At 65.1% G+C, this 52,603-nt stretch carries 69 protein-coding genes, 1 tRNA gene and 1 pseudogene (2 of these 71 cut by a window edge); 48 read left to right on the top strand and 23 right to left on the bottom strand.

Annotated features, from left to right (window positions below):
• Together ABID37_RS10165 and ABID37_RS10160 are read left to right on the top strand one after the other, a co-directional pair.
• Positions 1-1,185 carry the 3' portion of a tetratricopeptide repeat protein gene (locus tag ABID37_RS10165; RefSeq protein WP_354194242.1) on the top strand. It extends 522 nt beyond the left edge of the window, so the window shows 1,185 of its 1,707 coding nt (coding positions 523-1,707); its start codon lies off the left edge, out of view; the stop codon is at positions 1,183-1,185.
• A gap of 100 nt (positions 1,186-1,285) precedes the next feature.
• The gene (locus ABID37_RS10160; protein ID WP_354194240.1) at positions 1,286-1,900 is read left to right on the top strand and encodes a hypothetical protein; all 615 of its coding nucleotides are present in this window, start codon (positions 1,286-1,288) and stop codon (positions 1,898-1,900) included.
• On the opposite strand, the gene ABID37_RS10155 is transcribed toward ABID37_RS10160, so the two are convergent.
• A complete protein-coding gene (locus ABID37_RS10155; RefSeq protein ID WP_354194238.1) occupies positions 1,890-2,825 on the bottom strand; it encodes a metallophosphoesterase family protein in 936 nt (311 codons plus the stop codon). The two genes, ABID37_RS10160 and ABID37_RS10155, sit on opposite strands and share 11 nt — an antisense overlap.
• Before the next feature lie 81 nt (positions 2,826-2,906).
• Between ABID37_RS10155 and ABID37_RS10150 the strand changes: the two genes are divergently transcribed.
• Positions 2,907-3,407, top strand: coding sequence for an NUDIX domain-containing protein (locus tag ABID37_RS10150; RefSeq protein WP_354194236.1), 501 nt, complete (start codon positions 2,907-2,909; stop codon positions 3,405-3,407).
• 5 nt (positions 3,408-3,412) lie between these two features.
• Here ABID37_RS10150 and ABID37_RS10145 read toward each other — a convergent pair whose 3' ends face one another.
• Positions 3,413-4,393, bottom strand: coding sequence for a glutathione S-transferase family protein (locus ABID37_RS10145; RefSeq protein WP_354194234.1), 981 nt, complete (start codon positions 4,391-4,393; stop codon positions 3,413-3,415).
• Between the two features lie 258 nt (positions 4,394-4,651).
• Between ABID37_RS10145 and ABID37_RS10140 the strand changes: the two genes are divergently transcribed.
• The 5 genes from ABID37_RS10140 (at position 4,652) to ABID37_RS10120 (ending at position 8,440) form a co-directional block, all read left to right on the top strand.
• Entirely contained in the window at positions 4,652-5,161 is a 510-nt protein-coding gene (locus tag ABID37_RS10140; protein ID WP_354194232.1) for a GNAT family N-acetyltransferase, read from the top strand.
• Between the two features lie 136 nt (positions 5,162-5,297).
• The gene (locus ABID37_RS10135; RefSeq protein ID WP_354194230.1) at positions 5,298-6,059 is read left to right on the top strand and encodes a 3-hydroxyacyl-CoA dehydrogenase; all 762 of its coding nucleotides are present in this window, start codon (positions 5,298-5,300) and stop codon (positions 6,057-6,059) included.
• 105 nt (positions 6,060-6,164) lie between these two features.
• Positions 6,165-6,953, top strand: a complete 789-nt coding sequence (locus ABID37_RS10130; RefSeq protein WP_354194228.1) for a HugZ family pyridoxamine 5'-phosphate oxidase — start codon at positions 6,165-6,167, stop codon at positions 6,951-6,953.
• A gap of 222 nt (positions 6,954-7,175) precedes the next feature.
• Complete coding sequence (locus ABID37_RS10125; RefSeq protein ID WP_354194226.1) at positions 7,176-7,499, top strand: ArsR/SmtB family transcription factor; 324 nt, start codon at positions 7,176-7,178, stop codon at positions 7,497-7,499.
• A gap of 122 nt (positions 7,500-7,621) precedes the next feature.
• Positions 7,622-8,440, top strand: a complete 819-nt coding sequence (locus ABID37_RS10120) for a TrmH family RNA methyltransferase (protein WP_354194224.1) — start codon at positions 7,622-7,624, stop codon at positions 8,438-8,440.
• A gap of 30 nt (positions 8,441-8,470) precedes the next feature.
• On the opposite strand, the gene ABID37_RS10115 is transcribed toward ABID37_RS10120, so the two are convergent.
• Together ABID37_RS10115 and ABID37_RS10110 are read right to left on the bottom strand one after the other, a co-directional pair.
• Entirely contained in the window at positions 8,471-9,604 is a 1,134-nt protein-coding gene (locus tag ABID37_RS10115) for a coiled-coil domain-containing protein (RefSeq protein ID WP_354194222.1), read from the bottom strand.
• A gap of 184 nt (positions 9,605-9,788) precedes the next feature.
• On the bottom strand, positions 9,789-10,370 hold the full coding sequence (locus ABID37_RS10110) for a DUF1134 domain-containing protein (protein WP_354194220.1): 582 nt from the start codon (positions 10,368-10,370) through the stop codon (positions 9,789-9,791).
• Positions 10,371-10,671: 301 nt separating this feature from the next.
• Between ABID37_RS10110 and chpT the strand changes: the two genes are divergently transcribed.
• Together chpT and ABID37_RS10100 are read left to right on the top strand one after the other, a co-directional pair.
• On the top strand, positions 10,672-11,301 hold the full coding sequence (gene chpT, locus ABID37_RS10105) for a histidine phosphotransferase ChpT (RefSeq protein WP_354194218.1): 630 nt from the start codon (positions 10,672-10,674) through the stop codon (positions 11,299-11,301).
• Between the two features lie 254 nt (positions 11,302-11,555).
• Positions 11,556-11,927, top strand: coding sequence for a response regulator (locus tag ABID37_RS10100; RefSeq protein WP_354194216.1), 372 nt, complete (start codon positions 11,556-11,558; stop codon positions 11,925-11,927).
• 72 nt (positions 11,928-11,999) lie between these two features.
• Here ABID37_RS10100 and ctrA read toward each other — a convergent pair whose 3' ends face one another.
• Positions 12,000-12,695, bottom strand: coding sequence for a response regulator transcription factor CtrA (gene ctrA, locus ABID37_RS10095; protein WP_035028413.1), 696 nt, complete (start codon positions 12,693-12,695; stop codon positions 12,000-12,002).
• Between the two features lie 444 nt (positions 12,696-13,139).
• On the opposite strand from ctrA, the gene ABID37_RS10090 reads away from it, so the two are divergent.
• Entirely contained in the window at positions 13,140-13,517 is a 378-nt protein-coding gene (locus ABID37_RS10090; RefSeq protein WP_354194213.1) for a flagellar export protein FliJ, read from the top strand.
• A 287-nt stretch (positions 13,518-13,804) separates the two neighbouring features.
• Here ABID37_RS10090 and sciP read toward each other — a convergent pair whose 3' ends face one another.
• Complete coding sequence (sciP, locus tag ABID37_RS10085; RefSeq protein ID WP_183831664.1) at positions 13,805-14,080, bottom strand: CtrA inhibitor SciP; 276 nt, start codon at positions 14,078-14,080, stop codon at positions 13,805-13,807.
• A gap of 294 nt (positions 14,081-14,374) precedes the next feature.
• On the opposite strand from sciP, the gene mnmA reads away from it, so the two are divergent.
• A complete protein-coding gene (gene mnmA / locus ABID37_RS10080) occupies positions 14,375-15,562 on the top strand; it encodes a tRNA 2-thiouridine(34) synthase MnmA (RefSeq protein ID WP_354194211.1) in 1,188 nt (395 codons plus the stop codon).
• Between the two features lie 36 nt (positions 15,563-15,598).
• Here the strand turns inward: mnmA and ABID37_RS10075 are convergent, their stop codons facing one another.
• Entirely contained in the window at positions 15,599-16,561 is a 963-nt protein-coding gene (locus ABID37_RS10075; RefSeq protein WP_354194209.1) for a Gfo/Idh/MocA family protein, read from the bottom strand.
• A 227-nt stretch (positions 16,562-16,788) separates the two neighbouring features.
• Here ABID37_RS10075 and ABID37_RS10070 point away from each other — a divergent pair.
• A tRNA-Met gene (locus ABID37_RS10070) sits at positions 16,789-16,865 on the top strand.
• A 314-nt stretch (positions 16,866-17,179) separates the two neighbouring features.
• Here the strand turns inward: ABID37_RS10070 and ABID37_RS10065 are convergent.
• From ABID37_RS10065 to ABID37_RS10025, 9 genes are all read right to left on the bottom strand, one after another.
• Positions 17,180-17,731: an N-acetyltransferase gene (locus ABID37_RS10065; protein WP_354194207.1), complete on the bottom strand. Its 552-nt coding sequence runs from the start codon at positions 17,729-17,731 to the stop codon at positions 17,180-17,182.
• Positions 17,728-18,036: a type II toxin-antitoxin system TacA family antitoxin gene (locus tag ABID37_RS10060; RefSeq protein WP_354194205.1), complete on the bottom strand. Its 309-nt coding sequence runs from the start codon at positions 18,034-18,036 to the stop codon at positions 17,728-17,730. Before ABID37_RS10060 ends, ABID37_RS10065 begins: the two co-directional genes overlap by 4 nt.
• Before the next feature lie 241 nt (positions 18,037-18,277).
• Positions 18,278-18,694, bottom strand: a complete 417-nt coding sequence (locus ABID37_RS10055; RefSeq protein ID WP_354194296.1) for a hypothetical protein — start codon at positions 18,692-18,694, stop codon at positions 18,278-18,280.
• On the bottom strand, positions 18,694-20,022 hold the full coding sequence (locus ABID37_RS10050; protein WP_354194203.1) for a recombinase family protein: 1,329 nt from the start codon (positions 20,020-20,022) through the stop codon (positions 18,694-18,696). Before ABID37_RS10050 ends, ABID37_RS10055 begins: the two co-directional genes overlap by 1 nt.
• Positions 20,022-20,474 (bottom strand): DUF2924 domain-containing protein, encoded by a 453-nt coding sequence (locus tag ABID37_RS10045; RefSeq protein ID WP_354194201.1) that lies wholly within the window; start codon positions 20,472-20,474, stop codon positions 20,022-20,024. Before ABID37_RS10045 ends, ABID37_RS10050 begins: the two co-directional genes overlap by 1 nt.
• A gap of 2 nt (positions 20,475-20,476) precedes the next feature.
• Positions 20,477-20,671: a hypothetical protein gene (locus ABID37_RS10040; RefSeq protein WP_354194199.1), complete on the bottom strand. Its 195-nt coding sequence runs from the start codon at positions 20,669-20,671 to the stop codon at positions 20,477-20,479.
• 65 nt (positions 20,672-20,736) lie between these two features.
• Positions 20,737-21,474: a hypothetical protein gene (locus ABID37_RS10035; protein WP_354194197.1), complete on the bottom strand. Its 738-nt coding sequence runs from the start codon at positions 21,472-21,474 to the stop codon at positions 20,737-20,739.
• Between the two features lie 20 nt (positions 21,475-21,494).
• On the bottom strand, positions 21,495-21,773 hold the full coding sequence (locus ABID37_RS10030; RefSeq protein WP_354194195.1) for a helix-turn-helix domain-containing protein: 279 nt from the start codon (positions 21,771-21,773) through the stop codon (positions 21,495-21,497).
• Positions 21,773-22,495, bottom strand: coding sequence for an ImmA/IrrE family metallo-endopeptidase (locus ABID37_RS10025; protein ID WP_354194193.1), 723 nt, complete (start codon positions 22,493-22,495; stop codon positions 21,773-21,775). The genes ABID37_RS10030 and ABID37_RS10025 overlap by 1 nt, the downstream gene beginning before the upstream one ends.
• A gap of 332 nt (positions 22,496-22,827) precedes the next feature.
• Here ABID37_RS10025 and ABID37_RS10020 point away from each other — a divergent pair, with 332 nt between their 5' ends.
• From ABID37_RS10020 to ABID37_RS09940, 17 genes and pseudogenes are all read left to right on the top strand, one after another.
• Entirely contained in the window at positions 22,828-23,382 is a 555-nt protein-coding gene (locus ABID37_RS10020) for a sigma-70 RNA polymerase sigma factor region 4 domain-containing protein (protein ID WP_354194191.1), read from the top strand.
• A 5-nt stretch (positions 23,383-23,387) separates the two neighbouring features.
• Entirely contained in the window at positions 23,388-23,729 is a 342-nt protein-coding gene (locus ABID37_RS10015) for a hypothetical protein (protein WP_354194189.1), read from the top strand.
• 35 nt (positions 23,730-23,764) lie between these two features.
• Positions 23,765-24,247 (top strand): hypothetical protein, encoded by a 483-nt coding sequence (locus ABID37_RS10010; RefSeq protein WP_354194187.1) that lies wholly within the window; start codon positions 23,765-23,767, stop codon positions 24,245-24,247.
• A gap of 102 nt (positions 24,248-24,349) precedes the next feature.
• Positions 24,350-25,207: an ATP-binding protein gene (locus tag ABID37_RS10005; RefSeq protein WP_354194185.1), complete on the top strand. Its 858-nt coding sequence runs from the start codon at positions 24,350-24,352 to the stop codon at positions 25,205-25,207.
• 21 nt (positions 25,208-25,228) lie between these two features.
• Positions 25,229-25,972 (top strand): hypothetical protein, encoded by a 744-nt coding sequence (locus tag ABID37_RS10000; protein WP_354194183.1) that lies wholly within the window; start codon positions 25,229-25,231, stop codon positions 25,970-25,972.
• A 79-nt stretch (positions 25,973-26,051) separates the two neighbouring features.
• Complete coding sequence (locus tag ABID37_RS09995; RefSeq protein ID WP_354194181.1) at positions 26,052-26,255, top strand: hypothetical protein; 204 nt, start codon at positions 26,052-26,054, stop codon at positions 26,253-26,255.
• 140 nt (positions 26,256-26,395) lie between these two features.
• Complete coding sequence (locus ABID37_RS09990) at positions 26,396-26,623, top strand: DUF6511 domain-containing protein (protein WP_354194179.1); 228 nt, start codon at positions 26,396-26,398, stop codon at positions 26,621-26,623.
• 10 nt (positions 26,624-26,633) lie between these two features.
• A complete protein-coding gene (locus ABID37_RS09985; protein WP_354194177.1) occupies positions 26,634-26,849 on the top strand; it encodes a hypothetical protein in 216 nt (71 codons plus the stop codon).
• Positions 26,846-27,643, top strand: a complete 798-nt coding sequence (locus ABID37_RS09980; RefSeq protein WP_354194175.1) for a hypothetical protein — start codon at positions 26,846-26,848, stop codon at positions 27,641-27,643. The genes ABID37_RS09985 and ABID37_RS09980 overlap by 4 nt, the downstream gene beginning before the upstream one ends.
• A gap of 48 nt (positions 27,644-27,691) precedes the next feature.
• Positions 27,692-29,011, top strand: a complete 1,320-nt coding sequence (locus tag ABID37_RS09975; RefSeq protein WP_354194173.1) for an ATP-dependent DNA helicase — start codon at positions 27,692-27,694, stop codon at positions 29,009-29,011.
• Positions 29,012-29,019: 8 nt separating this feature from the next.
• Positions 29,020-31,569: a VapE domain-containing protein gene (locus ABID37_RS09970; protein WP_354194171.1), complete on the top strand. Its 2,550-nt coding sequence runs from the start codon at positions 29,020-29,022 to the stop codon at positions 31,567-31,569.
• A gap of 454 nt (positions 31,570-32,023) precedes the next feature.
• A pseudogene (locus tag ABID37_RS09965) lies at positions 32,024-32,290 on the top strand (hypothetical protein); the annotation flags it as partial.
• Between the two features lie 20 nt (positions 32,291-32,310).
• Entirely contained in the window at positions 32,311-32,520 is a 210-nt protein-coding gene (locus ABID37_RS09960) for a hypothetical protein (RefSeq protein WP_354194169.1), read from the top strand.
• Positions 32,513-32,950 (top strand): DUF6362 family protein, encoded by a 438-nt coding sequence (locus ABID37_RS09955; RefSeq protein WP_354194167.1) that lies wholly within the window; start codon positions 32,513-32,515, stop codon positions 32,948-32,950. The genes ABID37_RS09960 and ABID37_RS09955 overlap by 8 nt, the downstream gene beginning before the upstream one ends.
• A 596-nt stretch (positions 32,951-33,546) precedes the next feature.
• Positions 33,547-34,872 carry a site-specific DNA-methyltransferase gene (locus ABID37_RS09950; RefSeq protein WP_354194165.1) on the top strand — a complete coding sequence of 442 codons (1,326 nt, stop codon included), beginning with the start codon at positions 33,547-33,549 and terminating at the stop codon, positions 34,870-34,872.
• Positions 34,872-35,873, top strand: a complete 1,002-nt coding sequence (locus ABID37_RS09945) for a DNA cytosine methyltransferase (protein ID WP_354194163.1) — start codon at positions 34,872-34,874, stop codon at positions 35,871-35,873. Before ABID37_RS09950 ends, ABID37_RS09945 begins: the two co-directional genes overlap by 1 nt.
• On the top strand, positions 35,870-36,136 hold the full coding sequence (locus tag ABID37_RS09940; RefSeq protein WP_354194161.1) for a DUF7220 family protein: 267 nt from the start codon (positions 35,870-35,872) through the stop codon (positions 36,134-36,136). The genes ABID37_RS09945 and ABID37_RS09940 overlap by 4 nt, the downstream gene beginning before the upstream one ends.
• On the opposite strand, the gene ABID37_RS09935 is transcribed toward ABID37_RS09940, so the two are convergent.
• From ABID37_RS09935 to ABID37_RS09920, 4 genes are all read right to left on the bottom strand, one after another.
• Positions 36,072-36,383, bottom strand: coding sequence for a type II toxin-antitoxin system RelE/ParE family toxin (locus ABID37_RS09935; RefSeq protein ID WP_354194159.1), 312 nt, complete (start codon positions 36,381-36,383; stop codon positions 36,072-36,074). The two genes, ABID37_RS09940 and ABID37_RS09935, sit on opposite strands and share 65 nt — an antisense overlap.
• Positions 36,380-36,655, bottom strand: coding sequence for a type II toxin-antitoxin system Phd/YefM family antitoxin (locus ABID37_RS09930; protein WP_354194157.1), 276 nt, complete (start codon positions 36,653-36,655; stop codon positions 36,380-36,382). Before ABID37_RS09930 ends, ABID37_RS09935 begins: the two co-directional genes overlap by 4 nt.
• A gap of 75 nt (positions 36,656-36,730) precedes the next feature.
• Entirely contained in the window at positions 36,731-37,345 is a 615-nt protein-coding gene (locus ABID37_RS09925) for a DUF3489 domain-containing protein (protein WP_354194155.1), read from the bottom strand.
• Positions 37,346-37,434: 89 nt separating this feature from the next.
• Positions 37,435-37,725, bottom strand: coding sequence for a hypothetical protein (locus ABID37_RS09920; protein ID WP_354194153.1), 291 nt, complete (start codon positions 37,723-37,725; stop codon positions 37,435-37,437).
• 46 nt (positions 37,726-37,771) lie between these two features.
• Here ABID37_RS09920 and ABID37_RS09915 point away from each other — a divergent pair, with 46 nt between their 5' ends.
• The 8 genes from ABID37_RS09915 (at position 37,772) to ABID37_RS09880 (ending at position 45,585) form a co-directional block, all read left to right on the top strand.
• Entirely contained in the window at positions 37,772-38,374 is a 603-nt protein-coding gene (locus ABID37_RS09915; protein WP_354194151.1) for a hypothetical protein, read from the top strand.
• The gene (locus tag ABID37_RS09910; RefSeq protein ID WP_354194149.1) at positions 38,322-40,331 is read left to right on the top strand and encodes a phage terminase large subunit family protein; all 2,010 of its coding nucleotides are present in this window, start codon (positions 38,322-38,324) and stop codon (positions 40,329-40,331) included. Before ABID37_RS09915 ends, ABID37_RS09910 begins: the two co-directional genes overlap by 53 nt.
• Positions 40,332-40,410: 79 nt before the next feature.
• Positions 40,411-40,620 carry a phage head-tail joining protein gene (locus ABID37_RS09905; protein ID WP_354194147.1) on the top strand — a complete coding sequence of 70 codons (210 nt, stop codon included), beginning with the start codon at positions 40,411-40,413 and terminating at the stop codon, positions 40,618-40,620.
• The gene (locus tag ABID37_RS09900; RefSeq protein WP_354194145.1) at positions 40,620-42,143 is read left to right on the top strand and encodes a phage portal protein; all 1,524 of its coding nucleotides are present in this window, start codon (positions 40,620-40,622) and stop codon (positions 42,141-42,143) included. Before ABID37_RS09905 ends, ABID37_RS09900 begins: the two co-directional genes overlap by 1 nt.
• A 5-nt stretch (positions 42,144-42,148) precedes the next feature.
• Positions 42,149-44,215 carry a prohead protease/major capsid protein fusion protein gene (locus tag ABID37_RS09895; RefSeq protein WP_354194143.1) on the top strand — a complete coding sequence of 689 codons (2,067 nt, stop codon included), beginning with the start codon at positions 42,149-42,151 and terminating at the stop codon, positions 44,213-44,215.
• A gap of 73 nt (positions 44,216-44,288) precedes the next feature.
• On the top strand, positions 44,289-44,624 hold the full coding sequence (locus tag ABID37_RS09890) for a DUF2190 family protein (protein ID WP_354194141.1): 336 nt from the start codon (positions 44,289-44,291) through the stop codon (positions 44,622-44,624).
• Entirely contained in the window at positions 44,624-44,935 is a 312-nt protein-coding gene (locus ABID37_RS09885) for a head-tail joining protein (protein WP_354194139.1), read from the top strand. Before ABID37_RS09890 ends, ABID37_RS09885 begins: the two co-directional genes overlap by 1 nt.
• Positions 44,932-45,585 (top strand): DUF6441 family protein, encoded by a 654-nt coding sequence (locus tag ABID37_RS09880; protein WP_354194137.1) that lies wholly within the window; start codon positions 44,932-44,934, stop codon positions 45,583-45,585. The genes ABID37_RS09885 and ABID37_RS09880 overlap by 4 nt, the downstream gene beginning before the upstream one ends.
• 3 nt (positions 45,586-45,588) lie before the next feature.
• On the opposite strand, the gene ABID37_RS09875 is transcribed toward ABID37_RS09880, so the two are convergent.
• Entirely contained in the window at positions 45,589-45,750 is a 162-nt protein-coding gene (locus ABID37_RS09875) for a hypothetical protein (protein WP_354194135.1), read from the bottom strand.
• 132 nt (positions 45,751-45,882) lie between these two features.
• On the opposite strand from ABID37_RS09875, the gene ABID37_RS09870 reads away from it, so the two are divergent.
• Genes ABID37_RS09870 through ABID37_RS09845 form a run of 6 tightly spaced genes read left to right on the top strand, consistent with a single transcriptional unit; the run spans position 45,883 to position 48,589 of the window.
• Positions 45,883-46,134: a type II toxin-antitoxin system ParD family antitoxin gene (locus tag ABID37_RS09870; protein WP_354194133.1), complete on the top strand. Its 252-nt coding sequence runs from the start codon at positions 45,883-45,885 to the stop codon at positions 46,132-46,134.
• Positions 46,135-46,139: 5 nt separating this feature from the next.
• On the top strand, positions 46,140-46,484 hold the full coding sequence (locus ABID37_RS09865) for a type II toxin-antitoxin system RelE/ParE family toxin (RefSeq protein ID WP_354194131.1): 345 nt from the start codon (positions 46,140-46,142) through the stop codon (positions 46,482-46,484).
• 32 nt (positions 46,485-46,516) lie between these two features.
• Positions 46,517-46,936, top strand: coding sequence for a hypothetical protein (locus tag ABID37_RS09860; protein ID WP_354194129.1), 420 nt, complete (start codon positions 46,517-46,519; stop codon positions 46,934-46,936).
• Between the two features lie 29 nt (positions 46,937-46,965).
• On the top strand, positions 46,966-47,910 hold the full coding sequence (locus ABID37_RS09855) for a phage tail tube protein (RefSeq protein ID WP_354194127.1): 945 nt from the start codon (positions 46,966-46,968) through the stop codon (positions 47,908-47,910).
• A gap of 2 nt (positions 47,911-47,912) precedes the next feature.
• Positions 47,913-48,350: a phage-derived protein YdaY family protein gene (locus ABID37_RS09850; protein WP_354194125.1), complete on the top strand. Its 438-nt coding sequence runs from the start codon at positions 47,913-47,915 to the stop codon at positions 48,348-48,350.
• A gap of 50 nt (positions 48,351-48,400) precedes the next feature.
• The gene (locus tag ABID37_RS09845) at positions 48,401-48,589 is read left to right on the top strand and encodes a DUF7697 family protein (RefSeq protein WP_354194123.1); all 189 of its coding nucleotides are present in this window, start codon (positions 48,401-48,403) and stop codon (positions 48,587-48,589) included.
• Between the two features lie 11 nt (positions 48,590-48,600).
• On the opposite strand, the gene ABID37_RS09840 is transcribed toward ABID37_RS09845, so the two are convergent.
• Complete coding sequence (locus ABID37_RS09840; protein WP_354194121.1) at positions 48,601-48,981, bottom strand: type II toxin-antitoxin system VapC family toxin; 381 nt, start codon at positions 48,979-48,981, stop codon at positions 48,601-48,603.
• Positions 48,981-49,199, bottom strand: coding sequence for an AbrB/MazE/SpoVT family DNA-binding domain-containing protein (locus tag ABID37_RS09835; RefSeq protein ID WP_354194119.1), 219 nt, complete (start codon positions 49,197-49,199; stop codon positions 48,981-48,983). The genes ABID37_RS09840 and ABID37_RS09835 overlap by 1 nt, the downstream gene beginning before the upstream one ends.
• 66 nt (positions 49,200-49,265) lie before the next feature.
• On the opposite strand from ABID37_RS09835, the gene ABID37_RS09830 reads away from it, so the two are divergent.
• The 4 genes from ABID37_RS09830 to ABID37_RS09815 all read left to right on the top strand — a co-directional run.
• Positions 49,266-51,392, top strand: coding sequence for a tape measure protein (locus tag ABID37_RS09830; RefSeq protein WP_354194117.1), 2,127 nt, complete (start codon positions 49,266-49,268; stop codon positions 51,390-51,392).
• Between the two features lie 13 nt (positions 51,393-51,405).
• Complete coding sequence (locus ABID37_RS09825) at positions 51,406-52,032, top strand: phage distal tail protein, Rcc01695 family (RefSeq protein WP_354194115.1); 627 nt, start codon at positions 51,406-51,408, stop codon at positions 52,030-52,032.
• Positions 52,029-52,376, top strand: a complete 348-nt coding sequence (locus tag ABID37_RS09820) for a hypothetical protein (RefSeq protein ID WP_354194113.1) — start codon at positions 52,029-52,031, stop codon at positions 52,374-52,376. The genes ABID37_RS09825 and ABID37_RS09820 overlap by 4 nt, the downstream gene beginning before the upstream one ends.
• A 128-nt stretch (positions 52,377-52,504) precedes the next feature.
• Positions 52,505-52,603, top strand: partial view of a glycoside hydrolase family 108 protein gene (locus tag ABID37_RS09815; protein WP_354194111.1) — the 5' portion only. Its footprint extends 651 nt past the window's final position; only the first 99 of its 750 coding nucleotides appear in the window; it begins with the start codon at positions 52,505-52,507; its stop codon lies off the right edge, out of view.

The raw sequence follows: 52,603 nt of genomic DNA, 5'->3' as shown, positions 1-52,603 counted from the left end.
GCGGAAGCGCCCGCCGAGACCACCCGCACCGGCAGCATCGGCACGCTGGCGCCGGACACCTTGCCGGTGATCTACATCAGCACCGCCGCGGACACGCCGGGGCAGGCCACCATGCTCGCCACTCTGCGCAGCGGGCTGTCGGGCTTCGACACGATCGATTTCATCGGCCGCGATTTCGAGGGCAGCCCGAACCCCGTCTCCCAGGCGATGAGCTTCGTCTTCAAGCTGGCGCCGGGGGCGGAAGCCGACAGCATCACCGTCGAAATTCAGAACATCGGCACCGATCGCGTGCTCATTTCCAGAACCTTCAACCCCGAGGACATGAGCCCGGCCCGCATCGAGGACAGCGTGGCCGGCATGCTCAGCGCCACCACCACCGCCTCCGGCACCATCTACGCCTATATCGAGCAGGCCGGCATCCAGACCGGCCTCGCGCGCTGCCTGCTGCTCAATGACGACTACTATCAGGACCCTATCCCCTCGGTGCACAAGGCCGCCTATAGCTGCTTCGAGCAACTGATCGCGGAAGGCGGAAAATCGCCGCTCATCTATTCCGAGATGGCGGTGCTGCATTTGCAGGCGGTCACCAGCCGCTACGACTACCCGAAGGATGCGACGCCCGAAAAGGCGCTGTCCATGGCCCATCGCGCGGTGCAGATGGGCGCCACCAGCCCCTATGCGCACCGCGCCTACGGCTATCTCAACTCACGCCTCGGCAACACCGAGGAAGCCATCCGCTGGATGCGCAAGGCCTATGAGCTGAACACCTATGACCTGTCCATGGCGGCCGCCTACGGCTACGGCCTCGTCTTCGCCGGCGACTATGTCCAGGGCACGGCGATCATGGCGCGCGCCGTCGAGGCCTCCAGCTCCCGCCCTTCCTGGTGGGATTTCGGGCTGTTTCTCGGGCAATTCATGCTCGGCAACATGAAAAAGGCGGCCAGCGCGGCCGAAGCGCTCAAGCCCGCCTCGACGCGCTCCCACTATCTCGCCGCACGGCTGATCGCCGCCGACTACGCCAACGACGCGGCCGCGCGCGACCGGCTGATCGCGGAACTGGCCAGCCGATATCCGCGCTTCGTCGCCAATCCGCGCCGGGTTTTCGAGCAACGGGAATATCCGCCCGACATGGTGGACAGGCTGGTGGAGGCGCTGCGCGCCGCCGGCCTCGGCAAGGCGAGCTGAAGGGGCGAATCGCCGCCCTCCATCACCCCGAAACCGGCTCCCAATTTCGGGAGACGTTGCTATGTTAAGGCTGCCTTAATCAAGCGTGGGCGGGAAGCCGATGAACGATGCCAGCGAGAACGTCGCGCCAGCCGAAGAGGTGCCGCACAAGCTCGCCACCGCGATCCGCGAGGTCAAGAACAGCCTTGCCGACCGTGACGACGTGGTGGTCGACATGCGCGAGGCGCACCGCATGCGCCTCGAACTGATGGCCACGGAGCTGGCTCCGGTCTTCGCCGAAGTCCCCGACGAAATCGACATGTTCGACTTCGCGATTTCCGCCGGCCTGCAACCGCGGTTGTGGATCGATGCCGTCGCCCATATCGCCATGGGACGCGACCGCCGCACCTATCGCTTCGTGCGCGACACAAGGCTGGGACGCGTCGTGCTGGCCGAATCCGCCGAGATCAAGCCGGTCGCCGACCAAGTGACGCGCTATATCGCCGAGCGTCTCGTCGAGCGCCAGCGCATGCTGGACGCCGGCGGCGAAATCCATGTCGCAATCAGCCAATCCGGCGAAGCGCCGGAGCGGCAGACGCGCGCGTCCCGGCGCAGCAGGCGCTGGGCCGGCCTGCTCTCCGGCCTTGCATTCGTGGCGGCCGGCGCCCTGGCCGGCCTCGTCCTGTCGCTGGTCCTGTTCTGGGACCGCATCAAGGCGATGGGCTTCACCTTCTGACCGACAGCACCTTTTCCAGCACGGATGCCGTAAGCTCCCGCACCTCGATATCCGCCGGCGGCAGGGCCGGCCCTTCCAGCCCGCGCCGCGTCAGCTTCAGGTGCCAGCGCTCTCCGTCCGGCTCGATATCGATCAGGTTGTACTGCGCGGCCGGTTTCTTGCCGCCCGGCGCCTGTCCGGCCGCCGCGACGCCCACCACCGGCACCGGGCCGTTGGCGCCGGCGAGGAAATACAGCGACGGGTCATGCGAATGGCCGTGCAGAACCAGTTCCGCGCCATGGCGGGCCATGATCCTGCCGAAGCGCCTGATCCCGAACAGGCGCTTGTGCTGCGGCACGGCATGGCGCACCGGCGGATGATGGATCATCACCACCCGGCACAGCCCCCGGGCGCCCGTCTCTTCCAGCAGCGTGGCCAGCCGTCGCCCCTGGCCCTCGCGCAGATAGCCGTTGGCCATGAACGGGGCCGTCGCCCGGGCCGTCGAGACGCCGATCAGGGCAATGCGCCCGCGCACCCGCAGATAGGGAAAGGCGTCGCGATCCACCGGCTGCGTCGCCCCGTCGCCCGTCATCCACGGCGCCCACAGGCGGCACACCTTGTCGAACGCGCCCGGCACATAGGCATCGTGATTGCCCGGCACCACCGAAACATCCTCGGCCTTGCCCAGCGTTTCCAGCCACTGGCGCGCCAGCTCGATCTCGGCATCGAGCGCCAGATTGACCAGATCGCCGGTGACCGCGACATGATCGGGCCCGCTGGCCCTCATGTCATCGACGATGGTGTCGATGACGGCATCGTGCAAATGGCGGCGGCGGTTGCGCTGCCAGTTGATGTAGCCCACCGCCCGCTTGGAGGCGAGCTGGCGATAGGTTACATCGGGAAGCGGGCCCAGATGGGCGTCGGACAGATGCGCAAGCCTGAACATGGTCGCCTTCTTATGCGAGGCCTGCGCCTCTTTCCACTCACTGGCCGCGAAAAAACGGGCCTGCGGGAAACGGAAAGCTCAATGCACGGTTCCGATCCGGACATCATGACGTTTGAAAACGACCGCCCCAGCCTGCGGGTGCGGCTGTTCCATCTCTATTTCAGGCTGCGCCGGCCGATGACGCTGGGCGTGCGCGGCCTCGTCCATGACCGGCAGGCGGGCACTGTGCTTCTGGTGCGCCACACCTATCTGCCGGGCTGGCAGTTGCCGGGCGGCGGCGTGGAGGTCGGCGAAACCATGGAAAAGGCGCTGGAACGCGAACTGGCCGAGGAAGGCAACATCGTCCTGACCGGCGCCCCGCTGCTGAAGTCGATGCATTTCAACCGCCAGTCCAGCCCGCGCGACCATGTCGGCCTCTACCTGATCGAACGGTTCAGCCAGCCCGCTCCCAAGCAGCCGGACAGGGAAATCGCCGAAGCCGGCTTCTTCGCGCTCGACGCGCTGCCGCAGGCAACGACGCCGGCTACGCGCCGCCGCCTCGCCGAGGTGTTCGAAGGCGCGCCGCCCTCGCCCTACTGGTAATCCCTCTAGCCGAAACGGGCGCGATCGTGCGGCGCCGCGTAGTCGACCTTGGGGCCGAGCGGGACGATGCCGGTCGGATTGATCGTCTTGTGGCTGCCGTAATAGTGCGCCTTGATGTGGTGCAGGTTCACCGTGCCCGCCACGCCCGGCACCTGGTAGAGGTCGCGCACATAATTCGACAGGTTCGGATAATCGGCGATGCGCTGCCGGTTGCACTTGAAATGGCCGACATAGACCGGATCGAAGCGCACCAGCGTGGTGAACAGGCGCCAGTCGGCCTCGGTGATGCGCTGGCCGGTCAGGTAGCGCTGGCGTGAGAGCCGGTCTTCCAGCCGGTCCAGCATGGCGAACACCTCGCCATAGGCCTCTTCATAGGCCTCCTGCGTGGTGGCGAAGCCGGCCCGGTAGACGCCGTTGTTCACCGCCGGATAGATCTCCTCGTTGAGCGCGTCGATCTCGGCCCGCAACGGTTCGGGATAGAAATCGACGCTCGCGTCGCCCCATTCGTCGAATGCCGAATTGAGCATGCGGATGATCTCGGAAGATTCGTTGTTGACGATGGTCTGCTGCTGCTTGTCCCACAGCACCGGCACCGTTACCCGCCCCGAATAGGCTGGGTCGGCGCGGGTGTATATCTGATGCAGGAAATCGAGGCCGTAGAGCGCGTCGCCGGTCGCGCCGTCCTCGGCCTTGAACGTCCAGCCGTTCTCACCCATGAAATGATGCACGACCGAGACCGAGATGACGTCCTCTAGCTTCTTCAAGGCGCGGAAGATCAGCGTGCGGTGGGCCCACGGACATGCCAGCGAAACATAGAGGTGATAGCGTCCCGGCTCGGCCTTGAAGCCGCGCTCGCGGCCGGGGGCCGGCACGCCGTCGAGCGTGATCCAGTCACGCCACTGCGACTGGGAGCGGACGAACCGCCCCCCGCTCTTGACCGTATCGTACCAGCGATCCTGCCATTTTCCTTCGACCAGCAATCCCATGACATATCCTTTCGTTGCCTCCGATATAGGACGGAACGGCGCCGCCGGCACCGTCAAAGCCGGAAACAGTGCGTCAACCGCCGCATCCGCGCAAAAGGCCGATTGCAGCGGCCGGCTTTTGATGCTAGCCGGAGCCACCATGTTGGATTTCTTTGCAGCCATCCGGTTCGACCGACGACGAAAGGACGCCCGCGCCTGAGCGCACTGGCGAACGCCGCCTTGGGCGGCCCCTTTCCCCGCATACCGGACTGCAAAGACATGAGCCTTGCCGACGTCGCATACCTGCCGGAAACCCCGGCGCATGACCCCGAGATCGACATCCTGAACGAAGAGGCCTTCGGCCCCGGCCGTTTCGCGCGCGCCGCTTACAAGATCCGCGAAGGCGGACCGCATGAGCGCGCCCTGTCCTTCGTCGCGGTCAGGAACGATGCGGTCATCGCCTCGGTGCGCATGACGCCGATCGCCGCCGGCAAGGGCCGCTCGCTCATGCTGGGGCCACTGGCGGTGCGCCCCACCCACAAGAACCTCGGCATCGGCCGGCGGCTGGTGGCGATCGCGCTGGAGGCGGCGGCAAAGGCCGGCTGGTCCTCGGTGATCCTGGTCGGCGACGAGCCCTATTACGGCCCGCTGGGATTTGCCAGGATTCCTTACGGCCAACTCTCCATGCCCCGGCCGGTCGACCCCGACCGGCTGCTGGTCCACGAGATCGTGCCGGGTGCGGTGGCCGGCCTGACCGGCGAGGTCACCCACGCGGCGCTGGCCAGATAGGCCGGGGCCACGCATGGCAGTGTCCCGAAACCGGACCCCGCTTTCGGGCGACATGCTTTAGTCGAATGCCGCCACGGTTGCGGACGCGCGGCCGACCTCGTAAAGCAGGCGCAGTCCTGCAAAGAGGAGCCCGTCCATGAACGCCGAAGGCCAGATCGCAATCGTAACCGGCGCAGGCTCCGGCCTTGGCGAGGCCACCGCCCGCGCATTGGCGGCCCGGGGCGCGCGCATCGCCATCCTCGATGTCGGCATGGAGCGGGCACAGGCGGTCGCGGCCGACATCGGCGGCATCGCGGTCAAATGCGACGTCAGCAGCGCCGAGAGCGGCGTGGCGGCCATGACCGAGGTGGAGCAGAAGCTGGGCACGGCCCGCATACTGGTCAACTGCGCCGGCATCGCCATCGGCGTGAAGACCATCGGCAAGGAAGGTCCGCATCCGCTCGACCAGTACCGCCGGGTGATCGAGATCAACCTGATCGGCACCTTCAACATGATCCGCCTGTTCGCCGATGCCGCGGCGAAGCTCGAGCCCCTGTCCGGCGGCGAGCGCGGCGTGATCGTCAACACCGCTTCCGTCGCCGCCTATGACGGCCAGATCGGACAGGCCGCCTACTCCGCCTCCAAGGGCGGCGTGGTCGGCATGACGCTGCCGGTCGCCCGCGATCTCGCCCGCTCCGGCATTCGCGTGTGCACCATCGCGCCCGGCATCTTCAAGACGCCGATGATGGCGGCCATGCCGCAGGAGGTGCAGGATTCGCTGGGCGCAGCCGTGCCGTTCCCGCCGCGCCTCGGCGAGCCCTCCGAATATGCGGCCCTCGCCCTACACATCGTGGAAAACCAGATGCTGAACGGCGAAACGATCCGCCTTGACGGCGCCATCCGCATGGCCCCCAAATAGGCCGGGCGCGCAAAACTTCGCGCCCGCATTCGAGACTGCGCTTCTTCAAGAGGAAAAACCCTGAAGGCATTTCCTGACGCAGCGCCCTGTTGCAGGAGACTGGCTTTGGAAGAGAAGAAGAAAGACGTCATCCGCGAAACCGACGCCGACGCGATCCGGCTGGCGAAAACGCTGGTGCGCAGCGCCCGTTTCGGCGCGCTTGCCTTCAACGAGAAAGGCACCGGCGTGCCGATGATCAGCCGCATCGGCATCGCCACCGACATCGACGGCACGCCGGTGACGCTCATCTCGGGCCTTTCGGCCCACACGCAGGCGCTGGAGGCCGATGCGCGCTGCGCCCTCCTGGTGGGCGAACCCGGCAAGGGCGACGCCATGGCCCATCCGCGCATCAGCCTCGTTTGCCGGGCGCGGCGCATCGCGCGGGACACGCCCGAGCATGAGCGCATCGCGCGCCGCTACCTCAACCGCAATCCCAAGGCGAAGCTTTATGCCGGCCTCGGCGACTTCGCCTTCTTCCGCCTCGAAGCGGAGCGGGCCAGCATGAACGGCGGCTTCGGCAAGGCCTATCTGCTCGACCGCGCCGAACTCGTCACCGAAAATGCGCAAAACGAGGAGTTCGCCGCCCGCGAGCAATCGGCGATCGACCACATGAACGAGGACCACCGCGACGCCATCGCCATCTATGCGCGCCATTTCGGCAAGGCCAAGGGCGATGACTGGGTGGTGACGGGTTTCGATGCCGAGGGCATGGACCTCGCTTCGGGCGACCAGTGCCTGCGGGTGTTCTTTCCCCAGCCGCTGGCCTCGGCGCAGGACCTGCGCCTGGTCCTGGTGGAGATGGCGAAAGCCGGCCGCGCCGCAGAAGCCGGCCAGACCTCGCCCGAGCGATCTTGAGATTTGACGCAAATGCCCTAGTTTTCCAGTGGGATCAGCAACGTGCCGCCGCGGCGGCATGGCTGTTGCAAGCGATACCTTTGCCCCATCGCCCCCATGAGGCAAGGTCACGCAAGAGCATCGGACCGAAAGCGGAATCCGATCTGCGGGGAAATCCGATGCTCGAACGAGGCGAGAGATCGTTGGCGTTCACGGGAACGGAAGGCGATCTGGGGAGGGCGCATGCGAGCGACAAAGGGAATTGTGACGGAACAGGCCGCCGCTTTCCTGGCGCTGATGGCAAATGGAAAGCGGATCGAGATCCTCACGCTGATCATGCACAAGGAGCTTTCGGTCAACACGCTTGCCGATCTGGTCGGCCTCAGCCAATCCGCGCTTTCCCAGCATCTGGCACGTTTGCGCAACAGCGGGCTGGTCGAGACCCGGCGCGATCGCCAGACGATCTATTATTCCTGCCGCTCGCAGGCGGTCAAACGCCTGCTGTACCTGCTCGAAGACCTGTTCATCGAGGAAAAGGACAGCTCCGGCCTGCGCACCGGCACCTGATCCTCCCCGCCCCGCCTTGCCACGTGCCGGCGGCCGGTCCCTGCCGTTTGAACATCCGCCTGAACCGGATTCCCCTTCCCGGCCCGATGCTCTATGCCGCGTTGGAATGAAACGGAGGCGCCATGCAAACGATCCGCATCGATGATCCGCAGGACGAGCGCGTCTCGGCCTTCCTCGACATCCGCGAGCGCGATCTCGTCGGCAGGCAGGGCCGGTTCGTCGCGGAAGGAAAGGTGGTCCTGGATGTGCTGACGGCCACGCGGCGCTTCGAGGTGGAATCGGTGCTGGTGCTGGAAAACCGCCTGGCCGGCGTTCGCCCCATCGTGGAGCGCCTGCCGCAGTCCGTTCCCGTCTATGTCGTTTCCGCCGAGGTGATGGACCGTATCGCCGGCTTCCACATGCACCGGGGCATTCTGGCCATCGGCCGGCGGGGCGAACTGCCGGGGGCCGCCGAACTCGTCGCCACCCTGCCCCGCGAGGCGCTGGTGGCCGTTCTGGTCGGCATTTCCAACCACGATAATGTCGGCTCCATCTTCCGCAATGCCGCCGCCTTCGGCGCCGATGCGGTTCTGCTCGACCGCACGAGCTGCGATCCGCTCTACCGCAAGGCGATCCGGGTTTCGGTGGGTGCTGCGCTCAAGGTGCCGTTTGCCCTGTTCGACGATGCGGCCGGGCTTGCCGACATGCTGGATACGAGAGGCTTCACCCAGTTCGCGCTTTCGCCGCGCGGCAAGACGGACATTCGCGACGCCAGGTGCGACGGCCCGCTGGCGCTCTATCTGGGGACCGAGGGCGAAGGCTTGCCGCAAGCGCTGCTGGAACGCCTGCAGACCGCCCGCATCGCCATGGCGCCCGGCTTCGACAGCCTCAATGTCGCCGCAGCCTCGGCCATCGCCTTGCACGCCTTTGCAAGGAAAGCGCAACAGGCTGGCGAGGGTTAAGAGGCGTCGAGGCTTTCAGATCGTTGCGGTTCAACTGCCCGCCTGGGTATCCTGTAGCGAGCGGACCCGCTGGGCAAGGCTGATCACGCCGGCCTGTTCGCAGTCCTTGGCCGCCGCGCTTTCCTCGATGGCCTCGCCTTCCTTGACGGCGAGCAGCTTGGCGATGGGTGAGCCGGTCCCTTCGCGCAGCGCGGTCATATGCACCACTTCCGCCGCAAGCGCCGCCATCTGTTCGCGCAGCTCGATGGCGCTTCCGGCCTCGGTGCCCTTGTTCTGTATCAGCCGCCGCTCCAGCCGGTCGCGGTCGGCCTTGAGGCGCGCCAGCGTCACCTCCTCGCCATCCACCACGGCCTGGCGCTTTGCGGAAGCCTTGCCTGCCGCCCGCTTGCCCTGCGAGGCTCCCTTGGCCTTTTCCCGCGTCCGGGCAAGCTCGCGCTCGCGCCGTTCCAGCTTTTCGTCCCGGTCGGCCACGGTGCCGAGCAGGCGCTGAACCCGGTCGTCAAGGTCGGTGGCCCGCTTCTGTTCGACCTTGAGCGCCTCGCGCGCATTGTCGGATTCGGCCTTGCTGTCGCGATTGGCCTGCTCCAGCTGCCTGATCTGGGTGCGCAACTGCCCGATATCGGTCGACTGCCGCTCCAGCTCGGATTCGCGCGCCACCAGTTCGATCTGGCGGCTGCTGGCCAGGAAGGAAGCCTCCTCATACATACGCGACAGCTTGGCGTGCTCCTCGTCGCGCCGGACGAGTTCCTGCCTGACTTGCGCCAGATCGGCCTCCTGCTTGGCGGCCTTGGCCCCGGCTTCCTCGAGCTGCGCCGCAAGCGCTGCGTTGCGGGCCTCCATGTCGGAAATGGTGCGCGACAGTTCGGCCTTGTCGGCATCCACGATCCGAGCCTGTTCCTGCATCCGGCCAATCTCGACCTTGTGACCGGCCTCCTTGTCCCGCAGCGCCTCGATGGTCATTTCCAGGCGCCGGGCCTGCATGGCGAATTCGGCGCGCACCCTGTCCTTGTCGGCGCGAAGCTCGGCCTGGGTGAGCGGCAGCGCCGCCTCCAGCCGCCGGTGCGTGAGCGTGACCGCGCGCCGCCAGATCGGCGGCGCCAGCAGAAGCGCGATGAAGCCGGCGCACAGAAAACCGAGCAGGAAGAAAAGGATCGACTGGACCAAGATACGCTATCCGTTCCCCACAGCTTCACCGAAGGCCAGAGCGCGTGGCCGCGCTTCAGCTTCCTGCCTTTACGCATGTCCTTGCCCCGAAACCGGTTCCCGCTTTCGGGCGACAGGGCCTAGGCATGAACCAAATCCGCTGCCCCGGCAAGACGGATTCGGCTCCTGCCGGAACGCTGTTTCCTCAGAAGGGATTCCAGGTCGGCGCCTGGGTGAGCTTCAGATAGCCCATATTGATGCCGAGCCTTGCGCCGACCCCGGTGCGGATCGGCACCAGCAGCATCTGGTTGGCTTTCAGCACGTTGAAGCCGACGCCCGCCACCACATAGGCCGAACCGGCCACGCCGCCGAAACGGGTGTAGAGATTGCTGACATCGTCGAGATTGTAGACCAGCACCATGACGCGCGAGCCCTGCCCGCCGAAATCCCAGCCCAGGGAAGGCCCCTGCCAGAACACCTTATGGTCGCCGGCATTCTTGGTATAGAGCGTGCCCTCGCCATAGGTCAGGCCGCCGATCAGCGCGCCGGAGCCCTCCTCGCCGAGGACATAGCCGTTCGGCAGGCCGTAGGAGGCGAACACCTTCTCCACCACGCTGGCGAGCCCGCCCGACGTGGAGCCGAAGAAGCGATGGCCGGATTCGACGATCTCCTGCGCCGTGTATTCCTGAGCCCGCGACGCCGACACCGAAACGGCGAGCGCGCTCGCGAGGATGATGGTCGCAGCAAGAGCACGGATGAAACCCAGCTCGAGGATTCGGGAAAACATGCAGTCAATCTCCGTAACGGAGCACCTTGCCTGCGCCTCGGGCATCCGTGATTCTGTGCCGACCACTTATGATGCCAATTACGGCAAATTATGCCGTAATCCTTTTTCAACCATTAAGCTTTCACATGAACGTGGCTGTTCGAAGGCCGAAACTGCCCTTTGGGGACATCCGCCTGCGCCACCACGCCACGTTTTGCAGCCATGCCGGCACCCGCCGCCGGCATCGACACCGCAAGGTATAGGGTGGCGGCGCAAGGTGGCGTATGCACGTCGACAGACTGATTCGCAGGGATTACCGCTTATGACAGACCTTTTCACGCTTTCCGCGCCTGATCTTGCCGCCCTTTTGTGCAGCCGCGTCTGTCACGACATCATTTCCCCTGTGGGCGCCATCAACAACGGCCTGGAACTGCTCGATGAAGGCGGCGCCGACGAGGACGCCATGAACCTCATCCGCCAGAGCGCCCGCAACGCGTCGGCCCGGCTGCAATTCGCGCGCATCGCCTTCGGCGCCGCAGGCTCGGCCGGCATGCAGATCGATACGGGCGACGCGGAAGCCGTGGCGACAGCCTTCCTGAAGAACGAGAAGCCGGACCTGAGCTGGACGGGCGGCCGCGCGCTCCTGCCCAAGAACAAGGTCAAGCTGCTGCTCAACCTCATCCTCGTCGCCAACGCCGCCATCCCGCGCGGCGGCCGCATCGCGGTGGTGCTCGAAAACGTCGAGACGGCGCCGCGCTTCGTCATTTCGTCCAGCGGCCCGATGCTGCGGGTGCCGCCGAAGTTCCTGGAACTGCACTCCGGAAACAAGCCGGAAGAGCCGATCGACGCCCATGCCGTGCAGCCCTACTACACGCTGTTGCTGGCGCGCGAAGCCGGAATGACCATCTCCATCCGCGCCACGCCGGACGAGATCACCCTCACCGCCGCCTGAGATATTCACCGTTCATGCGCCCTGCCCGCCTGAAGCCGGGAGGGCGCGACCCGACATGTCGACCGATCGTCGAAATAGTCCGAAACCGCTTGCCGGTTTCCGATTCAAGGGCCTGGCCTTTCCGGGCCTGCCCATTCCCGACAGCTTGAGGCAAATTTTAGCCGGCGGGTTTCCCGCTTCTTTACCGATTGCGCCTAGCATGGCCGAAGCCTCGCGACGCCATCTTCCGGCAACGCGCCGTTCGGGAAAGACAGATGAAGCAAAGCTGCATGTTCGTTGACGCGTCGAGCGTGGTTCGCCGGGTCGCCAAGCGGATTCTCGCCACCCCCGACATGACCGTTTTCGAAAGCGGCAGCGGCGCCGAGGCCGTGGAAATGTGCCGGCAGACGATGCCGCATGTCATCGTCGTGTCCACCAACCTGCCGGACATGAGCGCTGTGGACCTGATTCGCCAGATCCGCGCCATCGATGACCCTGCCGCTCCGAAGCTCCTGATTTCACTCGTGGAAATGGACGTCGGCGCGATCATGCGCGCCAGGCGTGCCGGCGCCGACGGCTATCTGCTGAAGCCCTTTGACCGTGGCCAGCTTCTGGACAGCTTCCGGACCTTGAAAATCGCCGCCTGACTTCGGCTAAGAAGAACTTCCGAACGCAAAAAACCCGGCATTGCCGGGTTTTTCATTGCGGGGATGCTGCCGTCAGGCGCTTTCGCGGATGTCTTCGGGCTCGCGCAGCACGTAGCCGCGGCCCCAGACCGTTTCGATGTAGTTCTGGCCACCCGAACAGGCATCGAGCTTCTTGCGCAGCTTGCAGATGAAGACGTCGATGATCTTGAGTTCCGGCTCGTCCATGCCGCCATAAAGGTGGTTGAGGAACATTTCCTTGGTAAGCGTGGTGCCCTTGCGCAGCGAGAGCAGCTCCAGCATCTGGTATTCCTTGCCGGTCAGGTGCACGCGCTGTCCGCCGACTTCCACCGTCTTGGCGTCGAGATTGACCACCAGGTCGCCGGTGGTGATAACCGACTGCGCATGGCCCTTCGAGCGGCGCACGATGGCATGGATGCGGGCAACCAGCTCATCCTTGTGGAACGGCTTGGTCATATAGTCGTCGGCGCCGAAGCCGAGGCCGCGCACCTTGTCCTCGATGCCGGCCATGCCGGAGAGGATCAGGATCGGCGTCTTCACCTTGGAAAGGCGAAGTGTCCTCAAGACCTCGTAACCCGACATATCGGGAAGATTCAGGTCGAGGAGAATAATGTCGTAGTCATACAGCTTCCCGAGGTCCACACCTTCTTCGCCAAGATCGGTGGTGTAGACATTGAAGCTTTCAGACTTCAGCATAAGCTCGATGCTCTGTGCCGTTGCACTGTCATCTTCTATCAGCAGAACGCGCATCTCATTCCCCTTTTCTGCCGCCGAACCTCTTTACGACCCGTCCTGGTCCGCGGCAGCGATTGCCTGAATCAAAACTGCCACCGAATGGTTAACAAATCCTAATTTCGTGCTTCGGACGATATCAGAATTTTTAACCTCTTTCCACACCCTATTGAATCCAAAGATGATTCGGGAAAAGCCCAAATTCATCCACTACGTCAAAAAACAGACGTAAGTGATTCATCGGACTCTCTCGCCGGCACAATCCGCATCGGAATTTTTACCGGGTCTTAAGCCCTGCCCCGTATGATTAACAATGCCCGTAAACGAATGGTTACCGGGCGCGAAAAATCTTAGGACTTTGTTTTCCATTGGAGGGTCTCAATGGAGGACAAGGGGGATGACGGCCCCGGCCGTCTCGCCACAACAGTGCGAGCGTAAAGAGTATGTGCGGAGTTGAGGGTCATGAAGTCACGTGAGAGCCTCGTTCGGCTGAAGCAGTTCCAGGTGAACGAGAAACGGCGGCAACTGGCGCAGCTCGACGCGATGATCGCCGAATTCGATCGCATGGCCACCGAGCTGGAACTGCAGATCACCGCCGAGGAAAAGAAGGCCGGGATCACCGATATCAACCATTTCGCCTATCCGACATTCGCCAAGGCCGCGCGCCAGCGGCGCGACAACCTGAGGGATTCGCAATCCGACCTCGCCAAGCAGCGGGCCACGGCCGAAACCCTACTCATCGAAGCTGAAGCGGAGCTTTCCAAGGCCGAGATGCTGGAAATGCGCGACGGCAAGGCCCGCGATGTCGACACCGGCCCGCGCAGCGCCATGATCGGCTGATTTTCCTGGCACTTCCGAAGACTTCAACGGCCCCGCAGATTGTCCTGCGGGGCCGTTTTGCATTGCAGGCGCATGGATCCGCCGATCCTGCCGCCCGGTTTCTCGACGTCGGAATGTAAAAAGCCCCGACCTTGTCCGGTCGAGGCCTTTTTATGATGGTTCAGCGATAAGCCAGGGCGCCGAAAGCTATTCCGGGCCGCCATTGAAAAGGGACGGATTGCCGATAGCGCCCGTCAGGACGCGCGGCGAGTGGAGCATGTCGCCCGAAAGCGGGATCGCGACGCGCTTTAGTGCCTGTATTGCTGGATGCGGGTGGTGCGCAGCCCCGCCAGCCCGTATTCGTCGATCGAGGCCTGCCAGGAAAGGAACTCCTCGGTGGTCAGCGCATAACGCTGGCAGGCTTCCTCGAGGCTCAGAAGGCCGCCGCGAACGGCCGCGACCACTTCGGCCTTGCGCCGGATAACCCAGCGCCGTGTGTTGGTCGGCGGCAAATCGGCAATTGTAAGCGGGCTGCCGTCGGGCCCGATTACGTATTTGACTCGCGGTCTAACAAGATCGGTCATCATACTCTCTACTAAAAACACGCAAGAACCAATCGCTGCCACACTACCGCCACAGCTTTAAAAATTGCCTAAGCGGTCCCTAATGGATAGGTAACGAACATGAACGTCACGTTAGGAAATGCTCTGGCGTTTGCTTCAAATATGGTTCAAATGCCGTAAAGCTGCTTTCCGATCTCGTGCCGGACATGAAAACCGGTCTGGCAAGCCATCGAAGCCTGCCCTATATTTGCCTGACTGGCCCGTTTCCGGCACACCGGAATGCAATCGCGGCCGCATCCTGTTTGGAATGAAGAGATGAACAGCCTGGACCTTCCCGCACGCCCGCAGGACACGCGCGTCGTCGTCGCCATGTCTGGCGGCGTCGATTCCTCGGTGGTGGCGGGGCTGCTCAAACGCGAGGGCTATGACGTCGTCGGCGTGACATTGCAGCTTTACGACCATGGCGCCGCCACGCACCGGCCTGGCTCGTGCTGCGCCGGACAGGACATCGACGATGCTCGCCGCGTCTCCGAGACGCTGGGCATTCCCCATTACGTGCTCGACTATGAGCGGCGCTTCCGCGAGGCCGTGATCAATCCCTTCGCGGAAAGCTATGTCCATGGCGAGACGCCGATCCCCTGCGTGGCGTGCAACCAGACGGTCAAGTTCGCCGATCTGCTGGCCACCGCAAAGGAGCTGGGCGCCGACGCGCTGGCCACCGGCCACTATATCCGTTCGCGTCCCAACGGCGCCCATCGCGCGCTCTACCGCCCGCTCGACGCCGACCGCGACCAGAGCTACTTCCTGTTCGCCACCACCCAGGAGCAGCTCGACTATCTGCGCTTTCCGCTGGGCGACCTGCCCAAGCCCGCCGTACGCGCCATGGCCGAGGAGATGGGGCTTTCGGTGGCCGCCAAGCAGGACAGCCAGGACATCTGCTTCGTGCCGCAGGGCAAGTATTCCGACATCATCGCCAAGCTAAAGCCCGGTGCGGCCAGTTCCGGCGACATCGTCCATATCGACGGCCGCGTGCTCGGCCGCCACGAAGGCATATTGCGCTACACGATCGGCCAGCGCCGGGGCATCGGCGTGGCGTCGGGCGAGCCGCTTTACGTCGTCCATCTCGACGCCGAGCGCTCGCGCGTCATCGTCGGCCCGCGCGAGGCGCTGGAAACGCACAGGGTCTATCTGCGCGACATGAACTGGCTGGGCGACGGGGCCCTTTCGGAAATTCCGGCCGCAGGCGTGGAATTGTTCGCCAAGGTGCGGTCCACCCGCCCTCCCCGCCCGGCGGTACTGCGCCAGCACGAAGGCACGGCCGTGGTCGAACTGGTCGACGGCGAATCCGGCGTCGCTCCCGGCCAGGCCTGCGTGCTCTATTCCGACGACGGCAACGAGGCGCGCGTGCTGGGCGGCGGCTTCATCGGCCGCTCCGAACGCGGCGCGGAGGCCGAAGCCATGCTGTCGCGCCTGGGCGCCGCGCCGGCCCAGGCCCACGGCTGATCAAACGGCAAAAACCAGGATAGGAGCGAAACGCTCCTATAACGCGCCCTGATGGCGCACCGTGCCGGCGGTCAACACCTGCAGCACCCGGATCGCCTCCTCTCCATCGGTGCGCGGCTCGGCGCGGGTCTCGATGCACTGGATGAAATGCTCCAGTTCGCGCGTCAGCGGCATGCCCTGCTCGACCGGGACATAATGCGGCTCGTCGGCCGTGAACGCCCACTGGCCGCTGTCCTGCCACACCGAGTGGTGGTAGACGGCAAGCTTGCGCTCCCACGGCTCGACATCGTCGAACACGGCCATGCCCTTGGTGCCGACCACCGTCAGCCGCCGCTCCCGGTAGGGATTGAGGCGCGAGGCGAACAGGTGGCCGCGCAGATTGCCGGGAAACCGCATGTGCAGATGGGCGAAATCGCTGAGATGGTCGAGCATCGCCGCGCCTTCCCCATGCACCTCGATCGGCGCGGCGCCGGTAATGGCAAGGATCATCGACAGATCGTGCGGGGCGAGATCCCACAGCGCGTCGTTTTCGGTGTGGAACTTGCCGAGGCCCAGCCGGTGCGAATGGATATAGCGGATTTCGCCGAGTTCGCCGGCATCGACCAGCGCCTTCAGCTTCTCGAAGGCCGGATGGAAGCGCAGCACATGGCCGACCATGTAGACGCGCTTGTTGTCCCGGGCCGCCTTCACCGCGCGCTCGGCATCCTCGACCGTGAGCGCCACCGGCTTCTCGACCAGCACATCCTTGCCCGCATTGACCGCCCGGATGGCGGTTTCGGCATGGAACTGGGGGGGCAAGGCCATGACGATGGCATCGACATCGTCACGCTCGAACAACTCGTCCGGCGCCAGCGCCAGGCATTCCTGCTCGCTGGCAAAGCCTTCGGCGCGGTCGCGATTCGCATCGGAGACCGCGTGGAGGGCTCCAAGCGCCTTGAGGGTGCGGACATGGTTGCTGCCCCAGTATCCGCATCCAAGGACGGCAATACGCGGTTTCATCAATCGTGGACTCGAAAATTTCTTGGCTGACACATAGCGGCGGGCCGGTCCGAACTCAACCCCGCCCGTTCAGGCAGGCAAGATCGCGGCACGCTGAAAATAGGTTGCCCGGCTTCCCAAACAAGTCGTTTGCGCGCTTGACACGGTCGCCAAGGCCACCTTATATCCGCGCGACCTTGGCGAGGGGTTCGGCGGCGACGCGCTGCAAATCGAATCCCAAGCACCGGGGCGGAGTAGCTCAGTCGGTTAGAGCAGAGGAATCATAATCCTTGTGTCGGGGGTTCGAGTCCCTCCTCCGCTACCACTCCAATTTCACCAAACATTCTCCGGCTCGATCCAGACCGCTCAAAGCCCCAGGAAACGCGGGCTTTTACGCGGCAAGCTGTTTACCGCGTCCTACCAGAAAAGTGCCTGTTTTGCTCTCTGTCGGCCGATATTCTCCGCAACTGTTGATCTTGGCCAAAAGACACAGAGATTTCGCCTATTGAAATCATTGGTCTTTTAACCGCACAATCCATCTGCAGTTTGAATTCTGCACGGTCGGGAGAAGGCTCCTCCGGTCGAAAATCCGCGTCAGCGAATTGCAGTCCCTCGGCAGTTGATGGGGTTCGCCGACGATCAGTCCGCCGCATCCAGCATCGTTCGGATCGTTGCGACAGGAAGAAACATTCTGAGCGGATCGGACTTGAGGGGCATGAAACCGTAGCCCTCGTAAAGCTTCTTGCGACGAGCGGTCAGGCCGGGATTTCCGTCATCAAGAACGTCGAGCACGACAACGGCAATCCCCAGGTTTTCGGATGCCAGTGCGATGCGACGCAACGCATCGGCGAGCAAGTCGCCACCATAGCCATGCCCGGAATGGCGTAGATCGACGCCGATCATGGAAATGTATGCGGCCGGGATCGATCCATGACGCGGCCGGGTCCGGGCATAGGCCTTCGGCAATGCCTGATAATCGACCGCATGGGCATTGATCGCATGGAAGCCGATAATCTCGTCATCTACGCCAACCATGACATAGACGCGGAGATTTCCAGCCTTCGCCAGCTTGTTCGCGGTCTTCTTGAAGAAATTGTCGACCTGCTCAACACCACAGGAAAAAGCCGCCCGATCGTGTTTCTCAGGATCGAACGGCTCTATGATCAGCCCTGCATCGTCGGGCGAAGTCACTTGGAAGCGACACGCGACCGGTGGCGCGCAAAGGCATCCCGCAGTTTGGCAGTCGGAGCTACTGGGTTGTCGAGCGCCGAGAAGAATGCAGCATGATCTGCCGGAATGAGCATGGTGCGCTCGTGCGCGGCAATCGTCTCCAGCGCCGAACTATAGGCGGCGTTCATCGTGAAGACCGAGTCATCCACGCCGCACAGCGCGGCCGCTTGCTGGATCGCCTTCTTGATATGCGGCTTGGTGCGGAAATTCATCCGTTCGCTTGCCCGCTCATCAATGGTTTTCGTGTCATCATGGAAAGCGCGCATGGTCGCCTCCTTGCTGTTGAAATTCAACGAATATGTACATCTCTGTGACGTACATGTCAAGGAGTCCGGTTGATCGTGACTCGCCAGTCGCGGCCCGAGCCTACGCCCGCATCATCGACCGTGGTATCGAGCTGATCTCAGAAGAGCCAGGTCGACCAGGTTCCATCGTGAGCGCGCGACCGGACGCCCCCATCACGGGAAGGCCGGTAAACTTGGCCGGATAACCATGCGGCTGTCCATGTCAGCGCGTCGTGCCTGAAAAGAATTCGCGCTGCTTCTGCCATTCGATCGGAAAACCCTGCCGCATCAGCGGCTGCAACTGCATGGTCGGCGGCTGACGGCCGTCGAGGATGGCCTCGACAAGATCGGGCGCCAACAGGGCAAGCCGCAGGACATGGCTGACATAGGAGATGTTCATCTTCTCGGCCCGGGCGATCTCGCTGACGGTGGCAAAATCACCGCATTCGAGCATCTCGCTCCATCGGAAGGCACGGGCGAGCGCCTTGACCAGCGTGCTGTCGGCCTGCGGACGCGGTGACGGCGACAGATGCATGCCGTCCGGTGCGACGATCAGCTTGCGGCCACCACGGATCTTGAAGCTCATCGGAATGGTGACGGTGATTGTGGTGCCGTCGGTGCTGATCTCGACGTCGGTCATCACTCAGCCGCCTCCTTCCAGCCCTGCCGTTGTCGCAGTTCCGCAACCAGGCTGGCCATCCCCTCGGCTCGGATGCGGATGGCAATATTGTCGGTACCGACATCGACGCGCTCGACCAGCAGCTGGACGATGCGCGCCTGCTCGGCCGGGAAGAGTTCGTCCCACATCGGGTCGAGCCGCATCAGGCCATCGCGGATGTCGGCCTCGCTGATCGTGCTGTCTAGCTGGCGGGCTGCCATCCAGGTTCGCACGACCATTTCCGGCGCGCTGAACACCGCCCGGAGCTGGTCGATGACCACCGTCTCGATTTCGCCGGCCGCGACATTGCGGACCGGACAGGTGTGCGGGCCGAGTTCGGTGACGCTTGTGGTGGCATAATAGCGATAAAGCCGACTTCCCTTGCCGGTGTGGGTCGGGGTCATGGCGCAGCCGTTCGGGGCAAAGATCAGGCCCTTCAGCAGCGCTGGCGTCCTGGCCCGTGAATGCCCTGCCCTGCGTCGCGGGCTGATGGTCAAGATGGACTGGACCTTGTCCCAAAGGTCCTGCGAAATGATGGCTTTGTGCTCACCGGGATAGGCGATGCCCTTGTGAACGGCCTGGCCGATATAGACACGGTTGCTCAGGAACTTGTGGAGAAAGCCCTTGGTGATCGGCCGGCCGCTGCGCATGGTGACCCCTTCCGCATGCAGCGTGCGGGCCAGGATGGTACCGGAACCCACGATCAGGAAGCGCTCGAAGATCATCCTGACGGTTGCGGCTTCCTTCTCCTCGATCAGCAGCTTGCGGTTTTCGACACGGTAGCCGAGCGGCACCGGGCCACCCATCCAGATGCCCTTCTTGCGCGAGGCGGCAAACTTGTCGCGGATGCGCTCGGCGGTGACCTCGCGCTCGAACTGGGCAAACGACAGCAGGATGTTCAGCGTCAGCCGGCCCATCGAAGTGGTGGTGTTGAACGACTGGGTGACCGAGACGAAGGTGACGTCATTCTGATCGAAAATGCTGACCAGCCTGGCAAAATCCATCAAGGAGCGCGACAGCCGGTCGATCTTGTAGACCACGACCACATTGATCAGTCCGGCCTCGACATCGCGCAGCAGACGCTTCAACCCCGGTCGTTCCAGCGTGCCGCCGGAGATGCCGCCATCATCATACTGGTCGCGAACCAGCACCCAACCCTCGGAACGCTGGCTGGCGATGTAGGATTCGCAGGCCTCACGCTGGGCGTGCAGCGAGTTGAACTCCTGTTCGAGCCCCTCCTCCGAAGATTTGCGGGTGTAAACGGCTGCGCGCAGCTTGCGCACGGGCGGTGCAGACGGTGCCTGCATCATCACTCTTCCCGCGTCCGGTGATTCCGGATCCCGAAGAAGAGCGGCCCATTCCAGCGCGTGCCGGTAATCGCGCGGGCGATGGCCGACAGGCTCTTGTAGGGCCGCCCCTGATAATCAAAGCCATGGGCAGTCACGGTGACACAATGTTCGATCCCCTGCCATTCCCGGATCAGCCTGGTACCGGCGATGAGGCGGTCATTGACACGCCCCTTGCGCAGCTTGTTGCCCGCCTTTTCATCCAGTTCATCGGCCAGCGCCTTGAGACGGGCTCTGGTCTGCGGCTTCAACCCGCCGAGCTTGAGTTCCTGCACACGATAGGCCAGCCGGCTTTCGAGGAACTTGCGATTGTGGCGCGGTGGCTCCGTGCCGTTGAGTTCACGCCACATCGCCTGCAGCGCCGCCATGTCCATTGTCCCGATTTCCGCCAGCCTGGCCAGCACACCGTCCGTCATCGTCAATTCTCCGCACCTGCGTTTGTGGCGCCATGACGGCTCCGGTGACCAGCGAAGTCCACCAAACTCTTCTCTGGGCGGGCAGAGAGTTTCCTTGACTGGCGGGTTTTCAGGCGAATGAAACCGGTGGCCAGAATGGCGGCGATTTCGTCAAGCCGCTCGGCGGCGGACATGCGCTCGGGCAAGAGGGGATTCATCAACGGGCTCCAGCATTGCTGTCTGCCCTTATTTACCGGTCGGACCTCGGTTTCTTCTCAACCGCTCAGACGCGACGGCGCTCCCCTCCCTCCAACGTGCTGTCGGACCCGCGTGGCGCAATCTGGCGCCAGAGCGGGCTCACCTTCTTTTTCAGGGTGCTGACATCCGGCATGTGACGGCCACTTTTGCCGAACCAGTCCTGCATCAGCCGGACCAGTTCGCCTTGGGTCGCCGGCACGCCGTCCTCGTAAATGCGGCGACAGACCTCGACCCAGAATCCATCCCAGTCATATTTGACAGGCGCACCCGTCCGTGGCCGATTGCGCGCATCATCAGAGCCGTCAGCTATCCCCGCCTCGCGGTTGCCGCGGCCATCCTTGCCGACCATTGCCGCCAGTCCAAGGTGAGCAGCTTCGAAGCGGTCAATCTCGGCACGACAGATGACGAGATCGTCACGACAAACGGTGTAACCATTGCTCCAGCGATAGTCGTCGATCGCGATATATTCATCTTCCGGCACTTTCAGGTGGGTAATCCCATGGCATCCTTCGCGCAAAACCGTCCAGGCATCATCGCGCATGATGTCGATCGTGCCGATGATATAACGGTGGCCTTCCGGGATCTTCTCCCACTGGTTGATATCGACTTCCTCAACGATCCCATGGATTACCCGCACCCCGGCGACCGTCGCCGACAGGGTCAATTCGCCGGCCAGCACGAACGCGGCCAGATCATGCTCACCCATGTTCCAGCGAGCGCAGACTTCGCCAATGTGATAGAATGGTTTTTCGAGGATCGACATCTTTCCCGCCCCGCCCTGCTTCAATTCTTGACGGCACGCATGCGCCGATAGACCTGCACCACAGTGCCGATATCGCGGCGCATGTCGGGCGGCAGCCGCTCTGCCTGGACAAAGAGTTCATCAAGCCGCAGCCCCAGAATGGCCGCAGCACGTTCGATCAGGTGATCACGTGGCGGCTTTTCCCGGTCACGCTCGATGCGTGACCAGTAGGCAGGCGACACTTCCAGCCGCTCGGCGAAATCATTGAGGCCGATCTCAAGCTCCTGGCGGCGTGCCCGGACAAGGGAACCAAAACTCATCAGCGCATCTCCGTCATAGTGGCGACCAGGCCGTAGCGGCGCAGCCGCACGTCGATGAAACTGTCGGAGACGCCAAACTGGGTGCCGAGGGCCGCCACCACACCGGCCAGCGCATCGGGATCATTGCGCCCATCGACAATCGGACAACCGGGACGACCGTGATGCGGGGCGCGACAAAGTTTCAGGCGCTCACGCCCCGCCAACAGCAAAAGCTGACGGTGCAGTTCAAAGGCAGGCACCAGAAGTGCGCCCATGAACTCATTGGCACGCCGCTCGCAAATGCGCTCGGCCGCAAGCAGGCTTGCGGCCGTGGGTGTCACCGCTCGATAATGACGATGGCCGGCCGGCACATCGAAGATCACATGGCCAAGCTCATGCGCGACGGTGCTCAGCATCAGGTCGGGGCGATCGCAAAGAAGCGGGCCGTTGATCGAAACAAGTGCGGCGCCCGGATTGTCGCGATCGGTCTCGCACACACCGAAGACCGGTCTGCCGCATTCATCATGTACGTGATGGTCGCCATCCCAGATGATCTCGATCGGACGCATGTTCACCTCGAGATGCTGAACAGCCGCCATGAGTTCGCGCCCATCATGCATGCCGGCACCAAGACCCGGAACCTGCCGGCGCAACTGGGTTGCCACTGCCCAGACTTCCTGCGGCGAACGCAAGCGTGGAGCAGCGGTCCTCTCATCCTGACGGTAGTGAACGATGCTGGTCATGGCCCCTCCTGTTGCATACTTCGTCAATGCTATCGTTCACACTATGTTCTCTGCGATCAGGAGTCGAGTCGGTGCAAGGGGAATTGGGGATTAATTCCTAACGATTTATTCCCCACCACTCCGATTATTGACTTAAGTGATTGATAATCCTGTGGGGAATAATTGCTCGACCGGCACTTATTCCCCATTGCGCACCATTATTCCTCAATTCCCCAGCCGCACCTGTGCTGTGCTGACGGCATCGAACCGAACACGTCCGATCGCCGAGGAACAGCATGGCTCATCAACACCCCTTACCGGCCCGCATCGACACAAGCCGCCTGCATGCCGCCATGACGACGGCCGGCTTTCATGCACGGCGACTGGCACGCAGTCTCGTTGTTGCGGAGGCCGATCATGAAGATTTCCAGCAGATCATCCTGATGGCGATCCTGATCCGATCCAGCCGCTACGATGCGCAGCGTGGGCTGTGGTCGACCTTTGTCAGCCTGCTGGCCCGCAACGCCGTCGCTGATCTGGCGCGCGCCTATCGAGACCGGCCAGGTCTCGAACCGCTCGATACGGCCGACCACGATCTGGCCGATCCCGCCACGGCTGACCCGGAACTCAATGCTGACCTTCGCCAGGCGCTGGTGAATCTGCCCTGCTTCTATCGACGGTTGGTTGGGCTGATTGCCCAAACCGGCAGCCTGGCCGACGCGCAGCGCACCACGACCATGTCGCCGGCCAGCTTCTACCGGCACGTCCACGACCTTCGCCTGCGGTTGCTGATGGCTGGGCTTGGGCCTCGGCGTGAGAAGGATTGCCCCCTCCATCCGTACATAACCAACGAAACCCGCAACCGCCACGCCGCCAGGCGTGAGACGGTCGGCCTCAACGGCGAGTAATCATCATGAACACGATCCGACCAATTCCAACGCACCAGCCGCTGCCCACCGACATCGAGTTCTGCGCCTGGATCGGCCAGGCCGAGCCGGGTGACTGGCTGGAATACCATCGCGGTTTCCTCGTCGTCGATGCGGCCAAAATGGTGTCGACGCTGTCGAAGCCAGAGCGCGTGCGGCTCAGGGCGCTGGCCCGCGTCGTCCACCGCGCCTTCGAAATGGGCCTCGTCCATCCGGTGCAGGCGCGGCTCGGCCCCGATGACTTCGCCTACCTCGCCATCGCGCGGACGAAGCCGCGCAACGCGCCGGTCTCGCTGGCCCGGCTCATCACCGAACCCATGGCCGCCTGATGGCCGCGCCGTTTCCCTCTCTCGGAGTTTTCATCATGTCGCACCCTGACAACACCCCCGGTCTCGACGATCTCGACCGCCTCGCCATCTGCGATATCGCAGCGCTGCCGCCGGACATGCTGCTCACCCTGCAGGAGGCGGCGCTGACGGAAACGGCGCGCATCAAGCGGCTGCGGGATCGGCTCGAGGCCGGGATCGCCCAGCGCTACGGCGCGGCATCCGAAGCCGAGCGTGCCGCGCAGGGCAAGACCAGCGGCACGGTGCGGATCGAGGATGCCGGCGTGGTGGTGATTGCCGATCTGCCCAAGAAGGTGACCTGGGATCAGGAGCGGCTGGCCGCGATGGCTGCGCGCATCGCCGCGTCGGGCGACGATCCGAACCAGTATCTCGAGATCGCCTGGCGCGTGCCCGAGCGCCGCTTCACCGCCTGGCCCGAGGCGATGCGCGAAGGTTTTGCATCCGCCCGCAGCGAGACCACCGGCAAACCCGTGTTCCGGCTCGAGACCCGAGACCGGTAACGCGCGGCGGCGGGGCGCCCGGTCGGCAACGCCGGGCAGGTTCCCCTTCGGCACCCGGTCATCCCCGCCGCCGCACCCCTTTCAATCCTTCGGAGACGAACCATGACTTTCCGCATCATCAGTGCCGACGAACGCCTCTCGGCGGCCGAGAACAAGACCTCGCTGGCAATCTTCGGCCCGCCCGGCGTCGGCAAGACCACGCTGCTGAAATCCCTGCCCGCCGAGGAGACCGTCTGCCTCGACCTCGAGGCCGGAATGAAATCGGTGCAGGACTGGCGCGGGGCCTCAATCCCGGTGCGCAGCTTCGCCGATTTCCGGGATCTGGTTGTGCTGATCGGCGGGCCGGACCCGGCGCAGCATCCCAAATCCTGGTACGGCGCGGAGTATCACGCCTGGCTGCAGGCCCAACATCGCGACAGCGGCATCGAGGCCTTCCTTGCCTCAAAACGCATCGTCTTCGTCGACTCGATCACCGATCTGACCCGCCAGGCCATGGCCTATGCCCGCCAGCAGCCGGAAGCCTTCTCGGAGCGCACCGGCAAGCCGGATGTGCGCGGTGCCTACGGGCTTCTGGGCCGCGAGGTGATCCAGGCGCTGAAGCACCTGCAGCATGCGCGCGGCAAGACGGTGATCTTCGTCGGCGTGCTGGAAAAGGTCACCGACGAGTTCGGCACCGTCACCTGGCAGCCACAGATGGAGGGCTCCAAGACCGGCCGCGAACTGCCCGGCATCGTCGATCAGGTGGTCTCGATGCAGCTCTTCGCCCACGACGCCGAAGGGGACTGGGTTCTCGATGAGACCGCCTCCGAGCGCCGCTTGGTCTGCAAGTCCGGCAATCCCTGGAGCCTTCCGGCCAAAGACCGATCCGGCCGCCTCGACATGACCGAGCCGCCCGATCTCGGCACGCTTCTCGCCCGTATCGACGGCCGCGCGCCCACCAAAACCCCATTCGCCTCCTGATCTCACGGAAAGGACAGACCCATGAGTTATGATCTGAACGACGCCCAGCCGCAGATGGCCCCGATCGGCGAACTGATCCCCGACGGCACCTTCGCCAAGCTGCGTTTGACCATCCGCCCCGGCGGTGTGAACGGTGCCACGCCGATGGATGCGGGTTTGCTGAAAGCCTCGCAGTACAGCGACGCGAAGATGCTGGACTGCGAATTCACCGTGGTCGATGGCCCGTACGCCCGGCGCAAGCTTTGGCAAAATTTCACCGTGGCCGGCGGCAAACTCGACGAAAAGGGCCAGTCGATCGGCTGGAAAATCTCGAAATCCACCTTTCGCGCCATGGTCGACAGCGCCCTTGGCCTCGACCCCAAGGACGAAAGCCCTGCCGCCAAGGCCAAACGGGTGCTGCCCGGGCTCAAGCATCTCGATGGCATCACTTTTGCGGCCCGCCTCATGGTGGAACCCGCCTCCAACCCGCAATACCGCGACCAGAACCGGATCGCCAACGTCGTTCTGCCCGACGAACCGCAGCATGGACCGGTCATGCGCGGCGAGAGCGTTCCGCCCGAGCCCGTCAACGCCCCGGCGCGCAAGACCGCGAGCGGCACGCCGCCGGGCTGGCAGGCCCAGACACTGACATCGGCACCGGCATGGGGCGCGGCACAGCCGTCGCCCGCTGCACAGAACTGGGGTACGCAACCCGCTGCTGCAGCACAGGCGCCGGCGCCCACAGAAGCAGGGGCGCCGACCATGCCCGACTGGCTCAATGGGTGACGCGCAACCCAAACGGCGGGTGCGGAACTCCGACAAGGTTTCGCGTCCGCCAGATGAGGCAGACCGGTGGCAGGCACAGGTGACGCGCGAAGCCGCGCTGGAGATCGGCAAATGGCTCGAGGCCCGAGGAAGACTGCATCAACCCGTCGCAAGCCTCACCCTCGGCGACCTCGAAGCCATGGCGGTGAACGCGATCGCGCGCTGGATCGTTCTGCAGTCGCAACGCCTGCACCGGCAGGATTGGCCACGCGAGGACCCGATCGCGCTGCTCTTGCTCGGATGACGATCTGCGCGGTCTGCGCGCGCGAGGGACGCGGCTTCGGCTACTGCCACGGCCTGCGCTGGGATCGCTACCCCCATTACCGTTTCTGCTCGCGCCGCTGTCAGGACGCGGGCAGCGCAATTGCCCAGAGGATGAATGGCATGATCGACAAGACCGCCCGCGAGGCAAAGGCGATCCGCGATGCGCGGAGGCTGTTTGCCGAAGCCCTGACCGAACTCGGGCTGATGGCGCCCCTCTTCAACCGCAGCGCCGCCGAGATCGACCGCCTGATTGAGGCGGCCGTCACCGGCTACATCGACAGCATGCAGGACCAGGCCGCACGCATCGAGCGCACCGGCACCGTCCTCGACGACGAAATTCCGTTTTGAGGGGCGCGCCATGATCGACCTGAATGACGAATTGGCATCCTGCAGTTGGACAGGGCTTCTCGCCGCCGCTACAGAAAACGCCGTCACCGCGTTCGAGATCGAATTCTGCGACAGCCTTCGCGAGAAACTCGAACGGTTCGGTGCGCGCGCCCGGCTGACGGATGCCCAGTTTCACAAGCTGACCTGCATCGCGCAGGCCGGCGGCTTCTGGGAGCGCGACCAATGATCGACCTCAACCATGGCTCGGGCTGGCTCTACGGCGCCGTCGCACCGCGCCCGCCGATTGCGGAAGCTGTTTCGGCCGCCATCGACAGCGCGCTGACGGCGCGCAATCGCAGCGAACGGCCCCGGAGCTATGTCAGTTCCTCCGGCCTTGGCCGCGACTGCCTGCGCCAGATCCAGTACGATTTCCTTGGCCTGCCGAAGGACGAGGGTCAGGAGTTCCCGCCGAAGACGCTGCGCATCTTCGAGGCTGGCCACCGGGCCGAAGATATCGTCGCCGGCTGGTTCCGGATCGCCGGGTTCGACCTGCGCACCGCACGCGCCGATGGCCGCCAGTTCGGCTTCGAGGCGCTTGGCGGCCGGTTCAAGGGTCATATCGACGGCTGCCTCGTCTCCGGTCCGGTTGCCATGGACTATCCCGCGCTCTGGGAGAACAAGGCGCTCGGTGCCTCCAGCTGGAAAGATGTGGTCAAGCGCGGCGTCAGTATCGCGCGGCCGGTCTATGCCGCCCAGATCGCGCTCTATCAGGCCTATCTCGATCTGCCCAACCCCGCGCTGTTCACCGCGCTGAACCGCGACACGATGGAGATGCACAGCGAGTTGGTGCCCTTCGATGCGCACCTCGCGCAGGACATGTCCGACCGTGCCGTCGCCGTGGTGCGCGCCTCCGAGGCCGGCGAATGGCTGCCGCGCACCGCCGCCGAGCGCACCGCGGTCGTCTGCCGCGGCGGCATGGCGGCCGGCAAATGGCACGCGCCCTGCACATGGGCAATCCGATGCTGGGGTGAGCAGCCATGATCCCCGATGCTTGCGCGCTCAAGGATTACACAGTGGAGATTCCAGGACATGAGTGATTTTACCCCTTCGGCGGCGCAGGCCGCCGCCATTGCCGCGATCCGCGACTGGTTCGAGACCCGCAGCGAACAGCAACAGGTGTTCCGCCTCTTCGGCTATGCCGGCAGCGGAAAATCCACCGTGCTGAAATTCGCCCTCGACGAGCTTGGCCTCTCGCCCCATCGCAGCGCCAGGGACGGCAATTGCCTGCCGGGCGTGGTGACCGCCACCTTCACCGGCAAGGCAGCACTTGTGCTGACCCGCAAGGGCACGCCGGCGCGCACCATCCACAGCCTGATCTATTCGGTGATCGAGGCGACCGAGGAGGAGATCGAGACCGCCGCGAAGAAGGTGCAGGACGCCGAGACCGTCGCCCGGCGCCTGACCGGCTTCGCGCACACCACCGCCGAGGCCACGATCGAGGCGATGCGGCAGGCACTCTCGGCGATGAAGCATCCCCGTTTTGCCCTGAACCCGCAGAGTGATGCCGCCGACGCGAAGCTCATCGTGCTCGACGAGGTGTCAATGGTCGGCGAAGAAATGGCCCGCGACCTGATGAGCTTCGGCAAGCCGATTCTCGTCCTCGGCGATCCCGGCCAGCTGCCGCCGATCAAGGGCGAAGGCGCCTTCACCCGCGATGCACCCGACGTCATGCTGACCGAGATCCACCGCCAGGCCGCCGAGAGCGCCATCATCCGCCTCGCCACCATGGCGCGGATGGGCGAGCCGATCGGTTTCGGCAGCTATGACACCTATGTCGCCAAGCTGCGCAAGGGCGACATCTCACCCGAACAGGCGCTGCGCGGCGGACAGTTGATCTGCGGGCTGAACGCGACGCGGCTGCAGATCAACAATGCGATGCGCGCCGCAGCGGGGTTCGGGGGCACATATCTGCCGACCGGCGCGGCCGAGAAGATCATCTGCCTCAAGAACGACAGTGCCCTCGGCCTAATCAACGGCATGTTCCTCACCCTCGAGGATATCGTCGACGAGGGCACGCTCTATTTCTCGGCCGTGGTCCATGACGAGAACGGCCGCCGCGTTGCCCCCCACGACAGCGACGGTGGTCCCGGTCGCCTGCGCATCTACAAGGGCCATTTCGAGGATCACGTCGCCTATGACGCCAGGCGCCACGATCGCGATTACAAGGAGAAGCGCAAGCTGACCGAGGCGACCTTCGGCTGGGCGATCACCGCCCACAAGGCGCAAGGCTCGCAATGGGAGAACGTCATCGTCTGGGACGACGGCTTGGGCCGCAGCGATCTCGACCGCCGCCGCTGGCTCTATACCGCCATCACCCGTGCCGAGCGCGGGCTCGTGCTGCTGGCCTGAGGGGCGCCATGATCGACCTCAACGACATCGCCACCCCGAAGGCCCGCCATGACCTGGCGGCGGTGAAGGACCGGCTTGCCGCGACTGCAGGCGACTGGCTGCCCGGCATCTTCCCGGAGGCGCGGCTGGCGCGCGACCGCCGCAGCCTGCGCTGTGCCGACCTTTCCGGACGCCCACCGCGCAAGGAAGGCTCCTGCACCATCCACCTCGACGGGCCCTATGCCGGCTGGGGATTCGACCATGCCACCGGCGAAAGCGCTGGCCCCATCGACCTGATCGCGCAGGCGACCGGACTTTGCGACGGTGCGCTCTTCGACGAGGCTGCGCGGGTTGCCGGGATGGATCGTCCCGCACCCCGGTCGGCCCCGCGACAGAAACCCGATCATTCTGCCGAAGTTGTGCGTCTGGTCGATGGCGCCTTGCCGCTCGCCGGAACTGTCGCCGAAGGCTACCTGCATGCGCGCGGTCTCGGCGATCCGGGATCGCCCGATCTGCTGTTTCACCCAGACCTGACAGATTTCGACACGCTGCGTGGATGGCCGGGGCTGATCGCGCTGCCGCGCCTTGCGGATGGTACCCGCGCGCCGGGCATCCACCGCACCTTTCTGCTCGACGATGGCAGTGCCAAAGCCCCTGCTGGCAAGAAGATGCTGGGCTCGGTCGCCGAGGCCGCCGTGCGGCTGTTTCCCATGCCGGAGGACGGCCACCTCGGCGTGGCAGAAGGCATCGAGACCGCACTGGCGGCACATGCCCTGTTCGGCACGCCGGTCTGGGCGGCTCTGTCGGCCGATGGGCTGGCGCGCTTCCACTGGCCCGAGGGCACGACCCGCATCACCATCTATGCTGATGCGGGAAATGCCGGCCGGCAGGCAGCCGCAACCCTGTCGGATCGGCTGAACCGCGCCGATATCCCGAACCAGATCGTGCTGCCGCTGCATGATGACGATTTCAACGACGATCTGACGCGCGGCGCGCGGGCCGAGGATTATCCGAGCGGGTCGGCCGTTCCAGCCGAGGGCGCAACAGCCCCGACCGCTCTCCCGGCCGAGAACGTCGTTGCGGCGCTTGTCGCCGCCACCGAGACCCTGACCAATCCGCCCGAACTGGCAACCCTGTCCAGCCTGCTCGGTCGTCTCGCGCTGGCCCGGCTCGATCCGCTGCCCGAGCGCAAGATCCTCGCCCGGATCAAGACCGTCACCGGCATCGCCATGGCGATCCTCGAAAAGCAGATGGCCGAGCTGCGCCGCCGGGTGAATGCCACCGGCGATCCCCATGCGCGGATCGTCAAGCCGGCATGGCTCAGTCGGTTGTGCCAAGACCTCTCCGGCACGCCCGAGCGCAACGAGGCCAATGTCATCATCGCCCTGAACTCCGATCCCGCCTTCGCGGGCGTGCTGGCTTTCGACGAGTTCGCCCAAGGCATCGTGGTTCGCCAGCCGCTGCCATGGGACGATACGAATGCCACCTTTCCCCGCCCCTGGGAGGACGCCGACGACATTCGCACCGCCGAATGGCTGCAGCTGCGCGGCCTCAACGTCGCCCCGACAGTCGTCAGCCGCGCGGTTGGCGCCGTCGCCCGCGAGCTGCGCATCCATCCGGTCCGCGACTGGCTCGACACCCTTACATGGGACGGCACACCCCGGATCGAGACCTGGACCAGCGCCTATCTCGGCGCCGAGCCCACCGCGTTCCATCATACCGTCGGCGCGCTCTGGCTGATCTCGGCCGTCGCCCGCATCTATCGCCCCGGCGTCAAGGCCGACCACATGCTGATCCTCGAAGGCCCGCAGGGCGCGCGCAAATCCACCGCGATCAAGGTGCTGGCGGGCGAGGACTGGTTCACCGACGAATTGCCCGAGCTTGGCTCCAAGGACGCCGCCATCCACATGCAGGGCGTCTGGATCGTGGAAATCGCCGAACTCGACGCCATCGGCCGGGCCGAGGTGTCCCGCATCAAGGCGTTCCTGACCCGCACCACCGACCGCTTCCGCCCGCCCTATGGCCGCTATACCGTCGAGGTGCCGCGCCAATGCGTCTTCGCCGGCACCGTGAACCCCGACACCTATCTGCGCGACGAAACCGGCAACCGTCGCTTCTGGCCGCTGCGCTGCGGGACCATCGACATCGCCGCGCTCGCCCGCGACCGCGACCAGCTCTGGGCCGAGGCTGTCCACCATTTCCGCGAAGGCGCGATCTGGTGGATCGAGGACGCGGCAATCCTCGCCGAAGCCGCTGCCGCGCAGGAAGCGCGCTATCAGGCCGATGCCTGGGATGCCCGTATCGACCGCTGGCTGACCCATGAGACCCGCAGCGTCAATCGCGGCCATGCCGGTTACGATGATTGGCAGGACGAGGAATTCGAACGCCCCGAGCCCATCCGTGATGTGTCGGTCGGCGAGATCCTCGAAGGCGCCCTCGGCATCGAACCCGCGAAATGGACCAAGGGCGACCAGATGCGCGTCGGCGCCTGGCTGAAATCGCGGGATTGGGAACGGTATCGCAGCCGTACCGGCGCGGCCCGCGAATGGCGCCATCGCAGGCCGGGTGGGAACAGCTGACCGCAACGATTGCAGATCAGGCGCAAAGGGGCATCCGCAAGGGTGCCCCTTTTGCGTTTCACCCTGGTCCCACTTCGGGCGTGGTCCCACTTCGGGGTCAAAGTGGGGACAGAAAAAACCGTTCACAATCAATCATGTCCCCACTGGTCCCACTTGGACCACCAACTCCCTTCCTTTCTATATGGAGCGTGCATGTCCCTTCCCGTTTCGTTCTTCTTACACGACATAGAGGAAAAGGTGGGACCAGTGGGACCAGTGGGGACAACGTTGTTTTCAATAAGAAAATTCTGGTCCCACTTTGATGCCGAAGTGGGACCAGGTAATGCCAAGTGGGACCAGCGGCCAACCCGGTGCATTTTCCTTGATCCGGCGCGCATGACGTGATTCCCTGCCCATGACCAAAGCCGAAGGCCCACGATCCAGGTGAGCCTTCAAGATGAACCAGACGATTTCCATGTCGGACCTGCGCCTCGAACCGGGGCGCCGTTCCACGTCCTGCATCCTTGCTCTCGACCTCGGCACCACCACTGGCTGGGCCCTGCGCGGCCATGACGGGCTGATCACCTCCGGCACGGTGTCGTTCCGTCCCGGCCGCTACGACGGCGGCGGCATGCGCTATCTGCGCTTTGCCAACTGGCTGGCCGAGATCGACCGGCTGTCGGGGCCGATGGCCGCCATCTGGTTCGAGGAGGTGCGCAGGCATGTCGGCACCGATGCAGCCCTGATGCCGCAGGTGCAGCCATGAAGACCATGACGTTCACCCCGCGCGGCTTCGGTGGCGAGCGCCGCGATCCCGATCGGGTCAAGCGCGAAGGCTGGCGCAGTCAGGGCCTGCTCGCGGTCCTGGTCGACGATCACCGCCTCACCTGGCCCGAGCGCGAACTGGTCCGCCAACTGGGCGAGAAGCTTTACGGCAAGCAGGCAGGTGCCGGGGAGACAGGTCATGGCTGATTGGAATCGCGATGTCGTCGAGGCGCGCATCCAGGAGGCGGCCGATGTCCTGAAGCGCCTGCCGGAAGAGCGCGTGCGCGGGTTCTTCAACACCTGGCCGGACATGATGGTGGAGTTTTCGGACATGGTGGGGCGGGCCGGCGAGCCGATGAAGCGGCCGCCGCCCCATCCCGGCGCCATCAGCCGCATGGAGGAGACGCTGACCTGGTCGAAATATCTCGAGCCCGATGATGCCAGGCTGTTGTGGGCCCGCGCCGACGGCATGCCATGGAAGCATGTCTGCTGGCGGTTCGGCATGGCCCGGGCGACCGCCCATCGTCGCTACGATTACGCGCTGTGCCTGATTGCCTGGCAGCTGAACGGCCGCCAGCCACCCCGCAAGCGCTCACGCGGTTTCGTGGTTGAAAGGGTCAGGTCGCTGTCAAGATGATTTCGGAGCGTGAGACATTATTCGGTGAGACACCGACGAGGGAGACAAAATCGCTCCAGGAGCCTATAGATCTTTCCAGGCTTGGACAGCTGCGTCGACGACATCGTCGTCCGGATGACCGACGAGCGTTCGCAACCGGGTGAGCGGTAGGCATGTTGCCGATGCAACCCGTCTCCGAAACCGCCAAGCCTTTGATATCGTTGGTTCCTTCCTGGCGATAATCCTATGCTGGGGGGCGCAGCGCGGCATATCGCCAGCGACAGGCCGAAAATTTTGGGAGTCCACCCCGGCCGAAATCCACCCGAAAACGCCGAAATCACAAGCAATAACAAATACTTGCGAGGTGGATTCCGGGTGGATTCCAGGTGGATTTGCTGGACTCCGGAGTCCAGCCGGAGTCCGCCCGAAAACGTCTAAATAGCCTGCAATAACAAATGCTTGGCAGGTGGATTCCAGGATGGTCTCCAGGGTGGATACCCTGGACTCCGGAGTCCAGCTGGAAGCCACTGGAGTCCAGCTGGAAGCCAGCCGGAAGCCGGTGGACTCCACCAGCCGCAAGCCACCTCTTGCCACCACCATCATCGACAGGATCGTTCATGACCCTCACCTTCTCGCCGGAGCGGATCGAGACCTGGCCGCTCGCGCGCCTGCAGCCCTATGCGAAGAACGCCAAGCTGCATGGCGCCGACCAGGTCGCCAGGATTGCCGCCTCCATGGCCGAGTTCGGCTGGACCGTGCCCTGCCTCGTCGGCGAGGATAGCGAGCTGATCGCCGGCCATGGCCGGGTGCTGGCCGCCACGCAACTGGGCCTGACCGAGGCGCCGGTCATCGTGCTCGGCCATCTGACCGAGGCGCAGCGCCGGGCCTATCGCATCGCGGACAATAAATTGACCGAACTCGGCAGCTGGGACGAGGTGCTGCTGTCGGCCGAGTTGAACGAGCTTTTGGCCGAGGATTTCGACCTCTCGCTGGTCGGCTTCTCGGACGGTGAACTCGACGAGCTGCTGGCCTTCGTGCCGGAGGACGATGGCGAGGAAGCTGGCGCCGGGGGCTCCGTGCCGCCGGTCACCATTCCTGAGCCGCCGCGCAATCCGGTCTCGCGCACGGGTGACCTGTGGGTCCTCGGCGATCACCGGCTGCTGTGCGGCGACAGCACGAACCATGACGATGTGCGCCGGTTGATGAACGGCGAGCGGGCGGTGCTGTTTGCGACCGACCCGCCCTATCTGGTCGATTACGACGGCTCCAACCATCCGACGCGGAATAAAGACTGGTCGCAGTCCTACGGCGTCACCTGGGACGACTCTTCACAGGGCGCCGAACTCTACGACAATTTCATCGCCGCAGCCGTGGCGGAAGCCATCGCCGAGGATGCCGCCTGGTATTGCTGGCACGCCTCGCGTCGCCAGGCGATGCTGGAAGCCTGCTGGGAAAAGGCCGGCGCCTTCGTTCACCAGCAGATCATCTGGGTGAAGGACCGCGGGGTGCTCACCCGGTCGCATTACCTCTGGAAGCACGAGCCCTGCTTCATGGGCTGGCGCCGTCCGAACCGCCCGCCCAAGGTGGCGGAGCAGACGCTGCCCTCGACCTGGGAGATGCCTAGCTTCGCCAGGGACGACCGCCCCGATCATCCGACGCCGAAGCCGCTCGACGCCTTCGGCATCCCGATGCGCCAGCATGTGGCGCGGGGCGGGCTTTGCTACGAGCCGTTCTCTGGCTCCGGCTCGCAGATCATGGCCGGCGAGGCCAATGGCCGCCGCGTCTTTGCCATGGAAATCAGCCCGGCCTATGTCGATGTCGCCGTCGAACGCTGGCAGACGGACACCGGCAAGGACGCGATCTTCGACGGTGACCGCCGGACCTTCGCAGCCGTGAAGGCCGAGCGGCTGGGCGAGGACACAGATACCGACGCTGCCGCCTGATGGCCGTCTATTACAACGATTCCGATCCCGTGGCCTGTGCCTGGCTGCGGGAACTGATCGCTGCCGGACAGCTGCCCGCAGGCGAGGTCGACGAGCGGTCCATTCTCGACGTTGCCGCCGAGGATCTGCGGGGCTTCACCCAATACCATTTCTTCGCCGGGATCGGCGGCTGGCCCCATGCGCTGCGCCTTGCCGGCGTAGCCGAGGACCGGCCGGTCTGGACCGGATCGCCGCCCTGCCAGCCCTTCAGCCAGGCCGGGCAGCGCAAGGGACAGAACGATGACCGCCATCTCGCCCCCGCCTTCCTGCGCCTCGTCGTCGCCTGCCGCCCGGACCTCGTCTTCGGCGAGCAGGTCGCCAGTGCGGCGGTGCTCGGCCCATCTGGCCGAACGGCTGGAACAGCGTCTGCAGACCCGGCTGGCTGGGCGTGGTTCGACGCTCTGGCGGCTGACCTGGAGGCGGCATCTTACGCCGTCGCGGCTGCCGATCTGCCGGCTGCGGGCATCGGCGCCCCGCATATCCGCCAGCGGCTGTTCTTCGGCGCCGTCGCAATGGAACCCGGCGATGGCGGGCTGGGCGACGCCCTCGGCGCGCGATCACAAGGATGGAGGGGAGTGCCCGAAGGTTCCGATCAACGCGCTGCTGGGGCGGCAGGCCTGGCTGGCAGGCTGGCCGACGCCGATGGCAGGGACACCGGCCACGGCGAGCTACAACGCGGCCGGCAATACCGATGCGAGCCGCAGGACGGTGGGGCTGATCGACTGGTCGAATGTGCCGACCCCCCCGGGACCGGCGCGACGGACGGCGTCTGGCGAAATCCTGACTGGCTCCTCTGCCGGGACGGACGCTGGCGACCGGTTGAGCCCGGAACATTCCCGCTGGCTGATGGGATATCCGGTCGCATGGGGCTGCTCAGGGGCTACGGCAATGCGATCGTGCCGCCGCTCGCGGCGGAGTTCGTGACCGCGTTTCTGGAATGCCTGCCAGAGGGGCTGCGATGAGACAATCCCGCACCATGTCGATGGTCGAGGCCGCGACCAATGTCGTGGTCGGCTATGTGCTGGCCATCGCCACGCAGATCGTGGTGTTCCCGTGGTTCGGCATCGAGACCGGGCTCGGCGAACATCTGACCATCGGCCTCGCCTTCGTTGGCGTCTCGCTGGCGCGTGGTTACTTGCTGCGGCGGCTGTTCGAGGCGATCAGGGTTGCCAGTCGCTCCGACGTCCGTGCCGAACGTGGAGAACCTGCACCGACCCGTCGATGACGGCGTAGTAGATGCGCCAGCGGGTCGTCTTGCCATAGAGAGCGCGGCGGATGGGCAGATCGAAGGCTTGCGACGCGGGCGCAATCGGATGCGCCTCGGGCATCGAGCCGAGCTTGAGGATTGTGGCCCGGATGCCCGACAGCCATTCGTCGGCCGCCCTCGGGTTGCGCTCGCGCAGCCACGCCCATGATGCTGTCAGATCATCCGCCGCGTTCGGCGTGATGATCACCGGCAGGGGCGCGGTCATTTGATCTGGGCAAGTCCGTCGAAGAAGGCGCCCGCCTCGATGCCCTCACCGGCGCGGGCCTGTGTCAGACCCTTGCGGATCCCGGCAACGGTCTCGGCATGGTCGAGCTGGTCCTGCATCTCCTGCCACGCGGCGGCGTCCATCACGACGACCGAGGGCTTGCCATTCACGGTCAGGATCTGCGGCCGTCCGGTTTCCTTGATCTGCGCGATCATGCGCGCCGAATCCCGCTTGAACTCGGTCAGCGGGCTGATGTCCTTGGTGATGTTCATGGCTGGCCTCCCGGCGCGCATCAAATTCGGTGCGAATATAGCGCCATTTTCGATGCGCGTCGAGATGGCTGGCTGTCACTTCAAGGCGTACACCCGCCCGCGCCCTTCGACCTTTTCGGAGGTGACGGTCAGCCCCAGCTTCTTCTTCAGCGCCCCGGCCATGGCTCCGCGGGCGCTATGAGCCAGCCAGCCGGTCGCGGCCACGATCTCGTCGATGGTGGCGCCGTCCGGCGCGCGCAGCATGGCGATCAGAGTCGCCTGCTTGGTGCCGTCGCGCGGTGTGCGCACCTTCGCGCCGGTGGCCGCCACGGGCGCGGTGTCGGCTGCGGTGGCGTCATGGTCCGCGCCGGCGGCAGATGCGCACGTGTCGCCAGCTGTGGCGGAACGTGGCCCGTCCGGTTCGGGCAGTTCCTCGGGCTCGATGCCGATGGCGGCGAAGCCCGCGTCGGTCGCGACCAGTGTGACGCCGTGGCCGTCGCCGGTCTCGCGCCAGACGGGATCGCTCAGTTGCGGCTGGAGAGCGATGCGCCGCGCCTCGACCTCTTCGAGAAGACCCCTGGCGATCATGGTGTCGACCACCTTCCTGGCAGCACCGCCCTTCAGATTGGCCGGCAGCGGCAGGGCGATGCGGTCGTCGCGCTGGGCGGCGGCGCTGAGAATGACGAGTTGGGTGTCGGAAAGTTGAGCCATCATGGCCTCCATGTTCGGGCGCGCGGAATGCGGGCCCTTCCACGAGGCCGAGCCCGCCAGTCGGCGGACGGAACCTGAATGTGCTGGTGCTATTTGGCGTATTCGCCTTCATGGAAGGCGCTGTCGCAGATCGCGCGCAGCCTGGCGCGGTAGTGCTCCAGCATGCCGACATGACCCCAGTCGATCGCGTCGGGGCTGGTGTTGAAGTGGTCGTCGCTCAGTGCCGTGAGACGCTCGAGGATTGCGTCGATCTCGAATTTGGCTGCGAGGAATGCGTCGATGGCTTTGGCTTTGCTGGCGTTCGTCATGGCGTGGTCCTTTCTGTTCACGCTGACAGTGATGCTCTGATCGACGGCTTCATCAACTGGATAGACGATCATTTCATTGCTGTTTTCGGGTCGATGGTAATCCGGAGAAGGAGTTCGCATGCAGGGCATGAGCGAGCGCCAGTATGCCACCCATTCCGACCTGTCGCGCGGCGCCATCCAGAAGGCAAAGGCGGCCGGGCGGCTGGTTCTCTATCCGGATGGCAGCATCGATGCGGCGGCTTCCGACCGCCATCGGACGGAGACGACCGATCCGGCGAAGACCAGAGTGAGCGGGGACCGTGACCCCAGTGGGGTGGCGAAAGCCCCGCGACCGCCCACCCCGAAACTGAAGCCGGTGCCCGAGGCGGCGGTGGCCGCTGTCGGCGACACGCTGCGCGAACAGGGGCTGGCGATCCCGGCCGTCGGCGGTGGCACGACCTTCCTGCAGGCCAGGACCGCCAACGAGGTGCTGAAGGCACAGGAACGACGGCTCAAGCTTCAGCAGTTCAAGGGAGAACTGATCGAGCGGGCCCGGGCCACCCTGCTGGTCTTCCGGCTGGCGCGGGAGGAACGGGACGCATGGGTGAACTGGCCGGCACGCGCCGCGGCGCTGATGGCGGCGGAACTCGGGCTGGAGCCGGCCACGATGCAGAAGGTTCTGGAAAAACATGTACGCGCCCACCTCGACGAACTCGCCGAGGTCCAGCCCGATTTCCGGTGAGACCGGTGATGATGACCTGACGGAATTCGAGGGCGCGGCGGACATGCTGCGCGCCTGGAGCGCCGGTCTCACGCCCGATCCGGACCTGACCGTCTCGCAATGGGCGGATCGGCATCGCCGGCTGTCGTCACGCGCCTCGGCCGAGCCGGGACGCTACCGCACGGTCCGCACGCCCTACATGCGCGAGATCATGGACCGGCTGTCGCCCGGTGACCCGACACAACGCGTCGTGTTCATGAAGGCCGCACAGGTCGGTGCGACCGAGGCCGGCAACAATTGGATCGGCTTCGTCATCCACCAGGCGCCGGGGCCGATGCTTGCGGTCCAGCCGACGGTGGAACTGGCCAAGCGCAACTCGCGCCAGCGGATCGACCCGCTGATCGACGAAAGCCCGGAACTGCGGGCAAAAGTCAAACCGGCGCGCTCGCGCGATGCCGGCAACACCATGCTGTCGAAGGAGTTCGCCGGCGGCATCCTGATCATGACCGGGGCGAACTCGGCCGTGGGTCTGCGCTCGACCCCGGCACGCTACATCTTTCTCGACGAGGTCGACGCCTATCCGGCCTCGGCCGACGAGGAAGGCGATCCGGTGACGCTGGCCGAAGCGCGGTCGCTGACCTTCGCCCACCGGCGCAAGGTGCTGCTGGTGTCGACGCCCACGATCCGGGGCCTGTCGCGGATCGAGCGGGAATACGAGGCCAGCGACCAGCGCCGGTTCTTCGTGCCGTGCCCGCATTGCGGGACGATGCAATGGCTGAAGTTCGACCGGCTGCGCTGGCAGAAGGACAAGCCGGAGACGGCGGAATATCATTGCGAGGGCTGCGACAGCGCCATCGCCGAGCACCACAAGACGGCGATGCTGGAGGGCGGCGAATGGCGGGCCACGGCCGCCACGGCCGATCCGCGGACGGTCGGCTATCACCTCTCGGCGCTCTATTCGCCGGTGGGCTGGATGAGCTGGATGCAGATTGCGAGAAATTGGGAAGCCGCCCAAGGCTCGGACGAGGCGATCAAGGCGTTCCGCAACACCATCCTCGGCGAGACCTGGGTCGAGACCGGCGAAGCGCCGGACTGGCAGCGGCTCTACGACCGCCGTGAGGCGTGGAAACCGGGCATCGTGCCGGCGGGCGGGCTGTTCCTGACCGCCGGGGCCGACGTGCAGAAGGACCGCATCGAGGTCGATGTCTGGGCCTGGGGTCGCGGTCTGGAAAGCTGGCTCGTCGATCACGTCGTGATCGAGGGCGGGCCGGACCGGCACGAGGCTTGGGGCGAGCTGACGGCGCTGCTGGACAGGTCCTGGCCGCACGAGTGCGGCGCGCATCTGCGGATCGCGCGTCTCGCCATCGACACCGGCTACGAGGCGCCAGCCGTCTATGCCTGGTCGCGCAAGACCGGCTTCGCGCAGGTCGCGCCGGTGAAGGGCGTCGAGGGGTTCAACCGCTCCAGCCCGGTGTCGGGGCCGACCTTCGTCGACGCGACCGATGGCGGAAAACGCCTGCGTCGTGGCGCGCGGCTCTGGACCGTGGCGGTGTCGACCTTCAAGGCCGAGACCTACCGCTTCCTGCGGCTGGAGCGGCCCACAGCAGAGGAACGCGCCGAGGGCGCGGCGTTTCCGCCTGGCACCATCCACCTGCCGACATGGGTGGAAAGCGAATGGCTGAAGCAGGTCGTCGCCGAACAGCTGGTCACGGTGCGCACCAAACGCGGCTTCGCCAAGCTGGAATGGCAGAAGCTGCGCGAGCGCAACGAGGCGCTGGATTGCCGGGTCTATGCCCGCGCCGCTGCATGGATCGCGGGCGCGGACCGCTGGCCGGACGAGAAATGGCGCGATCTCGAGGATCAGCTCGGGGCTGTTCCCGAAGGGAATACCCCGGCAGGCGAAATTCGCAGGGACGGACAGGCCCCGACGGGCAAACGCCGCTCCGACTGGCTTGGACGGCGGGAGCGATGGTTCTGAACAAGAGGCGTGGAGGGCCCCACAGGTCGGATCAACGATCCGCCTGAGGACAGACTCCGCCCCGACAGGGAAAGTTGCAATGACGGACTGGACGGAAACCGAGCTCTCGGCGCTGCGCAGGGCCTATGCCAGCGGCACCACCCGCGTCAGCTATGACGGCAAGTCGGTGGATTACGGCACGGCCGAGGATCTGCTCGCCCGCATCCGCACCATCGAGCGGGCCATTGCGGGCGTCAGCCGACCGTTGCCGGTGGCCGGGCTCGCCGGCTTCTCGCGCGGAGATCGGTGATGGCGGCGAACTGGTTCGACCACGCCATCGCGTTCGCTGCGCCACGCATGGCCGCCCGCCGCATCATGGCGCGGCAGGCGTTCGAGACGCTGACACGCGGCTATGACGGAGCCGCGAAGGGCCGCCGCACCGATGGCTGGCGCACGCCGGGCTCTTCGGCTGACACCGAGATCGGAGTCGCCGGGGCGCTGCTGCGCGATCGGATGCGCGATCTGGTGCGCAACAATCCGCATGCGGCCAAGGCCGTGGCGGTGCTGGTCAACAACATCGTCGGCGCGGGGATCATGCCGCGCGCCGCCAGTGGCGACGAGGCGCTGGATCGCCGCGTCGACGACCTTTTCGAACGGTGGGCTGAATCCTGCGACGCCGATGGCCAGCTCGACTTCTACGGGCTGCAGACGCTGATCTGCCGCGAGATGGTGGAAGCTGGCGAAGTGCTGGTGCGCCGCAGGCCGCGGCGATCCTCGGACGGGCTGCCGGTGCCGCTGCAATTGCAGGTGCTGGAGGCCGATTTCCTCGACGCGACCAAATCCGGCGCCGTCGGTGCGGGCCGGATCGTTCAGGGGATCGAGTTCGATCCGGTCGGAAAACGCCGGGCCTATTGGCTCTATGCCGAGCACCCCGGCGACGCGCATGGTGCGCTGCGTGGCGGCTTTGACAGCCGCCCGGTTCCCGCGACCGACATCGCCCATGTCTATGAAAAACAGCGCACGCAAGCGCGTGGCGTTCCCTGGGGCGCACCGGTGATCCGGTCGTTGCGCGATCTCGACGACTACGAAGTGGCCGAACTCGTCCGCAAGAAGACCGAGGCCTGTGTCACGGCCATCGTCTTCGGCGACGACGAGGCGCAGCAGGGCATCGCCCCCGCCGTGGTCGATGCCGATGGCAACCGGGTCGAGCAGTTCGAGCCGGGGCTGATCGCCTATGCCCGTGGCGGCAAGGACATCCGCTTCAACCAGCCCGCCGCCACCGGCGGCTATGGCGAATACAAGCGCGCCAGCCTGCACACCATTTCGGCCGGGTTCCGGGTGCCTTACGAGTTGCTGACCGGCGATCTCTCCCAGGTCAACTATTCCTCGATCCGGGCGGGGCTGGTCGAGTTCCGCCGCATGATCGATGCGGTGCAGTGGCAGCTGTTCATTCCGATGCTCTGCGCCCCGGTCTGGCGCTGGTTCACGGAAAGCGCATGGGCGGCGGGGCAGATCCCGGCGCCTGACGTACCGGTCGAATGGTCACCGCCGAAATTCGACGCCGTCGATCCCTACAAGGACGCGATGGCCGACCTGCTGGCGATCCGCTCCGGCACCATGACGCTGGCGCAGGCCATCGCCCGGCAGGGCCACAATCCCGATGCGGTGCTGGCCGAAATCGCCGCCACCAACGCCAGGCTCGACGAGCTGGGGCTGGTGCTCGACAGCGACCCGCGCCGCGTCACCAAGACCGGCAGCGCGCAGACGAAGGATCCCGCCAGCGATCCGGGCGCCGATCCGGCCGCGTCCCCAACCGACCCAGAGGAGACCTGAGCGTCATGCCCACCACAATCACGCCCGCGCCGGCATCGCTGCCGATGCAGACGCGCCGCGAACCCATTCTGCCCGCAACCGTCGATACGGAGACCCGCTCCGTCGATGTCGTCTTCACCACCGGTGCAGCCGTCCGCCGACAGCGCTGGACCGGCTGGGACAGCTCCGTTCCCTTCGACGAGATCCTCGAGGTCAGCGAGCGGGCAATCGATCTGTCGCGCCTCAATGCCGGGGCGCCGGCACTCGACAGCCATTCGGTCTGGTCCTCCTTCTCGCAGGTCGGCGTCGTCGAACGTGCCTGGATCGAAGGCAAGGAAGGCCGGGCCACCATCCGCTTTCCGCGCGAGGGGCTGGATCAAGCCGCCGACCGGATGTTCGGCCTGATCAGCGACGGCATCATCCGTAATGTCTCGGTCGGCTATTCCATCGACCGGGCGAAGGTCATCGAAGCCGAGAAGAAAGGCGAGGTCGAAAAGCGCATCGTCGAGCGCTGGACGCCGCTCGAAGTCAGCTTCGTCACCGTTCCCGCCGATCCGCGCGCGCAGGTGCGTGCCGCCGACCAGGCCAGCTACCCCATGGAATTCATCGAAACCCGCTCGAACAAGGAGGCATCCATGCCTGAGAGCACCACTTTCGTAGCGGGAAATGACCCCGCCATCAATGAGGCCCGCGCCGCCCAGCCTCAACCGGCTGCTGCACCGACGTCGGCTCAGCCCGACCCGGCCGCGACGCGCACGCAGCCGGTGGCATCCGTGCCCGATGCGCCCACCGCTTCCAAGACAGAAGCGGTCGCCACCCGCGCCCGCGAGGCCGAGCGCGAACGTGTGTCGACCATCTATGATCTGACCTCGCGGCTCAACCTCGAGCGCGGCTTTGCCGAGGATCTGGTCAAGCGCGGGGTCAGCGTCGACGAGTCCCGCCGCCTGATCCTCGATCAGGTCGCGGCAAAATCCGAGGAGACCCGGACCTTCCCGCATGTCTCCGTGCCGCTCGGTGGCCGGGACGAACGCATCACCCGCCGCGACGCGGTGGCCTCTGCGCTGTTGCACCGCTACAGCCCGACGCTGTTCCCGCTGGAAGATGCCGCGCGCCAGTATCGCGGCATGACCTTGCTGGAGCTCGCCCGCGAAAGCCTCGGCAATGCCGGGGTGAACACGCGAGGGCTGTCGCGCGACGAGGTGGCGACGCGGGCGCTGCATTCGACCTCCGACTTCCCCGAGATCCTGTCGGCGGTCACCAACAAGACGCTGCGTCAGGCCTACGACGCCTATCCCCGCACCTTCGCGCTGTTCTGCCGCCAGGTGCTGGCCACCGACTTCAAGGCCATGCACCGGGTGCAGTTGGGCGAGGCGCCGCAGCTGCTGGAAGTCGGCGAAAGCGGCGAGTTCAAGCGCGGCACGCTCGGCGAGAGCAAGGAAAGCTACAAGGTCAAGACCTATGGCCGCGTGGTCGCGATCACCCGGCAGGTGCTGATCAACGACGATCTCGACGCCTTCACGCGCATCCCGGCGATGTACGGCAACTCCATCGCCCAGCTGGAAAGCGACGTGGTCTGGGGCATCATCACCTCGAACCAGGCCATGGCCGACGGCACGGCGCTGTTCCATGCCAATCACAGGAACCTCGCCGGCACCGGCGCGGCGCTCGACGTCGCAAACGTCGGTGCGGCCCGCGCCGCCATGGCCAAGCAGACCGGGCTCGACAAGAAGACGGTGCTGAACATCCGCCCCGCCTATCTGATCGTGCCGGCATCGTTGGAGCTGAAGGCCGAGCAGCTGGTCGCCCAGAACCTCGTGCCTGCCGCCACCGCCAGCGTCGTGCCGCAGTCGATCCGCACGCTCAGCCCCATCAGCGAGCCGCGGCTCGACGCCGCCAGCGAGACCGCCTGGTATCTGGCGGCCTCACCGGCCCAGATCGACACCATCGAATACGCCTATCTCGAAGGCCAGCAGGGCGCCTACATCGAAACCCGCAATGGCTTCGACGTCGACGGCGTCGAGATCAAGTGCCGCCTCGACTTCGGCGCCAAGGCCATCGACTGGCGCGGCCTCTACAAGAATCCCGGCGCGTAACGCACCATCCTGAACCCTGACACGCGGGCGGTCCTGACGGGCCGCCCTTCGCTTTTCCGAAAGGACCCTCGCGATGAAAAACTACGTCCAGCCCGGAAACACCATCACCCTGACCGCCCCCTATGCCGTTGCCTCCGGCGATGGCCTGCTCGTCGGCGCCATCTTCGGAATCGCCGCAGGCACCGCCGCCAGTGGCGATCCTGTCGAAACCGCGCTTGTCGGCGTGTTCGATCTGAAGAAGGTCGCCAGCCAGGCATGGGCTGCCGGTGACAAGGTCTATTGGGACAATACCGCCAAGGAAGCGACCAAGACCACGACCTCCAACACGCTGATCGGCGTGGCCATCGCGGCAGTTGCCGGCGGCGCAGGCGATACGATCGGCCGCGTGCGGCTGAACGCCTCGTTCTGATGAGCGCCTTCGCCGCCGCCGTGGGCGCGCTCTTCGCCGATCCGAATATCGGCAAGGATGCTGTCTATACGCCCGACGGCGGTACGCCCGTGCCGGTGCGCGTCATTGCCCGGCGCGCCGACGAGATCACCGGCTTCGGTGAAGCGCGGCTCTGGTCGGAAACCACCCGCATTGACCTGCGCGTGGCTGAAGTGTCAGCACCGCGCCCCGGCGACCAGATCGCGATTGATGGTGATGCCTTCCTCATCCAGGGCGAGCCGGTGCGTGATCGGGAACGCCTCGTCTGGACCGTCGATCTGAGGCCAGCATGAAGCTTGGTGTCAACATCATCGGCGATATCGCCCGGATCATGGAGGCGGAGGTGAAGGCCGGCGAAAAGGCCGTCACCACGGCGATGCGCGATGCCGGAACCGGCCTGAAATCCGCTTGGCGCGCACAAATCACCGGCGCGGGGCTCGGGACAAGGCTCGCCCGCACCATCCGCTCGGAACAATATCCGAAAGGCAGGCCGAGCCTTAATGCCGCCGCGCTGGTGTGGTCCAAAGCACCGGTGATCGTCGGCGCGCATGACACCGGTCCGCTGATCCGCTCGAAGGACGGCTTCTGGCTGGCGATCCCGATGCCCGAAGCTGGAAGATCCATACGGGGCGGCCGCATCAGTACCGGCGAATGGGAGCGTCGCACCGGCATGCGCCTGCGCTTCGTCTATCGCCGCAGCGGTCCGAGCCTGCTGGTCGCCGACAATGTGCGCGTCAGCAAGTCCGGCCGTGTGCGCGAAAACATCACCCGCCACAAGGACGGCCGCATCTCCAGCCGGCTGAAGGGGCGCGCCACGGCGGTGATCTTCCTGCTGGTGCCGCAAGTGAAACTGCCCAAACGCCTCGGTCTGGTGCGCGATGCCCGTGCCGTCGAGAGTGCCTTGCCGGGGATGATCGTCGCGAACTGGGAGGAAACCCGGTAAAGATCATCCTTTTTCGGAATCCGTGTCGTCACGCTCCTCGCGCTGTCGCTTGGGCGGTTGCTGCGTGTTCAGGTACTCTTCCTGCAAGCGGTCAGTCTCAGCTTCAATCCGAGCCCGGCGGCCGGGATCGAGCGTAGCGAGCTTGTCCTGAAGGCTGCGACCCATGAGCATCATCCTTTCCGTCGGCGCCATGCTGATATGGCGTTGCGGCAGGCCTCTACAAACCAACCTTTTGTTCCGAAGTCGACATCTTTGCGGCATTGGCATATATTGCCACAGCACTCGATGGAGACTCGCATGGTCACCCGCAACGTCGTTCTGACCGATACCCAGTCTGCTCTGGTCGACCAGCTGGTCGCGTCAGGGCGCTACCAGAACGCCTCGGAAGCCCTGCGTGCCGGGCTGCGCCTGCTCGAGCGTGAGGAAACCGAACTTGGCGCGTTGCGTGATCGGTTGACGACCGGGCTTGAACAGGCCCGGCGTGGCGATCTTGCCGAAGGGAGTGGTGAAGACGCAATCCGTCGTGCGTTTGCAGTAGCCCGTTCGTAGTCCTGATGCCAAGACCCTGGCGCCTGACGCGGCAGGCGGAAGCCTCGCTGGTGGAAATTGCCCGCTGGACGCACGAGACCTTCGGTCCGCGCCAGGCCGCCGCCTATGAAGACGACCTGATTGCCCGGTGCATTGCGATTTCCGCCGGCACGGCGATGTCACAGGACTGCCGTCGCCTCATTGATCCGGACCTGCCCGAGGATCTGCGCTTTGCGCGCGCCGGACAGCACTTCGTTGTCTTCGTCGAGGATGCCGAGCAGGTGATCATCATCGACTTCCTGCACGCCCGCTCGGACCTGCCGCGACGGCTGGCCGCTCTTGGCGAACCGAAACCCGACAGGGATCACTGAAGCCGGGATGGTCCCGGCGAACCGGGATCGTCATGCCCACCACCCGCGAAACCATTCTCGCCGCGTTGCACACGCGGCTTTCGGCACTGTCCGCCACCGTCTTGCGCGGCGACGTGCTGCCTGAGCGCGTGCCGGCCGCAGGGCTGCTGATCTTGCGGGATGGCGAGCCGGGCGACCCCGAGGTGACGCTCTCGCCCTTGCGGTATCACTACCAGCACCGTGCCGAAATCGAGGTCATCGTGCAGGGGGCGAGCCGGGATACGGCCTTCGACTCGCTCTGCGCCAACATCGGCGCAGCACTCGCCGCTGACCGGACGCTCGGCGGTCTCTGCGACTGGGTCGAGGCGGAAGCGCCGCAGCCGGTCGATCTGCCGGTGGACGGCGCGGCCAGCCTGAAGGCGGCCGTCATTCCGGTCGTCCTGCACTATTCCACGGCCGACCCGCTCGGCTGAACCCAACAACATCTGACAAGGACAAGATCATGGCACGAGCCCAAGGGGCGCGAGCGCGGATGGCGCGCGCCTTCGAGACAACCTATGGTACGCCGCCCGCCAGCGGCTTCACCCGCATGCCCTTTGCCAGCACGACACTAGGGTCCGAGCAGCCGCTGCTCAATTCCGAACTTCTCGGTTACGGCCGCGATCCGCTGGCGCCGGTCAAGGATGCGGTGACGGCCGATGGCGATGTGGTCGTCCCGATCGACGCCGCTGCTTTCGGCTTCTGGCTGAAAGCAGCGTTCGGTGCGCCAACCACGACGGGCACGGCGCCCGGCCCCTTCACCCACACATTCCAGTCGGGGTCCTGGACGCTGCCGTCGATGGCGATCGAGACCGGAATGCCGGAGGTGCCACGCTACGCGATGTATTCCGGCGTGATGCTAGACCAGCTCAGCTGGCAGATGCAGCGCTCGGGCCTTTTGACCGCGACCGCGCGGCTGGTGGCACAGGGCGAGACCGTGAGCACCACATCACAGGCCGGCACACCGGCCGAACTGGACCTGATCCGCTTCGGGCACTTCAACGGCGCGATCAAACGCAACGGTACGGCGCTCGGCAATGTCATTTCGACCGAGATCACCTATGCCAACAATCTCGACCGCATCGAGACCATCCGTGCCGACGGCATGATCGACGGCGCCGATCCGTCAATCGCCGCGCTCACCGGCCGCACCGAAGTGCGCTTTGCCGACAGCACCCTCGTCAGCCAGGCGATCAGCGGCACGCCCTGTGAGCTGGAATTCTCCTGGACGCTCATCTCCGGCGAAAGCCTCACCTTCACGGCGCATGCCGTCTACCTGCCACGGCCGCGCATCGAGATTTCCGGACCGCAAGGGGTGCAGGCCTCGTTCGACTGGCAGGCCGCTCGCGACGCCACGCTCGGACGCATGTGCACCGCCGTTCTCGTCAATGATTTGGAGGACTACTGACCATGATCCGTCTCGACCTTTCCACCAAACCGCGCTGGCTCGATCTGGGATCCGGACTGCGTCTGCATGTCCTGCCGGTCACCACGGCCATCATGGTCGCCGCCCGCAACGATCCGGCCGTCGAGGCACTGCCCAAGGACGCCAGCCAGGAGCAGATGGCCGTGGTCATGGCCAAGGCTGTCGCCCGGCGCGTCGTGACGGATTGGGAGGGCGTTGGCGACGTGACCGGCAAGCCGGTGGCGGTCACTCCTGATGGTATCGACGCGTTGCTCGACATCTGGCCGGTGTTCGAGGTGTTCCAGACCCGGTGTCTTGCGCCGCATCTGATGCTGGAAGCGGAAAAAAACGTCTCATCGCCCTCGCCGAATGGCACTTCGGCGGGGGCGAAAGCTACTGCGCGGCCTGTCAAATCACGTGCCCGGACTGCCCGGCGCGGCTGAACCATCCGGAAACTCCGGAAGGTTGGCAGGTCTGGGACCTCGTCCTGCGCTTGACCGGACAGTTGCGCGTGGCCGGCGGCATGGGCGCCAGCGTCATCATCGGCTGGGACATGGGTGCTACTCTCGCCATGGCGCGAGCGCTCGGTGTGGATCCGCTCATTGTCGCAGAGTGCCTACCCGAGATCGAGGCGGTGATGGTGCGCAAGCTCAACGAGCAGATGGCGGCCGAACGCGGCTAATCCGACGAGGTTCAGGGCTTGATCTTCTCAACCAGTGTCACCCCCGGCAATCCGTCGAAATGCGCATCGCAGGTGATGAGATCGGCATTGTGCATACGGGCGGTAGAAAACATGATGGCATCGGCTGTTGCCAGCTTGTGCGCCCGGCACGCCTCAGCCGCCGCCAGTGCAATTTCAGTATCGAGTGGCACGATATGGCAGAGTTGGGTGAAGGCAATCACCTGATCGGCCTTGTCCTCGCCTGCCTCGCGCACCAGCCATTTTGCAAGTTCGAGTTGCACCATGGTCGGCACCAGCCAGTCGGATTGCTCGGGTAGATGCTGAGCGACGAGTTCACCGGTCGGTGAACCAATCAGCCATTCAATCCAGGCAGAGGTGTCGACAAGGCGCATCAAGTACGATCCGTCCGGTCGCGGTAGTCACTGGGTGATGCGCCCTTGGCAATGCCGGCCAACGTCTCGCGCTTGGGCACGGGGACCAGAAGGACACCCGTTCCCTTGGGAATGAATGCAAAGGTCAGGCCCGCCTCCCAATGCTGGGCTGCGCGGATAGCCTTGGGAATCGAGATCTGGAATTTCGACGACAGCGTCGCAGTTTCGTTCATCGTCATACTCCAACTTGATCGATAGGCGAAACGTAAGACAAAACTGCTCCTTCTTCAAGGATCCTCCTAACTATGGCAGAAAAGCGCGTCTCCGTCCGGCTCGTCGCCGAGGGCGGGCGGCTGGTCAGGTCCGAGTTCCAGGGTGTTGGCGAGGCTGGTGAGGCCAGCTTCAAGCGCATCGAGAAACAGGCCGACATCACCGGCAAGGTCGTCCGCCGCGTCATCGGCGTGCTCGGCGCGGCGATCAGCGTCCAGCAACTCGTCACCTATACCAATACCTGGACGGACCTGCGCTCGCGGGTCGATCTCGCCACTGGTTCCCAAGAAAAGGGCGCAGCCGTCATGGAGCGGCTCGCTGCGATGGCGCGGCGCACCTATTCGGGGATCGAGCAGACCACCGAGTCCTGGCTTGCCAATGCCACGGCGCTCCGGGAGCTTGGTCTCTCCACGAAGGAGAGCTTCGAATTCACCGAGGCGCTCAACAACGCCATGGTGGTGTCTGGCGCCAAGGGCGAACGCGCGGCATCGGTACAGAACGCGCTGTCGAAGGCCATGGCGCTGGGCAAACTGTCAGGCGACAACCTCAACACCGTAATCGCCAGCGGCGGCCGTGTCGCCGAACTGCTGGCGGCGGAACTCGGTGTCAATGTCAATCAGCTCCGTAGCCTCGGAGCCGAAGGCACGATCACCGGCGATGTGATCCGTCGCGCCCTGGTCGGTAATCTCGAGCGCCTGCGCCAGGAAGCCGACAGCATGCCGGCCACCATCGGCGATGCCTTCACGCTGCTTTCCAACGCCGCCCTGCAACTGGTCGGTTCCTGGGACACGATGGCGGGCGCGTCGTCCATGGTGGCGGGCGCGATCATCCTGCTGGCCGACAATCTCGAACACCTTGCCGCCATCGGTGTTGCCTTTGCCGGCTTCATGGCCGGACGTTGGGTTGCGGCCTTCGTTGCGGCGCGCATCGCCACGTTCAGCCTGTCGGGCGCGCTGGCGCTGCTGCGCGGCGCCATCATCCGCACCGGCATCGGCGCGCTGATCGTTGGTGCCGGGGAACTGATCTACTGGTTCGGTCAGCTGGTGAAGGGCGCTGGCGGCTTCGGCCGCGCGCTCGAGCTTATGGGTAATCTGGCCAGCGCCGTCTGGGACGGTATCAAGACGGTTGCTTCCTCATTCGTTGACGATTTCCGTTCGATCAAGGCCAACGTCGAGCAGCTCTGGCTCAAGCTGATGGCGTTCCTCTCGAACAAATGGGCCGACTTTCTCGCCACGATCGGTCCGACCTTCAACACTGTCGCCGAGACGCTCGGCGCAGATACTCGGATCGACTGGTTCGGGGCACAGTCTTACGCCTCGATGCTCGATCATGCCGTCAGCAATGCCGGCGTGATGGCAGACCGCTACCGCCAGCGTGCGCAGGACACGCGCGCCCATGCCTTCGATGGTGTCGGCCCTGCCGCGCAAGCGCTGGGTGACGCCATCAAGGGGGCGGACAGCGCCGCATCGCTCGACGATGCCGCAGCAGCCGGCCGCGTAACCACCGCACTTGATAGTTCGGCGGCTGCGGCAAAAAAGGCCGGCAAGGCCAACAAGGATGCATCCGATGAAGCGGTCACCGGCTGGGATGCGGTGATCAAGAGCCTGACCGATTATGCTGCCAAGGCACGCGACATCGGCGCCGATGTCGGCAATGCGCTGGTTACTGCGTTTCAGGGCGCCGAGAACGCCATCGGCGAGTTCGTCAAGACCGGCAAGCTGAAGTTCGGCGACCTGGTCACCTCGCTGATTGCCGATCTGGCCAAACTGGCTGCCCGGCGCTTCATCCTCGGGCCGATTGCCAATGCGCTGTCTGGCGTCCTCGGCAATGCGGGCGGGCTGTTCGCCAATATCCTGCATGCCGGCGGCGTGGTTGGCGCATCCGGCCCCGGTCGCATGGTGCCGGCCATGGCCTTTGCCGCAGCACCGCGCATGCATTCGGGTGGCTGGGCCGGCCTCAGGCCGGACGAAGTGCCAGCGATCCTGCAGCGTGGCGAGCGGGTGCTCTCCCGTCGTGAAGCCGCCGCTGCGGCACGGGGTTCAACCGCGCCAGCCGTCAACATCACCATCATGACCCGCGATGCCGAAAGCTTCCGGCAATCGCGCACACAGGTTGCCGCCGACATTGCCCGTGCGGTCTCGCTCGGCCGGCGCGGTCTCTGAGGGAGTCAAGAACATGGCTTTCCATGAGGTCCGGTTTCCGGACGATATCTCGCGCGGCGCACGCGGCGGACCGGAACGGCGCACCCAGATCGTTGAACTGGCCTCGGGCGACGAGGAGCGCAATGCCAGCTGGGCGAACTCGCGTCGCCGCTATGACGTCGCCTATGGCATCCGCCGCGCCGACGACCTGGCGGCGGTCGTCGCCTTCTTCGAGGCGCGCAACGGACGGCTGCATGGTTTCCGGTTCAAGGACTGGGCCGATTACAAGTCTTGCCTGCCATCGGCAGCACCCGCTGCCACCGATCAGCTGATCGGTACCGGTGATGGGAGCACAGAAGTGTTCCAGCTGGTCAAGCGCTACAGCTCGGGTGCGCAGTCCTGGACACGCACGATCACGAAACCTGTTGCCGGCAGCGTCAGGATCGCCCTCGCCGGCACGCCGAATCTCTCCGGCTGGACGGTCGATACCGCAACCGGGCTCGTCACCTTCAATACGGCACCCGGTGTGAGCGTGGCCGTCACCGCCGGCTTCGAATTCGACGTGGCCGTCCGCTTCGACACCGACCTGCTCGACATCACCCTCGATGTCGAGCGGCTCGGCTCGATCACCTCCATTCCTCTCGTGGAGATCCGAAGATGAACGATGAACCCGGCTTCATCGCTGGCGTGCTGCGCGACCTTGGCGCCTCGACGGCGGTCATCCTCGCCGCCTGGGGCGCGCTCGGCGGCGCCACCAATGCGCTGACCACCAAGATGCATCTGCGCGATGCGCTGCGCCACATCCTGCTCGGCGGCATCATCGCCGCCGGCATGGGCAGTTTTTCCATGGCGCTGGTCACCAGATGGCTCGGCCTGCCGACCGAAGCCATCCCGGCCGGCGGTGCGGCAGGGTCCGCCGCCTATCTGGTCGGTGTCTTCGGGCCCGCCTTTCTCGAGGTGACGCTGGCACGCATGAAGAACAAGGGAGGCGATCACGATGCGTGAGTTGTTGCGCCTTGCCCGCCAGTTCCGTCGCGACAGTCCAGATCCGCGCGAGACCTTCGTTCACCGTCTGCGTGTCGGGACCGTGGTCGCGTTCCTCATCCTGATTTTCTTACTCTTGAGGTAATCCCATGCAGGGCAATTTCGAGAACTGCCTGGCGGTGACGCTGGGCCATGAGGGCGGCTGGTCGGATCACGCTTCAGATCCCGGCGGCGCCACCATGAAGGGC

The sequence above is a fragment of the Aquamicrobium terrae genome, assembly GCF_040545735.1.
In the GTDB taxonomy this organism is placed as follows: Bacteria; Pseudomonadota; Alphaproteobacteria; order Rhizobiales; family Rhizobiaceae; genus Mesorhizobium; species Mesorhizobium terrae_A.
The sequence above is the reverse complement of the archived record's forward strand: the minus strand, read 5'-3'. Positions and strand labels throughout refer to the sequence as shown.

Excerpts from the sequence above, each read along its gene's own strand:
- ABID37_RS10160 (WP_354194240.1), top strand. The coding sequence starts at position 1,286 with ATGAACGATGCCAGCGAGAACGTCGCGCCAGCCGAAGAGGTGCCGCAC.
- ABID37_RS10155 (WP_354194238.1), bottom strand. The coding sequence starts at position 2,825 with ATGTTCAGGCTTGCGCATCTGTCCGACGCCCATCTGGGCCCGCTTCCC.
- ABID37_RS10150 (WP_354194236.1), top strand. The coding sequence starts at position 2,907 with ATGCACGGTTCCGATCCGGACATCATGACGTTTGAAAACGACCGCCCC.
- ABID37_RS10145 (WP_354194234.1), bottom strand. The coding sequence starts at position 4,393 with ATGGGATTGCTGGTCGAAGGAAAATGGCAGGATCGCTGGTACGATACG.
- ABID37_RS10140 (WP_354194232.1), top strand. The coding sequence starts at position 4,652 with ATGAGCCTTGCCGACGTCGCATACCTGCCGGAAACCCCGGCGCATGAC.
- ABID37_RS10135 (WP_354194230.1), top strand. The coding sequence starts at position 5,298 with ATGAACGCCGAAGGCCAGATCGCAATCGTAACCGGCGCAGGCTCCGGC.
- ABID37_RS10125 (WP_354194226.1), top strand. The coding sequence starts at position 7,176 with ATGCGAGCGACAAAGGGAATTGTGACGGAACAGGCCGCCGCTTTCCTG.
- ABID37_RS10120 (WP_354194224.1), top strand. The coding sequence starts at position 7,622 with ATGCAAACGATCCGCATCGATGATCCGCAGGACGAGCGCGTCTCGGCC.
- ABID37_RS10110 (WP_354194220.1), bottom strand. The coding sequence starts at position 10,370 with ATGTTTTCCCGAATCCTCGAGCTGGGTTTCATCCGTGCTCTTGCTGCG.
- chpT (WP_354194218.1), top strand. The coding sequence starts at position 10,672 with ATGACAGACCTTTTCACGCTTTCCGCGCCTGATCTTGCCGCCCTTTTG.
- ABID37_RS10100 (WP_354194216.1), top strand. The coding sequence starts at position 11,556 with ATGAAGCAAAGCTGCATGTTCGTTGACGCGTCGAGCGTGGTTCGCCGG.
- ctrA (WP_035028413.1), bottom strand. The coding sequence starts at position 12,695 with ATGCGCGTTCTGCTGATAGAAGATGACAGTGCAACGGCACAGAGCATC.
- ABID37_RS10090 (WP_354194213.1), top strand. The coding sequence starts at position 13,140 with ATGAAGTCACGTGAGAGCCTCGTTCGGCTGAAGCAGTTCCAGGTGAAC.
- sciP (WP_183831664.1), bottom strand. The coding sequence starts at position 14,080 with ATGACCGATCTTGTTAGACCGCGAGTCAAATACGTAATCGGGCCCGAC.
- mnmA (WP_354194211.1), top strand. The coding sequence starts at position 14,375 with ATGAACAGCCTGGACCTTCCCGCACGCCCGCAGGACACGCGCGTCGTC.
- ABID37_RS10075 (WP_354194209.1), bottom strand. The coding sequence starts at position 16,561 with ATGAAACCGCGTATTGCCGTCCTTGGATGCGGATACTGGGGCAGCAAC.
- ABID37_RS10060 (WP_354194205.1), bottom strand. The coding sequence starts at position 18,036 with ATGCGCGCTTTCCATGATGACACGAAAACCATTGATGAGCGGGCAAGC.
- ABID37_RS10055 (WP_354194296.1), bottom strand. The coding sequence starts at position 18,694 with ATGACCGACGTCGAGATCAGCACCGACGGCACCACAATCACCGTCACC.
- ABID37_RS10050 (WP_354194203.1), bottom strand. The coding sequence starts at position 20,022 with ATGATGCAGGCACCGTCTGCACCGCCCGTGCGCAAGCTGCGCGCAGCC.
- ABID37_RS10045 (WP_354194201.1), bottom strand. The coding sequence starts at position 20,474 with ATGACGGACGGTGTGCTGGCCAGGCTGGCGGAAATCGGGACAATGGAC.
- ABID37_RS10040 (WP_354194199.1), bottom strand. The coding sequence starts at position 20,671 with ATGAATCCCCTCTTGCCCGAGCGCATGTCCGCCGCCGAGCGGCTTGAC.
- ABID37_RS10035 (WP_354194197.1), bottom strand. The coding sequence starts at position 21,474 with ATGTCGATCCTCGAAAAACCATTCTATCACATTGGCGAAGTCTGCGCT.
- ABID37_RS10030 (WP_354194195.1), bottom strand. The coding sequence starts at position 21,773 with ATGAGTTTTGGTTCCCTTGTCCGGGCACGCCGCCAGGAGCTTGAGATC.
- ABID37_RS10025 (WP_354194193.1), bottom strand. The coding sequence starts at position 22,495 with ATGACCAGCATCGTTCACTACCGTCAGGATGAGAGGACCGCTGCTCCA.
- ABID37_RS10020 (WP_354194191.1), top strand. The coding sequence starts at position 22,828 with ATGACGACGGCCGGCTTTCATGCACGGCGACTGGCACGCAGTCTCGTT.
- ABID37_RS10015 (WP_354194189.1), top strand. The coding sequence starts at position 23,388 with ATGAACACGATCCGACCAATTCCAACGCACCAGCCGCTGCCCACCGAC.
- ABID37_RS10010 (WP_354194187.1), top strand. The coding sequence starts at position 23,765 with ATGTCGCACCCTGACAACACCCCCGGTCTCGACGATCTCGACCGCCTC.
- ABID37_RS10005 (WP_354194185.1), top strand. The coding sequence starts at position 24,350 with ATGACTTTCCGCATCATCAGTGCCGACGAACGCCTCTCGGCGGCCGAG.
- ABID37_RS10000 (WP_354194183.1), top strand. The coding sequence starts at position 25,229 with ATGAGTTATGATCTGAACGACGCCCAGCCGCAGATGGCCCCGATCGGC.
- ABID37_RS09990 (WP_354194179.1), top strand. The coding sequence starts at position 26,396 with ATGATCGACAAGACCGCCCGCGAGGCAAAGGCGATCCGCGATGCGCGG.
- ABID37_RS09985 (WP_354194177.1), top strand. The coding sequence starts at position 26,634 with ATGATCGACCTGAATGACGAATTGGCATCCTGCAGTTGGACAGGGCTT.
- ABID37_RS09980 (WP_354194175.1), top strand. The coding sequence starts at position 26,846 with ATGATCGACCTCAACCATGGCTCGGGCTGGCTCTACGGCGCCGTCGCA.
- ABID37_RS09975 (WP_354194173.1), top strand. The coding sequence starts at position 27,692 with ATGAGTGATTTTACCCCTTCGGCGGCGCAGGCCGCCGCCATTGCCGCG.
- ABID37_RS09970 (WP_354194171.1), top strand. The coding sequence starts at position 29,020 with ATGATCGACCTCAACGACATCGCCACCCCGAAGGCCCGCCATGACCTG.
- ABID37_RS09960 (WP_354194169.1), top strand. The coding sequence starts at position 32,311 with ATGAAGACCATGACGTTCACCCCGCGCGGCTTCGGTGGCGAGCGCCGC.
- ABID37_RS09955 (WP_354194167.1), top strand. The coding sequence starts at position 32,513 with ATGGCTGATTGGAATCGCGATGTCGTCGAGGCGCGCATCCAGGAGGCG.
- ABID37_RS09950 (WP_354194165.1), top strand. The coding sequence starts at position 33,547 with ATGACCCTCACCTTCTCGCCGGAGCGGATCGAGACCTGGCCGCTCGCG.
- ABID37_RS09945 (WP_354194163.1), top strand. The coding sequence starts at position 34,872 with ATGGCCGTCTATTACAACGATTCCGATCCCGTGGCCTGTGCCTGGCTG.
- ABID37_RS09940 (WP_354194161.1), top strand. The coding sequence starts at position 35,870 with ATGAGACAATCCCGCACCATGTCGATGGTCGAGGCCGCGACCAATGTC.
- ABID37_RS09935 (WP_354194159.1), bottom strand. The coding sequence starts at position 36,383 with ATGACCGCGCCCCTGCCGGTGATCATCACGCCGAACGCGGCGGATGAT.
- ABID37_RS09930 (WP_354194157.1), bottom strand. The coding sequence starts at position 36,655 with ATGAACATCACCAAGGACATCAGCCCGCTGACCGAGTTCAAGCGGGAT.
- ABID37_RS09925 (WP_354194155.1), bottom strand. The coding sequence starts at position 37,345 with ATGGCTCAACTTTCCGACACCCAACTCGTCATTCTCAGCGCCGCCGCC.
- ABID37_RS09920 (WP_354194153.1), bottom strand. The coding sequence starts at position 37,725 with ATGATCGTCTATCCAGTTGATGAAGCCGTCGATCAGAGCATCACTGTC.
- ABID37_RS09915 (WP_354194151.1), top strand. The coding sequence starts at position 37,772 with ATGCAGGGCATGAGCGAGCGCCAGTATGCCACCCATTCCGACCTGTCG.
- ABID37_RS09910 (WP_354194149.1), top strand. The coding sequence starts at position 38,322 with ATGTACGCGCCCACCTCGACGAACTCGCCGAGGTCCAGCCCGATTTCC.
- ABID37_RS09905 (WP_354194147.1), top strand. The coding sequence starts at position 40,411 with ATGACGGACTGGACGGAAACCGAGCTCTCGGCGCTGCGCAGGGCCTAT.
- ABID37_RS09900 (WP_354194145.1), top strand. The coding sequence starts at position 40,620 with ATGGCGGCGAACTGGTTCGACCACGCCATCGCGTTCGCTGCGCCACGC.
- ABID37_RS09895 (WP_354194143.1), top strand. The coding sequence starts at position 42,149 with ATGCCCACCACAATCACGCCCGCGCCGGCATCGCTGCCGATGCAGACG.
- ABID37_RS09890 (WP_354194141.1), top strand. The coding sequence starts at position 44,289 with ATGAAAAACTACGTCCAGCCCGGAAACACCATCACCCTGACCGCCCCC.
- ABID37_RS09885 (WP_354194139.1), top strand. The coding sequence starts at position 44,624 with ATGAGCGCCTTCGCCGCCGCCGTGGGCGCGCTCTTCGCCGATCCGAAT.
- ABID37_RS09880 (WP_354194137.1), top strand. The coding sequence starts at position 44,932 with ATGAAGCTTGGTGTCAACATCATCGGCGATATCGCCCGGATCATGGAG.
- ABID37_RS09875 (WP_354194135.1), bottom strand. The coding sequence starts at position 45,750 with ATGGGTCGCAGCCTTCAGGACAAGCTCGCTACGCTCGATCCCGGCCGC.
- ABID37_RS09870 (WP_354194133.1), top strand. The coding sequence starts at position 45,883 with ATGGTCACCCGCAACGTCGTTCTGACCGATACCCAGTCTGCTCTGGTC.
- ABID37_RS09865 (WP_354194131.1), top strand. The coding sequence starts at position 46,140 with ATGCCAAGACCCTGGCGCCTGACGCGGCAGGCGGAAGCCTCGCTGGTG.
- ABID37_RS09860 (WP_354194129.1), top strand. The coding sequence starts at position 46,517 with ATGCCCACCACCCGCGAAACCATTCTCGCCGCGTTGCACACGCGGCTT.
- ABID37_RS09855 (WP_354194127.1), top strand. The coding sequence starts at position 46,966 with ATGGCACGAGCCCAAGGGGCGCGAGCGCGGATGGCGCGCGCCTTCGAG.
- ABID37_RS09850 (WP_354194125.1), top strand. The coding sequence starts at position 47,913 with ATGATCCGTCTCGACCTTTCCACCAAACCGCGCTGGCTCGATCTGGGA.
- ABID37_RS09840 (WP_354194121.1), bottom strand. The coding sequence starts at position 48,981 with ATGCGCCTTGTCGACACCTCTGCCTGGATTGAATGGCTGATTGGTTCA.
- ABID37_RS09835 (WP_354194119.1), bottom strand. The coding sequence starts at position 49,199 with ATGACGATGAACGAAACTGCGACGCTGTCGTCGAAATTCCAGATCTCG.
- ABID37_RS09830 (WP_354194117.1), top strand. The coding sequence starts at position 49,266 with ATGGCAGAAAAGCGCGTCTCCGTCCGGCTCGTCGCCGAGGGCGGGCGG.
- ABID37_RS09825 (WP_354194115.1), top strand. The coding sequence starts at position 51,406 with ATGGCTTTCCATGAGGTCCGGTTTCCGGACGATATCTCGCGCGGCGCA.
- ABID37_RS09820 (WP_354194113.1), top strand. The coding sequence starts at position 52,029 with ATGAACGATGAACCCGGCTTCATCGCTGGCGTGCTGCGCGACCTTGGC.